Genomic DNA, 57671 nt, shown 5'->3' on the forward strand with positions numbered 1-57671 from the left:
TCTATAATAATAGATTGTACTTCATTGTATATAAATTTAAAGGAAAATAAGTTAAGAAAAAAAGTGACTGATGGTCATAATCGTGACACACCCTCAAATATTGAAAAAAAATTATTAAATTAATAAAAAAAACTGAAAAATAAATCTTAATTGTTTAAATATGGAAAATAGGGAGAGATAAAAAGATAATGAAAAATTTTTTTAATAATTAAATTAAATATTAATATATTGAATAATCTTATAGGAGTATAATTTATAAGGTGTAATCCATGGATGCAAAATTGGAAAGGAAATATACATTTTTAACAAACAAATATAACGAGCTGCTATTGCCAACATTCTTTATGGTAATGTCTGAAAAGGAATGTGCAGTAATTGACGTTATTATCATAGGTTTTCTATTGGGACCTGTACAATTATCAGTAGTTAATTTAGCGTCTCCAATGACTTACCTTACCGGTATTTTCTATATTCTATTTGGTCAAGGAGGAAACTTATTAGCGCTTAGGGCCCAATCACAGCTGCAGCATGAGAAAGTGAATTATTATTTCACCCTTTCGATTGTTGGAATATTGGCATTTACCTTATTATATGTTTTGTGTATCTTTCTTTTCGTTGACAATATACTGATGTTTTTCAATACACCTCAACAGATCTTTAATATAAGTAAGGAATATCTATTGATGCTGATGTTCTATTATCCATTGAATTGTTACATTTTGGTTATTTCATTCTTCATTCGTGGAGACGGATTCCCAAAAATGCCATTTTATGCAGTATTGATAGCAAATATCGTAAACATCATTTTCGATTTGGTCTTCCTTACGGTCTTCCACATGGGAATTGCCTACACTGCTTTAGCATCTGTAATATGATATCTTGTTGGTGCAATTTACATTACCACATACCTGTTTAGAAAGAATGCTTCCTATAAATTGATTTCACTTGCAAAATTCAAGATTAAAGAGATTTTAATTTCATTAAAGGAAATCGTACTCAATACTCCAGAGGTTATTGGAACAATATTCTTTGCATCTAAAATGGGCTTATTGACCTATTTATGTTCAAGCTATTTAGGTGTAGCAGGGCTTTTGGCATTTTTAGTTTATGACAATAGTGAAACCTTTGTTTACATATTCCTGTCTGGAATCATGAAAACCATGTCTCCAATTGTAGAGGTACTGCATAAAGAGCGGGATTTTGAAGCGGTGCAATATATCATTTCACGTTCATTGAAACATGTGCTTCTTATCTCTTTGCCAGTGAGCATAATATTCTTTATTTACCCGGAAATATTGTTGACATTATTCAATATTGTTGACCCCTATTACAGCGAAGTGATTTGTTTAGCTATACGTATTACTTCATTTTCATTAGTGGGCCGTTGCATGTCTTACCTGATGGCAAATTACACCCAAGCAATTGAACAGAACAGAATTTCCTCCATAATCACATTTTTAGAGGAATTCGTCTTTGCAGTTGGCGGTGCATTAATATTGACAAGACTTGTTGGTGGAATAGGAATTTGGATTTCCATATTAATAGCAGAATGTCTCCCAGTATTGGTTTATGTTATTTACGTAGTTAGACAACAGTACAAATATAAGGATATTATACACAGATTCTTCATGCTTCAAAATTCAAATCTAATCACATTTACATTAAATAGAGATATGATGGGACATGCTGATGATTATATAAATGATGAAACCCATCAAAGAATGAACTACATTGGAAATGCTTTTGGAGAGAATGCTACACTCATTAGAAAATGCCTTAGGGAATTAAGCAAGGATATCTTTAAACATGATGAGGACCTATAGGATATAGATTTCACAATAAGGACAGTGGATGATTATCTTTATATTGTATTGACCAATGAGGGAATACTATATAATCCTTATTCAAATGAGAACACAATGAAATCAGACAATTTCACAGAATTAACCAAATTAAACTGTAAATTTGATTATGATGAAATCCTCGGATTCAATAAAACATATATCATATTTAAGAAGTAAATATTATGATGAAATCCTCAGATTCAATAAAACATATATCATTTTTAAGAAGTAAATATTAATTTATTTTCTTTTTTACTTTTTTATTCTCTTATTTGATAAATTAAGCCTTAATTTTAATTTTTTCTATTTTTAATCCATTTTCTTTTATTTTCTCATCTGCATAAATTTAAGCTGTTTTTAATCCTATCTTCTTTTTTAAAAAAAAAAAAATCTTTTATTGATCTACTTTTTATTCTATTTTTACAAAAATTATAAATAAAAACTGCTGTTTTAAAAAATATATTAACAATCGTTAGTTTTATATACTGATTTTTTCATAATATAATATGAATTTAACTAACAAGTGTTAGTTTAATAAAAATTTCATTTAAATAAAACCATTAAGAGGAGAATATGGCTAAAAAGAATACAAAAGAAAGGATATTTGAAGTTTCTATTGATTTATTCTCACAAAATGGATACGATGGAGTTTCCATACGACAAATAGCTAAGGAAGTAGGAATAAAGGAAAGCTCCATATATAACCATTACCAAAGCAAGGAACTTATTTTGGAATCGATATTAAGCTATTACATTAATGAAATGCTTAAAGAAGAAGCACCTATAATGCAATCTGGGGATAAATTAGAAAGGGATTTTGACCAATTCTACAAGGAAGGGAGCAATCGATTCATATCAAAACTCTCTGAAGAGAAAATGATGAAAATTACAAGAATTTTCTTAGTTGAATCATATCATAATGAAAAAATAAAGAATTTTGTAAAGAAAGCGATTATAGAATATGCAATTGATGGATGGAAAGAGATATTTGAATTGATGAAGGAAAAGAACTTCATAAAAAGGGATGCTGACATCAAGCAGCTTGCAGAATCATTTTACTATTATGGATTATTCCTATTATACGAGCATTTCATAATAAATTATCCGGAAGATGATGAAAAATTCCTTAAGGATTTCGAAAGAAGAACAACAAACCATATGAAAATTATCTTTAATTCTGTAAAGACAGATAGGGAAAATAATGACAGCCATTATCTAAAAGAAAATGAATCATCTGAAAGCACTAAATTAGAAGAGGAAACACTTGATAAAAACATTAAATCAGAAGAAGAAATGTCTGATAAAACCATTAGATTGGAAGAGGAAAGAGACTATTCAAAAGTGGAAAATCTGGTAAGGGATGCATTTTGGAATGTTTATCGGCCAGGAGCTTATGAACATTATATTGTGCACAATCTAAGAAATGATTCAAGCTTTATAAAAGACTTGGCATATGTAATAGAGGAAAATGACGATATTCTTGGACATATAAACTATTCCAATGGACAATTGAACCTTTATAAGGAAAATAGGTATGGAGTGGAAATCAAGCTAAATGAAGGAAGCCAAAAGGCCACTGTTCTTGGCCCATTAGCTATAAAAAATGATTGTCAAAACCAAGGATATGGGTCAAAATTAATCAAATTCACTTTAAGGCTTGTTCAAGAAAAGAACATTCCCTTTGTTTTTGTAATAGGTGATGAAGATTATTACAGAAGATTTGGATTTGAAAGCGCTTCCAAATACAAGTTTTTCTTGGAAGGAACAGATACCAATGATGAAAATTCCTTCTTCATGATAAAGGTCTTTGAAAAGAATTTCAAGAATATTGATTATGATAAGGGAATATTCTACAATCCAAAAGTCTTTGATGTTGATGAAAATCAGATAGAGGAGTTTGATAAAAACTTTGAATATAAGGAAAAGAAGGTCCTTGAAGGACAATTGGAATTTTAAAAAAAGGTCTAAACTACAATTAGAATTTGAGGATAATTAGAATTATAATAAAGACTATACAATTAGAATACTAAGAACTAAAAAAGGTCGGCAATTAAAATTATAAAATAATTAATTAAAAAAGAGCAAAAGATTAAAAGGGTGTGAAAATGAAATATCTGATAATAAATGGATCTCCAAGAAAGAAAAATACATGGAGCATGGTAAAACAGGCTAAAAGCAATTTAGGAGAAGATGCAGAATTTGAAGAAATCCAATTGATGAAGGAAAAGATACCTCTATGCAATGGCTGCTTTAAGTGCATTATGGAAGGAGAGGAAAACTGTCCCCACTATGAACAAATCAATCAGATTATTGAAAAAATAAGAGATTGTGACGGTTTGATAATAGCTTGTCCAGTATATGCAATGAATGTGACTGCATTGCTTAAAAACTTATTTGACCATACAGCCTACATATACCATAGGCCAGAATTCTTTGACAAGAAGGCATTGGTTGTCGTATCTACAGCAGGAGCTGGTCAGAAAAAGGTAGCAAACTACATTGATGAAACCTTAAGGCATTGGGGATTCAATAAAATATATCAAATAACTTATGCATTTGGTGGAAATGAAGACATCAGCATTGAAGAGATAAACAAGGTCTCCCAAAAATTCCACAAGGATGTTAGCAGCAAAAAGCTACATTCTCCAAAATTTGGAGATATAATATTTTACAATGTTTGGAGAACTATTACTCCAAAAAGCGAATCAATGAAAAAAGATAAGGAATATTGGGAAAGGACTGGTTTAGTAAACTATGAATTTGCTCCAAATGTAAAATTAGGATTCATTAAAAAGTGCTTTGGGAAGATAATGTATTTTATCCTCAATAAAGTTATAAAATAAAAATAATCCATACATTGCAATCAATGAAAACAAATAACATGATAGATTTATTGAATAATGACTAAAAATATCAATTGCAATTAAAAAAAAAAAAAAAAAAAAAAAAAAAAAAAAAAAAAAAAAAAAAAAAAAACAATGCTTAACAATAAAAATATCAAATGCATTTAAAAAAATCATGATTTAACAATATAATAAAACAAGTGATTATATGATTGGAAACAGTTGGGATAATGTTTTAGAGGAAGAATTTAAAAAGGAATACTTCATAAGGATAAGGGAATTTGTAGACGAGGAATATAAAACCAAAACAATCTATCCCCCATATGAAGATATCTTCAACGCCTTTAAGTTATGCCCAATTGACAATGTGAAAGTGGTCATCTTAGGCCAAGACCCTTATCACGAAGAAGGACAGGCTCATGGACTTGCATTCTCAACTCCAGAAGGCCATCCAATACCAAGATCCTTGAAAAACATATTTAAGGAAATCCAATCAGAATACGGATATCCAATTCCAGATTCCGGATGCCTTGAATCATGGGCAAAGCAAGGAGTGTTTTTGCTCAATACTGTGCTTACTGTTGAAGAGGGAAATGCAAACTCTCACAGCAAATGCGGATGGCAGACCTTTACAGACAATGTAATCAAAATATTGAATGAAGAAAATCATCCAATCGTATTCCTGCTATGGGGAAAGCAGGCAGAACTTAAAAAGGAATTGATTACAAATCCTAATCATTTAGTCCTTATATCCTCACACCCTTCACCATTCTCAGCAAGAAGAGGATTCTTTGGATGCAATCATTTTAGATTAGCTAATGAATTCCTAAAGGAAAATAATCAAAAGGAAATTGATTGGCAAATCCAAAATATACAGCAAAAATTGATTTAATTTCATAAAACCAATATATGCATCCTTTTCAAACTAATTTAGCTATGAATTGAGATATTTTATAAGGAGTTCTTCCTTTAAAAATATCTTTAACATCTACATAAATAGATCTTTCAGCTAATTTTAATTTTATTCCAAGAGCAGTTAATGAATCACCGCCTAAGTGAATGAAATCATCATGAATGCCAATTTTCTGATTAAATATCTCTTCGAATACCTCAACTACTACTTTTTCACTTTCATTTCTAGCATCTGCGCATTCAGATAAACTATCAGAGATAGCACCATTTTCATTTCTAGAATCAGGATATTCAGATAAAATACCAGAAACCCCATCCTTTTCAATTATAGCATCTGTACATTCAGATAAAATACCAGAAACATTACCTTCCGTATCAGATACATCTTCAGAAACTTTAATTTTTCCCTCTAAAATATCAAAAGGACCATAATCAATATCATCAAGCTCCTCTTTATACAATATCTGAATAAATATTTCTTTAATCACATTTACAAATCGTATGATATTCTCTCTTGAATATTTATCTGAATAATCAACATTAACCAGATATCCATCTTCTAAATCATTTATAACACAGAACAATTCGCAGAATAGGTCTCTTTTATCTTCAAAGAACATTTCATCACCTATTTCTGGCAAATCATTTAAATCGTAAAGGTATGCAAACATTATATCCCTATTTAGATTAAATTCATTGGATAATAAACTATAAGGATAAACAGAATATTTCATAGAATCTATAAGCAAGTTTGAAACATCAGTCAAATATTCCCTTATAGGTTTATTGCTGCAGTCAATGACAATCGGTACTGTGCGAGCAAATGAGTCAAAGGATTGGAGAACATATGATTCCTGACGACCATTTTCAATGAAAGAGAAGAATGATGTATCGCTTCCAGTAACTCTGGATAATGCATATGCAAATATTGCATGCAACAAGATACCTGGAGTGATTCTACATTCCTGAGCAAACTCTTCAAATTCTTTCCTTATGCCTCTGATTGGAAGACAGACGCTTGCTCCTGAACCTCCAATATCTTCCAATAATGGCTTTGAATCTCCAATATTGGAAAGATTTTTCTTATAGAATTCATATGCTTCCTGATAAATGTTTTCAAATTGAACCTCAAATGAGTCCCAACTATTATATAGAAAACCTAAATCAATTGTTTCATCCAATTCTCCATTAAGGGACTCTTCTAGTCCTTTTAAAAGAACTTTTGCACTTGTAGCATCATTGATTAAATGATGAACATCAACAAATATTGACTTTTCCCCATCATCATCTATTATATAGAAACGAGCAAGGTATTTTGTCAAATCAAATGGTTTTACAAGTTTCGAATAGTCAATTTCATCTGCCCTATCAATCAATGGGTAGGAACCGCATATTATCAAAGGAATATCCGGGCTCTCAAGTACTCTTCCCTTTAAAATAGGATACTTGTCAATAAATCTGAAAATGGCATTTTCTATTTCCTCAAATGACTTTTCACCACAAGAAAGGATAGTTGGAGTTGCATAGGCAAGCCCTCTATCATACAATATTTCATCTAAATAAACGCCTAATTCCGCTTCTGACATTTGATAAACCAAAGCGTCTTCAAACTTATAATTGCCTAAAAATTCCAATTCATATTTGATATTTCGAATGAATTCGCTAAATCCATCCCCAAGATATGTGTCTTGGGCATAAATTCCATCAATTAAGTAGGAGTCATTTAAACGAGATATGTTGAAGGTAATTCCATAAGCAACTTGGTCCTTTTTAAGGTCCAATGCCAGATTTTCACCTATAGATTCAAACATTTCATTTTTAAATGTAAATTCTGTGCTTAAGAAGTTGAATGAAACTGGACAATGCCTATAATCCAATTCATTTGACTCATAAATTAATGATTGGTAATTCAATCCTAAATGTTTGATGCTCTTAAGTGCAGTTTTTAATTTATAAACATCCTTAACTAAAGAGACATTGTCATATTCGGCATTGACATTTACCTTAACAGGGTACTGGCTAGTAAACCATGCTATAGTATGTGAAACATCTGCTAAACTTTCATCACGACCATAAGACTCACGATTGAAAATTATATCTTGATTAAAAGTATTTTTATATGCTCTAGCTATAGCAAATGCCCAATACTCTTCTTCAGATAATCCTAATAAATTATCTAGATTAAACTGAACATCAACATTAAAGTTAAAGCTTTTTGAATCTCCTTTTATTAATGAATCATCCAGCATATTATTTACTTCAATCCAATGTTCCTTTTCCTCAACGGAAATATTTTCAGCTAATTTCTTAACATCGCAAACCCATGATTTGTAAGGATATGGCCTTAAAATATCAATTTCCATATCTTTTTCCATGGAATTATAGATGTGAGTTAGATCATCTATCAAAATACTCCAACTCACTCCATCAATAATTAAATGATGAATAACCATTATGAGATATGATTCATCATTATAATGAAGGAGATTGACTTTAATCAGACTATCCTTTAAATCTATTGACATTTTGGATTTGCTAATGATTTCTGAAATATTTTCTTCAAAGCCATCATTGATTTCAATTTCATTTATTTTAGATATTTGAGCATCAACAGGCCTAATCTCCTGAATAACATCCAAACCATTCACATCAACAGACCTAAACTCCCCAACAACATCCAAACCATCCACATCAACTGACCTAAACTCCCCAACAACATCCAAACCATCCACATCACTATCTGATGGTTTGATTTCTTGAATTGTAGATTTTCCTATTGAATAACTTGCCCTTAACATATCATGAATATTGGTTAACTTATCAAAGGATTTCTGCAAAACATTAATGTCCAATTTCTTATTTGCCTTTAAGACAAACTCTTGTGTAAAGTCATTTGCATTTATTTCTTCAAAGAAGAATTTTTGAATAGGCAATAAATCAATGCTACCTTCAACAGCATCATAGGATACCTTATTACTTTCGGATATGTTTTGAGCTATTAAATATGGAGTTTTATAATCTAATATATCCTTAGCAGTGCAAAAGATATTATTTTTTGAAACAATGAAATAATACGAATAGACGATATAGAATCACCACCCAAACGCATAAAGTCATCATTTAATCCAATGTCCTTTTGATTAAACACTATATTAAATGCATCCACAATTGCCCTTTCATTTTCAGTGCTTGGTGGAACATAATCTGTACGCAAAGCATTTATGTCTACTTTAGGCAAAGCTTGCCTATTGACTTTGGCATTAATGGTTAATGGAATTTCATCTAATTTAATTACAAATGAAGGAACCATATAATCAGGTTTAGATTCTGCAATATACTCACATATTGAATCTTTTAAATCTCCAGCTTTACCACTTACCACATAGGCAACCAATTCATTATTGCTTCCATTTTTGATAGTTTGAACTGTAACATCTTCCACATAATCTATTTCACGAATAATCTTTTCAACTTGAGACAGTTCAACACGATTTCCCCTGATTTTTACTTGGCTATCTTGACGGCCAACAAATGCAAATGAACCATCTGACAATACTCTCACCAGATCTCCAGTGCGATACAATAAACTGTATTCTTCATTATTGTCAAATGGATTGCTAATGAATGACTTTATGTTTTCATCTTCACGATTCAAATAGCCTGCAGCCACTTGATATCCAGATATGCATAATTCCCCTACTGCCCCAATTGGGACACGCCTTAATTCCTTATCTATGACATAAGCTTAGTGTTGTAATTTAGCTTACCTATTGATGATGGGTCTATCTTATCTGAATTGTCTATAGATGTTACAAATGAAAATGTCTCTGTAGGTCCGAATCCATCAACTAACTGATAATTATTAGTGTTATCATATTCCCCTAATTTTTCACCTCCTACAAGCAAAACCTTTAATGAATCATTTTCAACATTTTCCATGAAAAGCTTTCCTAATTGAGTGGTCATCATAGTATGGGTGACCCCTTGTTTAATTAGGTAATCGTTTAATTCATGGACATTTAGCTTAATGTTTTCAGGGATAACTGATAGACAGGATCCTGAATAGATGGATTGGCCTATAGCTAGTGTTCCTGCATCAAAACCGATTGCAGCATACAATCCATAAACATCATCATTGCCAATGCCATAAGTGTCTTCATAATATTGTGAAATATTAAGGAGGGATTTTCTAGTGACTTTAACTCCTTTTGGAATGCCAGTGGTACCGCTAGTGTATAAAATGCAAGCCACATCCCCATAAACAATAGGCAGGCTTGATAAAGAGCCAATATTCCCCTTAATATCTGAAATATTTAAAAGAATGATATCATCATTTATTAGATTAGCAGCCCTCTCATAAGTGATGTCACTGACAATGAGCACTTTAACCTCTGAATCATTTAATATGAATTTTATTCTCTCATCTGGAAGGGCTTCATCTAAAGGAACATAAACTGCCCCAATTGACATTATTCCCAAAGCAAGCAATAAGTACCACTGAGACCTTTCAACTAAAAATGCTATGGCATTCTGTTTTTTTACCTTTAACTCAACCAATTGTTTGGCTATTTTTTCTGCAATAAAAGCCCCTTCACCATAGGACAATGAAATATCATCATATTTGACAAGCTCACCATCAGAATGCTCACTAAATTTGACAAACTCACCATCAGAATGCTCACTAAATTTGACAAGCCCACCATCAGAATGCTCACTAAATTTGACAAGCTCACTTTCAGGATGCTTGCTAAGATGGTCATTGAATGCATCTAAAATGTCTTCATATTTCAAATCATATTCTGTCTGATTATAACTATCCAACAGTTTTAAGTCCCTATCTGAAATATAATCAATCTCGGATAAGTTTTCCTTTTCTAAAATTTGGATTATGATTGCCCTAAAGCTTTCTAAAAATCTTATAACAAGCTCATCAGAATATTTGTCACATGAATCTATTCTGATTAAATAGCCGTCATCCAGATCATTTACAACACATAGAAAGTCTGAAATCAAATCCATGCCCATATCTTCAATCACCAACTCATCGCCAATGTCAGAAACATCATTTAAATTGTAGTTATACTCAAATGCAAGATCCATATGTAAATTAAATTCATTGGCAAGCAATCTGTAAGGATAAACACTATGTTTCATTGAGTCGATAATCAAATCGGAAACATTGTTGAGATAGTCTTTAACAGAATCATTGCTGCAATCAACAATTATTGGAATTGTGCGGACAAACATTCCTACAGCATTTTGAGAATGGGGTTCATTGCGCCCATGCTGAGTGTATGTGTAAAATACTTTGTCACTAGCTGCAAATCTGGAACAGGTATATGCAAAAGTTGCATTTAGGAAGTTGCCTATGGTGATTCCAGTGCTATGGCAAAATTCTTCAACAGGATTTTTAATGCCATGAATAGGAAGCATAATACGATTTTCACTACCTCCACCATCAAACAATATGGAATTTACCTCATCAATATCTGAAAGGTTTTTAGCATGGAAATCATGTGCCCTTTCATAGGATGGATCAAATTTGGATTCAAATGAGTAAAAGCTTTCAATGGCAAAGCCTAAATCAATAGTATCATCAAATTCGCCATTAAATATCTCATCCAGTTCCTTTAAAATCAGCATTCCAGTTGTCGCGTCATTGATGATATGGTGCATATCATAAAATATGAACTTTCCATCATCATTTGCAGCTATGAAAAATCTAGCTAAGGACTTATCCAAGTCAAAAGGCTTGATAAGTGATGAATAATCATCAGTTTCGACTATTTCAATTGAAGGATAAGAATCACATACCACAAGAGGAATTTCTCCATCAACAATCCTGCTCTTTAAGATTGGATGCTTTTTGATAAGGCAATGAATGGCATTTTCCATTTCCTCCATTGAACTGTTGGATTCACATTTATAAATTCCAGAAGCAGAATATGCAGTGCCCTTATCATTTACCTTTTCATCTAAGTAAAGCCCTAATTGAGATTCGGACAATGGGCAAATAATTTCCTTAAATTCATATTGGCCTATGAATTCAAGTTCATATTCAATGTTTCCAACAAAGTCTTCAAATTTCCAAGCAAGATATGTGTCTTCAGGATAATCTCCATTGAATATGTACTTATCCTCCAAGCGTGAAACATTCAAGGTGATTCCATATGAAATGGAATCGAAGTTTCCTATTTTAATTTCATCCTTAGATGATAAATAATCATTAATGGTTTGGAAAATATCATTTTTAAATACAAATTCATTGCTTAAAAAATTAAATGTCACTGGACAATGCTTATATTCCAATTCATTAAGGATATAAACTAAAGATCCATAATTCAAGCCTAAATGATTAAGATTTTTAAATGCATTCTTTAAGGTACATACATCATTAACCAATGAAATGCCATCATATTGACAGTTAACTTCAACATTAACTGAGAATTGGCTTGTAAACCATCCCACTGTTCTTGAAACATCAGCTATATTCTCATCACGACCATGTGATTCCCTATTGAATATGATATCCTTGCCATAAGTCTTCTTATAGGCTCTAGCAATAGCCAAACCTAAATATTCCTCTTCTGTTAATCTTAATTGATTATCAATCCTGAAATCTCCTTTGATATTCAAAGCAAAAACATTTGATTTGCCTTTGATTAAGGAATCATCCCACATCTTATCCAGTTCTATCCAATGCTTCCTCTCATTTTCAGAAATCTTTGAAGACAATTCCTTAATATCCTCAACCCATAGCTTATATGGATAAGGCCTTAGGATATCGATTTCTGAACTTTCCTTAATGAGATTGTAAATATGTGACAAATCATCTATCAAAATACTCCAGCTCACTCCATCAATGATTAAATGATGTATAACAAAAATCAGATAAGATTCATCATTGTAATGTACTAAATTGATTTTTATTAGCTCTTTTTCAATGTCAAGACTATTAAATGACTTAAAAATAATTCTTCCCAAATCATTTACAAAATCATCAATAGTGTTCTCTTCGATTTCACAAACACGTGTATTTAGAGGTAATATTTCCTGAATAACTTTTCCGTTTTCTCGCCTATATACTGCCATTAGCATATCATGAAGATTGGACAGCTCATCAAATGCTTTTTGCAAATCTTCCAAATCAAAGTCAATTGCAGACTTTAAAATAAATTCCTGAGAATATTGATTCTTGTTTATATTATCAAAGAAAAATCCTTGAATTGGGTGCAATTCCACTTTTCCTTCAACTTCATTATAAATAACCTGTTCTACATCCCTAATGTTTTTAGCTATTGAATATGGTGTTTTATAAGTCAAGATATCTCGCGGAGTGCAAGTTATTCCTTCTTTCTGAAGTAAAGCTATAAGACGAATAACTGAAATGGAATCTCCTCCAAGGCGAACAAAGTCATCATATATTCCTATGCCTTCCTGATTGAAAACCCTTTCAAATGATTTCACTATCTTCCTTTCATTTTTATTTGTTGGAGCTGCATAATCACTGCGCAAGCTATTCAAATCGATTTCAGGCAGTGCATATCGGTCAACTTTACCATTGACATTTAATGGAATCTTATCCAAGGAGACAATGTGTGAAGGGACCATATAATCTGGTTTGCATTCGCTGACATAATCCCAAACCCGTTCCCTAAGATTATCAATCGGCTCTGATGTGACTAGATATGCAACAAGCTCATAATTTCCATGATTTCTTATTGTTTGAACAGTAACATCACTAATATAATCTATCTCACGAATAACTTCTTCCACTTCCAATAGTTCTACACGGTTTCCTCTGATTTTTACTTGACTGTCACGACGGCCGATAATTCCCAAGGAACCGTCAGCCAATATACGAACAATATCCCCAGTACAGTATAATCTATTGTAATCCCCATCCACATCAAATGGATTTTCAATGAATGCCTTTGCATTTTCATCATCACGGTTCAAGTAGCCTTGAGCAATCTGATAACCTGCCAAGTATAACTCACCTGCTGCACCAATAGGGACCGGATTCATATTGTTGTCCAATACATATGCTTTGGTATTGTATATCAAATGCCCAATTGAAGAGGCATCGATCTTATCCGCTTTTTCAATGCAGCTTACATCAACGCAAGCTTCTGTAGGACCATATGAATCAATGAAATGGTAATTGGAGGATATGTTGATTTCCCCTAACTTTTCTCCTCCTGTGAATAGGTATTTTAGAGTATTGTTTTCCACTTGGCTTATGAATAGTTTTGCAACTTGTGTTGGAAGATCTGCAAATGTAACTTCATGTTCAATTAGATGATTGTTTAATCTATACATATCCAGCTTAACGTCATCTGGTATGATGTCTAGTGCTGCACCACAGCATATTGGAGCAAACATACACTTTATTGCAACATCAAAGCCTATTGATGCAAATAGACCATATACATCAGATTCTGTTAAGTTATAATAGTCTGAAGGGTATGTGGAAATATTCAAAATGGATTTTCTAGTAATTTTAACCCCTTTAGGAACACCAGTAGTACCACTAGTGTATAAAATACATGCCAAATCATTATAAGTTACATCTAAAGAAGATAAACCACCAACAACACCAGAACCAGAACCAACACCTAAAGAAGATAAACTATCAATACCACCAACAACACCAGAACCAGAACCAACACCTAAAGAAGATAAAGATTTAAGATTCTCAGCAATATGAGATTCATTTAAAATAACCAAATCATCCGAGATGCTTTTTGCCCGTTCATAGGCACTATCGCTTACGATTAGAACCTTAACTTCAGTATCCTCTAATATGAACTCAATCCGTTCATCAGGATGGCTTGTATCAAGAGGAACATAAACTGCACCTAATGATAATATAGCTAAGGCATCAAAGAGATACCATTCAGACCTTTCAGTTAAGAATGCAACTGCATCATTTTGTTTTACACCTAATTCGCTTAATTCATTAGCGATTTTATCCACTATAAAAGCCACATCAGCATATGTATAAGCCTTATCCTTAAATGATACCAACTTATTGCTTGGATACTTAGCCAAATTATCATTAAATGCATCCATTATATCCTCATATTCCAATGGATGCTCTGTTTGATTATAGCTATCCAAAAGATTTAGATCTTCCTCTGAAATATAATCAATATCTGATAAATTTTCCTTATCTGAAATTTGGATTAGAATTTCCTTAAATACGTTTAAAAATCTGATTATCAGTTCATTTGAATATTTTTCATCCGAATCTATTCTGAGTAGATATCCATCATCCAAATCATTTACCACACATATAAAGTCAGAGATTAAATTAATTTCCAGATTCTCTATAATCAATTCATCTCCAACATCACTTACATCATTTAAATTGTAGTTATATTCAAATGCCCCATTAAGATTTAAATCATATTCATTAGCAAGCAACCTAAAAGGATAAACGCTATATCTCATTGAATCTAAAATCAGCTCTGAAGTCCTTTCTAAAAAATCATCTACAGAACTGCTGCTGCAATCGACAATTATTGGAACTGTTCGAGCAAACATTCCAAAAGCCTTTTGAGCATAAGGCTCATAACGTCCATGTTGAGTATATGTGTAGAAAACCTTATCATCACCTGTGAAGCGAGAATAAGTGTAAGCAAAGACTGAATTGAAAAAAGTGTTTACTGTGATTCCCTTTTTATGGCAAAATCCTCTAATTTTATTTTTAATGCCACGAATCGGAAGCATTATACGATTTTCCATTCCCAAGTAATCATATGGCAATGGAGACACATCATCAATATCCGAAAGGTTTCTATTGAAAAAATCATGCCCCTCCTTATAAATATCCTTATATTGTGCCTCAAAGGAATTATTGCTTTCATAAACAAATCCCAAATCAATGCTATAATCCATATTGCCTTCAAAAATATTATCTAATTCCCTGTGAATCAAATGCCTATTGGTACCATCACTGATTATATGGTGAATATCAAATAATATGGACTTTTCATCCCCATTGCATATTATATAGAAACGTGCCAAATATTCATCTAAATTAAATGGTGCAATCAAGTCTCGATAATTATCAGCATCTCTAAATTCAATCAATGGATAGCTATCACATACCAAAAGAAGATTTTCATCCTCAACAATGCGACCTTTTAATATAGGGTGCCTATTGATCAATTCGTCAATGACTTCCCTAATCTCATCAACAGACTTATCCAGAGGACACTTGTAAATGCCTGCAGTAGAGTATGCAGTACCCATATCACGAACCTTTTCATCTAAATAAATAGCTAATTGGGTTTCAGACAAGCAAGATACAATGTTTTCCTTTTCCAATGAGTAATTGCCTAAAAACTCTAACTCATTTTTCATATTTGCAATGAACTCTTCAAATTTATCCCCTAAGTATGTGTCTTTAGCATAATTCCCAACAATGACATAATTGTTTCCGACACGGGAAATCTTTAAACTAATTCCATATGTTGTTGATTCATACATACTCATATCAAGATTATCATTTGAAGTGAGATACACATCAAGGGATTCGAAAATCTCATTTCTGTAAACAAACTCATCGCTTAAGAAGTTTAAAGTCACAGGACAAGACTTAAATTCCAATTCATTGCTGCCATAAATGAGAGAGCCATAATTTAGCCCTAAATGTTCAACATCCTTAAATGCATTCTTAAGGCTATAGACATCATTCACTATGGAAATACTGTCATATCCATTGTTTACATTAACAGGCACAGGGAATTGGCTTGTAAACCAGCCGATAGTCCTATTGACATCTGCTAAACTTTCATCCCTACCATAAGACTCCTTATTAAAAATGATATCTTCACCATAGGTTTTCTTATATGCGCGGGCAATGCCTAAAGCAAGGTATTCCTCTTCCCTCATCATCAATAGGTTATTTGCATCAAATGATGATTCAATATTAAAACCGAAAATTTGGACTTTACCCTTAATTTTTGAATCGTTTAAACGACTATTTATTTCAAGCCAATGCTTCTTTTCACTTTCTGAAATATTTGAAGCCAAATTTTTCACATCTTCAACCCATGACTTATATGGGTAAGGCTTTACTAAATTAGCATCTTCATTTTCTAAAAATAGGGCATATAAATATGTCAGATCATCAATTAAAATACTCCAGCTAACTCCATCTATAATCAAATGGTGAATAACGAAAATTAGGTAAGATTCTCTCTTGTGATGCAGCAAATTAACTTTTATTAATGATTCGTTAATGTCAAGTGAAGCATTGGATTCGAAAATGATTTTTCCTATTTCCCTTTTCAAATCACCATCTTCCATATGAATCTCATTAATTTCACAAACTCGAGTATCAGCTGGAAGTATTTCCTGGATTGGCTTGCATCCATCATCATGCCTATAAGTTGCCCTTAACATATCATGGGTTTTGGACACGCCATCAAAAGCCTTTTGAAGAATGTCCTTATCCAATTTAAAATTTGATTTTAAAATGTATTCCTGGGAATATTCATTGGCATTGACCTTATCAAAGAAGTAACTTTGAATAGGGAGCAAATCAACTTCCCCTTCTGTTTCATCATAAGAAACATGCTTGATTTCCTGGATATTTTGGGCAATTGAAAATGGAGTCTGATAATTGATTATGTCTCTTGCATTACATGTAATGCCTTCTTTTTGAAGAAGGGATAAGACACGAATGGCAGAAACGGAATCTCCACCTAAACGTATGAAATCATCATATAAACTAATTTTTTCCTGATTCAAGACCTTTTCAAAGGCATTGACTATAATCTTTTCCCTTTTGGTTTTTGGAGCAACATAATCTGCATGAAAACCACTTAAATCCACATCAGGCAAACTGTTCTTATCAACTTTGCCGTTAATGTTTAATGGGATGGAATCCACCTCAATGACATATGAAGGAACCATATAGTTTGGCTTAGAGATACTGACATATTTCCTGATTATCTCATCAAGATTGTCTACCTCAATATTGCTGACAACATAAGCCACCAATTCATGTTTGCCATTATTCCTAACTGTTTGAACAGTCACATCCTTTATGTAATTTGATTCGCGAATGACAGACTCAACTTCAGATAGCTCTACACGATTTCCCATAATCTTCACTTGGCTGTCACGACGACCGATAATGGCGATTGAACCATCAGGCAAAATCCTCACCATATCACCGGTACGGTATAGCACATCATATCCTTTACCATTATCAAAGGGATTCAATAAGAAGGCACCTTTTGTTTTTTCTTCATTGTTTAGATACCCTTCAGCTATCTGATAGCCAGACAAATATAATTCTCCAACTGCACCTATCGGCACACGTCTACCTTCATCATCTAAAACATAAGCTTTTGTGTTGTAATTCAAATGTCCTATTGCGGAAGAATCTATCTTTTCGGAATTTTTAATGGAAACTACGTGTTCAAATGCTTCTGTAGGACCGCAAACATCAATCAAGGTATAACCTTTAGGACTTTCAAAGTCTCCTACTTTTCACCGCCAACCATTAAAACATCAAGGGAAGTGGAATCATTGCTTTGCATAAATAATTTGGCTACTTGTGTAGTGATCCATGTATGTGTTACAGATTGGTTTATGAAATATTCATTTAATCTCAGCATATCTGTTTTATAATCATCAGGAACAACAGAAAGACAAGCTCAGGAATATAAAGCCACATTAATATTGAAACTGGCTACATCAAAGCCAATGGAAGAGAATAATCCATATACGTCACCATTATTTAGACCATATTTGTCAACATACCAATCACAAACATTTAGAATGGATTTTCTAGTGATGTTTATTCCTTTAGGAGTGCCAGTTGTACCGCTAGTATATAATACACAAGCAACATTGCCACAGATTGAATTCAAATGAGAAGCTTCCCCAATATTCTCTTTAAGAATATCTGAAGCATTTAAGATAATGGCTTTGCCAGATAAATTCTTAGCACGTTCATAAGTTTCATCAGTGACAATAAGCACTTTAGAACCAGTATCTTCCAATATGAATTCTATACGTTCATCAGGGAGATTAAAGTCAAGAGGGACATAAATGGCACCTACAGATAAAATACTTAAAATGTTAAACACATACCACTCTGACCTTTCAGTTAAAAAAGCAACAGAGTCCTGTACTCCAATGCCTTGGTCATTTAGCATTTTAGCTATTTTATCTGCAATGAAAGCCCCTTGAGAATAACTGTAATTTCTATCTTTAAAGGATACAAGCTTATTTTTGGGATATTTTTTAAGATTATCATTGAATGAATCCAATATGTCAGCATATTTTAAAGGATGTTCCGTTTGATTATAAGAGTCTAATTGCTTTAAATCAGAAATACTGGTATAATCATATCTTTTAATACATCAACATTTAAAATATCATGCAATATTGATTTAAATGAATATAAAAAACGATTAATGGTATTTTGAGAATATTTTTCTGAGGAACTAAGCTTCAAAACATAATCTTTATCCTTTTGGAGGATATTTGCATTAAAATCATATGATTCTATTTCTTCGGACATTAAGTTAAAAACAATGTTTGATGATTCATCAACCCTATTTTGATCATAATAATCAATAGATTCCTTTACACTATCAATAAAAGCAGACACCTTTTGGTTTTCGCAATTAACAAACAAGGGGAGAGGATCTGAATTTTCATCAATAATATCAAACAATACCTTGTCACTGCAGACAAATCTGGATAATGTATATGCAAAAGCACTTATGAATAGGATATCTTTATTTTCATTAAAGGTTTCACTGTTCAAATCCAAATCAATGAAACTGAAAGAAGGAGAATTTTCCCCTACATCACTTAATAATACCCCCACTTCTTCAATATCAAACATTTTTCATCACTTCACTAAAAATAAATTTTAAAGAGCATTTTACGAATAGGACATAATATAAAAATTCTGCAAAGATTCAGATTATATCTCTTAAAAAAACCATTTATTTCTAACAACTAATTTATTTATCATAAATAAAAATAATTGTTTTATCAAGAACGAATGATTTTTTATACCTTATTTAAAAAAATAAGGAGAAAAATATAAAGTTATTAAGAAATGCTAATTCTTACTTTATATAAATTTTTAATTTTATATAATATATTAATATCTAATTTTATAAAAATTGTCCATATCCAGCTAAAAATCACCCACATCTAATATAAAAATCACATATCCCTTATAAAAATCTCCTAAATTCATTATAAAAATTGTTCATACCCATCATAAAGCAATCGTGTAAATATTGCTTTTTATAATAATTTATTAATTTAAACAAACAGAACTATTGATAGAACTTATTGAATTTACATTAACAAGAATTTTCGAGTTAAAAACATGGCTTATGAAAGAAACTACGATTTAATCAATAGGAAATTTAAGGAATTGTTTTTTCCAACAATGGGAGTTGTAGTGGCAGGAAATTTTGCCATACTAATTGATGCGATTCTAATCAGCTTAATTTTAGGTCCAAATTATCTCTCTGTCATCCAGTGTGTGGAACCATTTGCATTATTTTTCACAGTCATCTATTGGATGATTGGAATGGGAGGCAGCATTTTATGTTCCATTGCCAAAGCGGAATTTGATGATGAAAAAGGCAATGCATTGTTTACAGTTTCTCTTCTTAGTGTAGTGGCACTGTCATTAACCATAGTAGGGCTTTCATTATTATTCCCAGATTCCATTGCTCAAATACTATGCAATTCAGTTCAATTAAGACCTTTAGTTAATCAATATATTAGCGCATATTTAATAGGAGTGCCCTTTTTTTGTTATATGATTGTAACAGCATATTTCATTAAATCATTTGGATTTATTAAACTGCAATTTTGGGCATATTTATTATGCAATATTGTAAACATAACCTGCGATATTGTCTTTATGAACTATCTTGATCTTAGCATTGCAGGTGCAGGATTAGCTACCACTACTGGATATATAGTATCTGCAATAATCATATCCTACTATTTCATAAGTCCTAAAAAGTCATTGAAACTTATAAAAGTAAAATTGTCATCAATGCTTGGTTATTTTGTAGAAATCTGTAAAACTGGAATATCCATTGCATCAACCCAATTATACGCATCCATCAAATTTTTATTTGTAAATGCCTTAATATTAACAATTGCAGGAGAAATGGGATTGGCTGCAATGAATATTTGTTATAATGTATTGTTTTTAGTATTGATATTCCTTCTCGCCGTTACACAGTCAATTTTACCTATTGTTTCTGTATATTATAAAGAAGAAGACTTTAATGGGGTAGATTATGTGACACATAAATCATTGAAAATTGTCATTGCCCTTGGAATCTTTTTCTCATTGCTGTTTATTGCATATCCAGAAACCATATTAACCATATTCATTTTAAATAGTCCTGCAGAGATTCCAATGGTAGTGGAGTCTGTCAGATTATTTTCATTATGCTTTGTAAGTTATGCAATATGCTATTTATATATCTTTTATGCACAATCAGTCCAATATAATAAATTGGCAAATCTGATTTCACTTTTGGAAGGTCTGATTCTTCCTATAATCATTACCTATCTTTTTGGGTATTTATGGGGAATCAAAGGAATATGGATTGGATTTACAGTTGCTGAATCTTTAACTGTGCTGTTTATTTATATCTATTCAAAATATTATACTAAAAAATCCAATCATGAATATTCTGGCTTTTTCCTAAATAAAAGCAGTGATGAGGGAGAAGTATGGGAATTTATGTTAAAAGGAACAGAAGAGGATGTTTCAAAACTGAGTGAAGAAATTAAAGATCATTTGCATGAATCAGAATCTGGAATGAAAGTTTGCTTAGCAATGAAGAGATGCTAAGTCACATTATTGAATTGAACGAAGAAGTGGATTTAATCGATATCCTCATTAGAAACAAAGAGGACAAAGTATTAATTTCAATAAAATATTCAGGAATCCCATGCAACCCATTAGAATATGAAAACTTAAAAAATAGGGAAGATGAAGAGTTGAATAGAATCATAAATTCAATGGACCTTTCTAAAATGAAAGATTTATTGGAAATTGCTGACAATATTGACTATTCCCAAATACTGGAATTAAATAATGTTTTAATTACAATCAAACACTAAACACAATAAAACAAAAAAAAACACCACAATAAAAATATTTTAATTACAAACAAACACCAAACACAATAAAACAAAAAACGCCACAATATTGTTTATCAATAAACTGTTTCTTAGGAAACATTTATAAATGACAAAAATCATAAAATCTAATAGACTAAAGTATCGTTCATTTATAAACAGTTTCTCAAGAAACATTAAAAAAACAAAATGTGATAATATGAAAGACTATTCACAATTAGATAAATTTGATTCAATGCCTTTTATAGCACTAATTCATCACATATCCAGAAATAAATTAAGATATGCTCAGAAAAACCCAAACCGCATAGATATGGTTCATGAAGGCCAATATTTAATGGCAATATATAATAGAAAAAACCTATCTCAAGATGATTTGGCAACACTTTTTGGTCAAAGCAAGGGAACAATAGCTAAAGCTTTAAGAAAATTGGAAGACCAGGAATATGTTGAACGGATCATTGATGAAAACAATAGAAGGAAATACATATTGAAAACAACAGAAAAGGGAGAAATACTAGCTATCCTATTAGAAAATGATTTAAAGGAATGGGAAGAGCAAGTTGGAATAGACAAATTAGATGAAAATGCAAAAAATCAGCTAAGGGAAATAGCTAGAAAAACAGAGGAAATACTTGAAGAATAAAGTATCAACATATATTTCAGAATAAAAATTATTCATAACACTTACAAACAGGGATTAAAATGGCAATAAAAATGTGGAATTAATGAGAGGAGCACCAGAAATAGCTGTTAAAAAGCTTGCTATACCAATTATGATTTCAATGCTTTTAACAGCATCATACAACATCATCGATGGAATATTTGTAGCAGGACTTGGACAAGCTGCAATAGCAGGTATGGGATTTGTAACACCTATATTTATGATATTGAATGGTGTAAGCGTAGGTCTTGGAAGCGGTGCTACAAGCAGCATCAGTCGTTTTGTAGGAGCAAAAAACCACGATGGGGCAAACCAGTCTGCAGCACATTCCCTTTTAATATTCTTGATTGCTTCAATAATCCTTACAGCAGTATTGATTTTTGTCCAAGAGCCTTTGCTTAGAACCTATGGAGCAAGTGGCCAGTCCTTAGCAGAAGGTATAAAATATGGTACACCTCTATTTTTAGGATTATTCACATTCATATTTGCAAATGGTGGAAGCGGAATCCTTAGGGGAGAAGGAGATATGAAAAGAGCTATGTATGCTGTTATCGTTTCTGTTTTATTGAATGCAATACTTGACCCTCTATTCATTTACACACTTGGACTTGGTTCAGCAGGAGCTTCCCTTGCAACCATTGTAAGCTCAGTCGGATCTGCTACAGTAATCCTATACTGGATTCTTATTAAAAAGGACACTTGGGTTCAAGTGGATTTAAAAAACTTTAAATTCAATCCAGAAATAGCTAAAGACATTCTAAAGGTAGGTATTCCTGCTTCAATGGATATGTTTATGATGTCCTTTGCAGTTAGCTTATACTTGATATTCATATCTACAATCGGTGGAGAATATGGAATAGCTGCATTTACATCAGGTCAAAGGCTATACCTATTTGCAATTATGCCTCTTACATCAATCGGTACTGCAGTAGCTGCAGTAAGTGGAAGCGCATATGGAGCAAGAAATGGAGATTACCTTTCAAGAACTCACCTTTATGGGGTTAAATTTGGAATAGCCTTTGGAACAGCAGTTACAATAATCCTTGTAGGATTTGCACCTCAGCTTTCAACCATATTTGCGTATACTCCTGAAACTGCACCATTAGTTCCTGAAATTACTAGATTCCTGCAAATAGCTTGCTTATGTCTTCCATTAACTGGAGCAGGAATGACTTCAAGCTTCCTATATCAAGGAATTGGAAAGGGAACAATAAGCTTAATGTGGACAATCATCAGAGAGGTCATCTTTACAGTCACTGCTACATACACCCTTGGAATAGTATTAGGATGGGGACTTGTTGGTATTTGGACTGGACTCTTCTTAGGAAGAGCCTTAGCAAGTATTCTAAACTTCCTCTTTGCAAGATTCACCATCAAGAAAGTAAGAGAAGAATTCGGCAATTAGTTCTGCTTATATTTAATTGATTACTGTTTTAGCAAAGTATGAAATCTTTAAAATTAGTTAATTAAATACAACAAGAAAAAAGAATAAAATCTCAAAAAAAAATCCAATAAAAATAGATAAAACATAAAAATCTTAAAAATTAGCCAATAAAATAAAACAAGAATAAAATCTCAAAAAAAATCCAATAAAAATAGATAAAGCGTGAAAATCTTAAAAATTAGTTAATAAAATAAAACAAGATAAAAATTATTTAAAAAAAAAATAAAAAAAAAGAAAGAAAATTTAGGGAATTAAAACATTCCACGTAAATTTATTTAATTTAACATGTCAGAATCGAGAGATTTGACGATTTCACCAGATGGGCTGATGTAATTAATTTTTACATAAGCGTCTTCACTTTGTTTGAGGAAAGAGAAGTAAACAGTTCCGGAAGAACCACAGGTATTTAGGTGATCTTGAACATATTTTTTGGTCATGAGAGTTACACCGTGAGTTTCTGGAGCAACTTCCCAGTGATAACCGGTTCCTGCGTTATATTTTGCTGACATTTTTATTACGTTGTTGTTTGGTCCAATTTGACTTGCGTCAATCTCTGCAGCTGCAACACAACTTAAACCTACAAATAATGAAAATAGTACTAATACTACAGCTATTTTATTGAGTTGTAATTTCATTTTTTTTTACCTCCATAGTTATCAAACATATTAAAGTATTAACATATTCAATCACCTAAATTGGAAGTGATTTCATGTGATAATTTTTTAATATGTTAATCATAGTTTATTTTGATAATATATAAAGTTTATCGCATGCAAGTGCTTACTTTCATAAAAAAAGAACAATTTAACGTTTATATTAATCAAATCAAATGAAAAATAGAGTATTAGTGATTTAAAGGATTTAAAATAAGGAAACAAATAGGATTTAGGCCAACCTAAAAGAAGATATATTCAAAAAAAATTCAAACTATAAGACTTTTAAAATTTTGCCACCCCGAAACTTTTTTTAGAAAATACACCCTCCAATAATCAATTGTTTTTTCATAAAAATTTTAGGAATGACTAAATCTAAAATAACTTACAAGACATGACATCATCTTGAATTCCACAAGCTAAAAAACCATATTGGTAAAAAATTTAAAGAAATAATTATAAATTATTTAATAATAACTAAAAATTTTAAATGAATATTTAAAAAAAAACTAAAAAATATGAAAATAATATAATATTAAATAAAAATTTACTTAAATCGTTCAAATAAAAAATATGAAAAACAATATAATTTTAAACAAAAATTAAATGAATCACTCAAATAATAAATAAAAGAATAATTTAAGATAACATATATACCATAATATTAAACAAAAATTAAATGAAAAACTCGAATAATAAATAAAAAAATAAATTAAAATAATTATAATATAATATTAAACAACTAAACTATCTATTCAAATATCTTTAGAATAAATGTTAAGACAAAAAAGATGAAAAGCGGGATGAAAATATGACAAATGATAATGCCATGCATAAAAAAACTTTAGATACGAAAACACGTAACTTAATACTTGTTCTATTTTTAATAGGAGTTTTTATGGGATCATTGGATACTGGAATTATAGGTCCTGTCCTTCCTTCAATTGAGCAAACCTTACATCTGACAAGTAGAGAATCAAGCTGGATATTTACACTTTTTGTAATGGCATTTATGATTGGATCTCCAGTTATGGCTAAGTTTTCAGACTTTTATGGAAGAAGAAAGATCTTTATATTAGATGTGATACTGTTTGGAATAGGCTCCTGCCTAATTGCATTTTCCATGAACATAGAATCAATATTTTTAGGCAGAATCATACAGGGATTTGGCTGTGGAGGAATATTCCCTGTAGGTGCAGCATTCATCGGTGATGAATTTCCATTGGAAGAGCGTGGAAAAGCGTTAGGAATTCTTGGAAGCGTCTTTGGAATATCTGCAATCGGAGGACCATTGATTGGAGCAGCTTTAATACCCTATGGATGGAATTGGTGCTTTACAATAAACATTCTAATTGCAATTTTCATCATAATATTCGCATGGCATATCCTTCCAGAAGTGGAGAATGAAAGAAAACTGAAAATCGATTACTTGGGAATCATTACATTAAGCCTTATTTCCATATTCCTATCCTACGGGTTGAATCAAATAGACTCAAGCAATTTCATAAATAGCCTATTCTCTATGAAAGTGCTTCCATTTTTAATAATATTCATCATTTTAATCCCAATTTTCTTTAAAGTGGAAAAAAGAGCAGAAGAATCTCTTGTAGCAATACATATACTTAAAAATAGGGAAATACGTATTGCATGTATTGAAACTTTATCTTATGGAATAGTATACTCCTCAGCAATATTCATCCCATCATTAGTTATCCTTTCAATGGGCTTAAACGACCAGCTTGCAAGTTTAATGCTGATTCCAATTTTAGGAGCCAATGCAATTGGAGCACCAATACTTGGAAAGATATTGGATTATGTAGGATCACGTAAAATCATGATGGTTGGAACCATATTGCTAACCATTGGCTTGATTGCAATTGCAATATATCCTAGCAACTTTATACTCTTCCTTATAGCAGGCCTTTTAATTGGAATAGGGCTTATCACCCTCATTGGAGCTCCTTTAAGATATATCGTACTTACTGAAGCAAAACCATATGAAAGAGGGCCAACATCCTTGAGTTTGTCTTGGGTGTTAGTGTTATCAACGAAGCAAAACCATATGAAAGAGGGCCAGGCCAGGCAATTGTGAATATGCTATCAAGTGCAGGGCAATTGATAGGAGGAGCCCTTATTGGAGGAGTAATTGCATCATTTTCAGGCATTTTAGGTTATAATCTTAGTTTATTATTAGCAGCAGTGGTTTCATTCATTGCATTCCTATTCACTTTAAGATTGAAAAGCCGAGACGAACAGATAGCAACCATGAAAGCAAACCAATAACCCACACACTAAAAAAACAAAAAACAGAAACATATAGCAACCATGAAAGCAAACCAATAAAAAATTAATTTAAAAATCAACCTCTCTATGCTAAATAAAAACTCAATTTAAAAATCAAGCATTCTATGCTAATTAAAATATATAATTTGATTATTATTAAGTTAATATTGAACTAGAAAAAACAATTTTTGCAAAAAACATATATTTAATATCAAATAAATATAAAGAAATAGTTAACTTAATTTAGGTTAAATAAAATTAATAAATTTTGCGACTCTGAAAAAAATAAGGTTTAGTGTGAATTATGTCTAATGGTAATAAAAATCAATGGGGCAGCAACATGTCATTTATCTTGGCTATGATTGGTTCAGCTGTCGGTCTTGGAAATATTTGGAGATATCTGTATGTTTTGTACTATAATGGAGGTGGAGCATTCTATATCCCTTATCTAGTCGCCATTTTGCTTTAGGTCTTCCATTTTTAATCTTGGAATATGGTGTAGGATACCATTTCAGTTCATCATTTGCAAAAGCAATTAAGACAATACATTCCAAATGCGAATATCTTGGATGGTTATTGCCAGTAGCCGTATTCATTATCATGATTTACTATTCTGCCATTCTCGGTTGGGACGGTATTTACATACTTTTAAGCTTTTTTAAAGGATGGGGATCAAATCCAAATGCTTTCTTTAATGGTTCACTTTTACAAGTTTCAGAATCTCCTATGGGCTTGCTGACATTTATTCCATTAATTGCCCTTGCCATGCTTATTGGCTGGGGAATGATTTGGTCCATTTCTCACCGTGACCTTGGGTCAGGTTTAGGTAAGGTATCCAAGGTTTTAGTGCCATTGCTCTTTGTCATTATGGTTATTGTAGTTGCAAGCTCTCTTATGCTCCCAGGAGCAGGGATTGGATTGCAGGAATTGTTCAGTCCAGAATGGGAATCACTATCTAACTTTGGCATTTGGCTAGGAGCATTTGGTCAAATAGTATTCTCCTTAAGTTTAGGAATGTCCATTGCATTTACTTATGCCAGTTATACACAAGACAATACTGACTTAGTTACAAATACATTTACTGTTGCCTTTGCAAATGTTCTCTTTGAAAATTTCTCTGCTTTAGGAGTATTTTCAATTCTTGGCTATATGTCACTTCAAACAGGCACTCCAGTAGAGCAATTGGTAACCCAAGGAGCAGGATTGATATTTGTAGTTTATCCTACCGCATTTAATGCATTAGGCAGTTGGGCTAGCATATTAGGTCCAATGTTTTTCATTGCAGTTTACATTGCAGGAATTACCAGTATTTTATCCACAATTGAACCTTTATCATCTTCAATTCAGGATAAGTTCGGATTAACCCGTAAAAAGACAATGACCATCTTATGTGTTGTTGGAGCAATATTGTCCATGCTATATGTAACTGCATATGGTGAATTGCTCTTGGATGCTGTAGACACAATCATCAATCAGGGAGCAATAGTTTTCAGTGTCATTATTGAATGTATCGTATTTGCTTGGATATATAAGGCTGAAAAACTGACTTATCTACTGAATGCCCACAGTAAAACAATCAAAGTAGGGCGAAAATGGTTGATTACTGTTAAATACATCTTGCCGATATTCCTATCAATTGTCTGGATAGGTGGTTTAATGGACTTATTCCACAACGAAACCCCAAGTGCACTAATAATGATGGCTATTACATTGGCGATACTGATATTAACAACAGTCATATTAACTCGCCTTCCTGCGAAAAACCCAGATTGGGAAATTGAAGAGAAAAGATGTTAAAAGAAAATCCTCAATGGATTTTGATTTCTCAATCAAAGAATCCATGAATGTTTTAGGTTAATTTATTAACCTAAAAAACTATTTTTTTTAACTTTTTTAAAAAAAGATAACCAAATACTAAACTTATTTTTAAATAGGATAAATAAAACCAATTCAAGAAAAATAAACCATTAAATAAAAATATTAGTGTGTTTTTTAAAGTAAAACACTATTTGAAACAAATTATTAATAGTTTTTTAAAGTAAAACACTATTTGAAACAAATTTATTAATAGTTTTTTAAGAAAAAATATTATCTGGTGCAATACATATGAATCATAAAAACCAATGGAACTCACGAATAGTCTTTCTTTTATCTATGATTGGTGCCGCAGTTGGATTAGGCAATATTTGGAGATACAGTTATGTTGTCTATTCAAATGGTGGAGGCACATTCTTCATCCCATATATAGTGGCAATCCTAATCATGGGAATCCCATTTCTCATATTGGAATATGGCATTGGATTTAAGCACAAAGACTCATATTCAAATATTCTAAAGGGAATCCATCCAAAATTAGAGTATCTGTCTTGGGCATTGGTTTTGGTAATCTATTTTGTGGTGATCTATTATCTGGTTATTGTTAGCTGGGATTTGGTTTACCTCGGATCAAGCATAAATTTCAATTGGGGAAGCGATGCTTCACTCTATTTTGTAAATGTTGTTGGAGGTAGCTCAAATCTATCAAATATGACAACATTTCTTCTCCCTACAACCATTTCCATGGTTATTGTATGGTTTAGCGTATGGTATATTTCACATAAGGACTTGAATGAAGGAATAGGAAAGGCGTCTAAAATCCTCATCCCATTGCTTTTTGTATTGATGACATTCATCATCATCATCATCTATGCATTGACCCTTCCAGGAGCGTATATAGGTATAGAAACATTGCTGAAGCCTGACTGGAATATGCTTTGGAACATAAACATTTGGCTTGCTGCATTTTCACAAATAATCTTCTCTTTAAGTATGGGAGAATCCATTTCACTAACATATGCAAGCTATTTGCCTCAAGGATCCAAATTGACAGACAATGTTTTGATTGTTGTCTTTGCAAATTGTGCATTTGAAGTCTGCACTGCATTTGGAGTTTTTTCAATTCTTGGTTACATGTCATATTCCTCTGGAACACCTATGATTGAATTAATCAGTGAAGGTACAGGGCTAGTATTTGTAGTTTTCCCAAGAATCTTTAATGTTATGGGACCTATTGGACATATAATTGCTCCATTATTATTCTTAGCAATTCTCTTTGCAGGAATAACTTCAGCCGTTGCAGTATTTGAACCAATGATAAATTCAACTAGAATGAAATTGAATTGGTCTCGTAAAAAGACAGTTACTGTATTGTCTATAATAGGATGCCTAATATCAGTATTGTTTACATCAGGAATCAGCAGTTATATAGTTGGAAAGGTAGATGGATTTATAACAGAGTTTTGTATCCTTCTTATGATTGCTCTTCAAAGCGTCATGTTTACATGGTTCTACGATATTGAAGGATTGATTCCAATATTAAATGAAAACAACAGAGTTAAAGTGGGAAAATGGTGGATAGTTATCCTAAAATATATATTGCCAGTTTTCCTATTCATTATGTGGTTTAGCGGAGTGTATGACCTGCTTTTAAACATCAATCAGTTTGAAATTATTGTTTATAGCAGTATAGCCATTTCCATTTTAGTTACAAGCTATGTCTTTACAAAGATAGACTTTAACTAAAAATTTTATTTTTTTTTTTCAACTTTAAATAACTTTTATAATACAAATTCAACTCAAAACTAATTTTACAATAAAGAATAAAACTTAAAACCATTTTTACAATACATATTCAACTTAAAACTATTTTTAGAAAAAAGAATTAAACTAAAAATAAATCCAAGATGATTTTAAATTTTTTTCAACAAAATAATAAATGAGTTATTTTATTTTAAGCTAAAACCCATTTTACAACATTTTCATAAAAATCTTAAATAGTAAAATTAATACATTAATTTTTATAAATAAGAAAATATAGTTAAATGAGTAAAGATTATCTGAGGGAAAACTATGAAAAATAAAAAACTATTCTTATTTTCAATATTTTTCATCTTCATAATTAGTCTTGGGGCGGCATCTGCATCTGAGGATATGGCATCTGAGAATATGCTGAATGATGATCTAAGCATGAATCCAATAGATCAAAGCATAGATGAAAGTATTGACTTAAACATAAACACAGATTTTCAAAGCGGAAACAATGAATTGATTGGCTCAGATTCAGATTCCCAATCCAATGCAGATACAGAACCTGCAAGTGATGGAAATGAGGGAGAAACTGCAAACACTGGTGGAAACGCTAGTACAAACACTATCCAAACAAACAAAAAAAGTTTCGAATACATTCAAGAACTGATTGATAATGCAGCACCAGGATCAACAATCAAGCTTAGCGGAAGCTATGCTGGAACAGGAAAACAAATTGTAATCAATAAGGCAATAACCATAAGGGAATTGGTGGAAAAGCCACATTAAATGCCAAAGGGCTTTCTAGAATATTTTACATAAAATCCAAAGGAGTCCTTTTGGAAGACTTGAACCTAATCAATGGTAAAGCAAATAAGGGTGGAGCAATCTATGTCGAAAGCAATAATGCAAAGGTATATTCCACAAAAATCCACAAGTGCATATTCAGAAACAATACTGGAAAAAGCGGTGGTGCAATCTACTCTGGAGCAAACATAAAGATTACAAGAACAAGATTTAACTTAAACACTGCAAAAAGCGGAGGAGCCATCTGCTGTGAAGATGATGATGACATCAACAAGGACATAATGTACATAAACAATTCAGTCTTCTATAAGAATAAAATCTATAAGGAAAATCGCGCAAATGGACGTGAAGTTACCTATAACTCTGGAGGAGCTGTATTGACAGACTTCAAAAAATCATATATCTTCAATTGCAAATTCAGTCAAAATAGAGCAACAACAAAAGGAGGAGCAATAGGTCTTACAAGAAATCTCAATTGCATAAACTGCAAATTCTATAAAAATTATGCAAGCACTGGATCAGTTATTGATGTGACTCCAAATATAATCGATTTTGAGGAATACAGTTTTGACGGAATAATAAATGTTAAGAATTGTGTTTTAAGCAAAAACAGTGCAAAAAATAAGATATTGCTACGTTGCGATTATTTAACTGCTAAAATGAACATAGTCAATCTTGTTATCAGCAACTACAAATATACCATAACAAATAAGAAAAACCATTATTTCTATGTTAAAATAATTAATAAAAAGACTAAAAAAGCAGTTAGAGGAGCGAAAATAAGATTCAAGATAAAACCTTATTCAGAATCAAGCAAAACCACAATTAACCCTTAAAAAGACCAATAAAAAAGGTAAAATAACCTTTAATGCCCGTTCCCTTATTAGAAATAAGTACTTATATGACTCATGCTATTTCTACTTAAGCTTTGTAAATTCAAAAAATTATTTCTATATGAATTCAGGCATTATAGATAGGGTTTAGATTTGTTAAAGAATCTTGAAAAAAAGACTTTGATAATTTGCTAAAAAAAATCATGAAAACAAAAGCAGAAAAAATAAAAATAAAAAAAATATGAAAATCTGCTAAAAAAAAAATCATGAAAATAACAGAAAAAAATATAAGAAAAAAAGTATTAAAATTATTGAAAGTTGCTATTATAAAATAGCATCTTTCATTGATTTGACATAATTTACAAGAGGTTCTCTTGCATTTTCTCCATGCTCTGCAATAATATTAACAATTGCACTTCCTACAATAAACACCATCTGCTACTTTTGAGATATTTTCTGCCTGTTCAGGTGTGTTTATGCCAAAACCAACTGCTGCAGGAACATCAGTAACTTCTTTTATATCACTTATTATTGATTTTAAATCAGTTTTAATCTCACTGCGCATTCCAGTAACCCCTAATGATGAAACAACATAGATAAAACCACTTGCTTCCTTGGCAATCATTTGTATACGCTCTTTTGAAGTAGGTGCAATCAAGCGGATGATGTCAATGCCATACTTTTGGGTAACTTCAAGGATTTCATCCTTTTCATCATAAGGAAGGTCAGGAGAAATAATTCCGCAAACGTTTTAATTCCTGACATCTCTTAAAGAACTTATCATATCCATAATAGAATACAGGATTAATATAAGTCAAGAATACCAACGGAACATCAGACTTTTCCCTTATTTGTCTGATTGCCTCAAAAACATCCTCAGTATTTGTATTGTTTGAAAGAGCCCTTAGGTTTGCCTCTTGAATTACAGGGCCTTCTGCTACAGGGTCTGAAAATGGAATTCCAATTTCAACAAGGTCACAGCCTGCTTCAGCCATAGCCAATACATATTCAACAGTCTTTTCAATTGTAGGGTCACCTGCAGTTAAAAATCCGATAAAAGCCTTTCCATTGGAGAATGCATCACTGATTTTAATTTCATTACTCATCATATCACCTTTCAAAATCCATTCCTACAATTATTCGTATAATTCAACTCCCTTATATCGAGCAATAGCTGCTACATCCTTGTCTCCACGACCTGAGACAGTAATGACAATTATGTCATCCTTATCCATATCTCCTGCAATTCTCATGGCATGGGCTATTGCATGAGATGATTCAATAGCTGGAATGATTCCTTCCATTCTTGACAAGTACTCAAATGCTTCAACTGCTTCATCATCTGTAGCACTTACATATTCTGCCCTTCCAATATCATGCAAATAAGCATGTTCAGGACCAATTCCAGGATAGTCAAGACCTGCAGAGATTGAATATACTGGAGAGATCGGTCCATAGTTTCCTTGACAGAAATAGGATTTCATACCATGGAAAATACCTAATTCCCCTTTTGCAATTGTTGCTGCATGGAATTCTGTATCAATTCCCTTTCCTGCAGCTTCAACACCGACAAGCTTTACATCTTCATCATCTAGGAAGTTGTAAAAGGAACCCATTGCATTGCTTCCACCTCCAACACAAGCAATAACCATATCCGGAAGTCTTCCTTCCAATTCCAATGTCTGCTCCTTTATCTCTTCACTGATTACTGCCTGAAAATCCCTTACGATTGTTGGAAATGGATGAGGATCCATAGTGGATCCGATTACATAATGAGTGTCATCAACTCTTGAAATCCATTCTCTAAAGGCATCATTAACTGCATCCTTAATGACTTTTGAGCCTGTTGTAACTGTATGGACCTTTGCTCCAAGAAGCTCCATCCTAAATACATTCAATGCTTGACGTTTAGTGTCTTTTTCACCCATAAAGACTTCACATTCCATTCCAAGCAATGCTGCTGCAGTTGCAGTAGCCACACCATGCTGACCTGCACCTGTTTCTGCAATTACCCTTGTCTTACCCATCTTCTTTGCAAGAAGGCATTGTCCAAGCACATTGTTTATCTTGTGAGCTCCAGTATGATTCAAGTCTTCACGCTTTAGATATTCTTTGCTCCGCCAAGGTCCTCTGTCATTCTCTTTGCATAGTATAATAAAGAAGGTCTTCCTGCATATTCCTTTAAAAGAGTGTTTAACTCTTCTACAAATTCAGGATCTTCTTTAAAATGATTATATTGTTCTTCTAAGTTCAGGAGCTCATTCATTAGTGTTTCAGACATGTATTGTCCACCATGAACTCCAAATCTTCCTCTGCTCATATTTTATCTCCTGTTTATGGTCTATTAATTAATCTGTAATTATCAACAATTCTCCAATTAAAGTTCAATAAAAATTATCTGTAATTATAAACAATTCTCCAATTAAAGTTCAATAAAAATTATCTGTAATTATCAACAATTTTCATTATTTCCATGATTTTTTCTTCATCCTTAAATCCATCTGTTTCGACTGAGCTGCTTAAATCAACTGCAAATGGATTGAATTCTTCAATAGCTGAACTTAAGTTTTCACTATTCAAGCCACCAGCTAAAAATATGGAATTTTTAAAGAATTCGCTGTTCTTATCAATCAAGCTCCAGTCAAATGTTTTGCCGGAACCTTTTCCACTATCCAATATGAAATAGTCAGATGCAGAATCTCGCCACTCCAACAGTTTTTCATTGAAATCATTATTCCTTTCAGTGTCTTTAATTTCAATTGCATTGATAACAGGTATTTCCTTTCCAGTCTCTTCAATTGATTTATCTTTTAAATCATTTATATAATTTTCATCTTCATCTCCATGAAGCTGAGCGATTTCAATAATTCCATCCTTGAATAAGTCTACAATAAGCTTCATATGTTCATTTACAAAGACACCTACAGGGACAATTTCCTCACTTAAACTGTTTGATAATGTTCTAGCTTGCTCATATGATACCTTACGTGGACTTTCAGCAAAAACAAAACCTATATAATCCGGCTTATAATTATTTGCCATTTCAATATCTTCCAGGCGTCTCATTCCACAAATCTTAATCTTAACCATTATAAAACTCCAAAATCAAAGACTTACTCAACAAATCATTAACCATTTTTCAATTCAACAACTAAAGACTATTAGCTGCAATCCTAACCATTCTTCAAGTCAAAGATCAAAGAATATCAACCAATGAACTTATCCATTCTTCAACTCAAATATCATAGACTTCTTATCATCACTTTTCATTAAAGTTTCGCCAATTAAAACTGCATCAACATTATTTTCCTTTAATCTGGTCACATCTTCAGCTGTTTTAATGCCGCTTTCAGAAATAAAAATTATATCTTCACTGACTAATCCCCTTAAGTTAATGCTGTTTTCAATATCCACTGTAAAATCTGCTAAATTCCTATTGTTTACTCCAATTATCCCTGTACCAGCATTCATTGCAGTTTCAATTTCAGTTACATCATGTGTTTCAACAATTGCAGAAAGACCTAAGTTATGAGCTAAATCCAAATATTCCTTCAATTGATCATCATCCAGTATTGAAACAATCAAAAGAATGGCAGAAGCGCCTAAAAGTTTAGCTTCACAAATCATATATTCATCTATTGTAAAATCCTTTCTCAATAGGGGGATTAATACGTTTTCAGAAATTTCCCTTAAGAAATCATTTGATCCTTGGAAAAAATAGGGTTCTGTTAAAACGGATATTGCAGAAGCTCCAGCTTGCTCATAATCCTTTGCTATTTCAATATAATCAAAATCCTCAGCAATCAGTCCTTTTGAAGGAGAAGCCCTTTTGACTTCAGCAATGATTGCAATTTCAGGATCTTTTAATGCTTCCTTAAATGGAAAATCCTCACTGATTTCTAATTTTGACGCTTCTTCCTTTAGTTCATCTAAAGACTTTTTGCTTTTAGCTTCAATCAATCTTTCCTTAGTCTTTGCAACAATCTTTTCCAACATAATAATCATCAATCATAACATAGGTGAATTAAAAGTACATCAACAATCAACTATTTCTAACTTCTTGACTTTATAATTATCCTACAATTATTCTCTGTTTGTAACTTCAATGAACTTTTCAAGCTGATTCAATGCCTTTCCAGAATCAATTACCTCTTCAGCTAACTTGATTCCCTCTTCTAATGAATCCACTTTTCCTGCAACATATAATCCAGCTGCAGAATTCAATAGAACTGCATTTCTTTTAGGACCTTTTTCCCCATTTAAAACAGCTAATGTAATCATTGCATTTTCCTTAGCATCTCCTCCAACAAGGTCTTCTTTGGAAGATATATCCATACCAAAATCATCAGGAGAAAGTTCATAGGTCATGGTTTCGCCATCCTTAAGCTCACATACTGCAGTCTTATCACTAGCTGAAATCTCATCCATTCCATCCAATCCATAAACAACCATTGCAGATTTAACTCCTAAATTCTTTAAAACATCAGTGAGAGGTTCTATAAGTTCCTTTTCATACACTCCCAAAACTTCCATTGATGCACCTGCAGGACTGGTCAATGGTCCTAAAATATTGAATATTGTTCTAATTGAAAGTTCTTTTCGAACTCCTGCAACATATTTCATTGACAAATGATAATTTTGAGCAAATAGGAAACATAGGTTAATTTCCTTTAAGCAGCTTAAGCTCTTTTCAGGGCTTATGTGAATATTGACTCCTAATTCTTCCAATACATCTGCAGCACCACATTTGCTTGAAGCAGATCTGTTTCCATGCTTAGCTACTGGAACCCCTGCTGCTGAAATGACAATTGATGAGGTGGTTGAAATATTGAATGTGTTTGAACCGTCTCCACCAGTTCCAACAATTTCCAAAACGTCTTCATCATTCAATAGCCTTACACAATGAGCCCTCATCGCTTCTGCAGATGCTGTGATTTCATCAATTGTTTCGCCTTTCATTGACATTGCAGTTAAATAAGCGCTCATTTGAACTTCACTTGCTTTACCGCTCATGATTTCATCCATTGTTGCATAAGCTTCATCATAAGTTAAATCTTCATGTTTATACACTTTTAAAATAGCTTCCTTAATCATAAAATCCCTTTTCATATCTTTTCAAATCAATTCTTCTATAATTATAAAATCCCATTTTATATCTTTCAAATCAATTCTTCTATAATTATAAAAATTTTTTCTGTTTTTTTTTCATTTTTAATTATTAAATCATTTAAATTTTTAAACATTCTTAAACATTTCTTTGTTCCTACATTACCAATAATTAAATCTTTTTAAACCTTCTTAAAAAACTATCCTTTTATTGGATTTTTAAAAAATTCTCTATAATTGCCATTCCATCAGGAGTCAAAACGGATTCTGGATGGAATTGCAGTCCATAAATATTAAAATCATTATGCTTTACAGCCATTATCTCATCATCATCTGCCTTTGCCAAAATATTCAATTCACTTGATAATGTGTCCTCATCAACTGCTAAAGAATGATAACGGGCTATTTGAATAGGACCTTTAATCCCTGCAAAAAGATTATCATCATTAAGTTCAATGACAGATGTCTTGCCGTGCATCAATTCTTTGGCATGTATGATATCAGATCCAAATGCTTCACAAATGGCTTGATGTCCAAGGCATACACCTAAAATTGGAACATTAAACTGATTATACTCCTTTACAATATCCTTACAAATCCCTGCATCCTTTGGCTTGCCAGGTCCAGGAGACAAGATAATATAATCTGGATTTAAGTCCTTGACCTCTCCAACAGTCAATTCATCATTTCGAATGACCTTTATCTCATCGTAAATCTTAGCCAAATCATCCTTATTTCCCAAATCATAACCATTTATATTAGCTAAAGCTTCCCCTACAAATTGATATAAGTTATAGACAAAGCTATCATAATTATCAACCAATAGAATCATAGAATCACCTTTTATGCTAATTGAACCTACTGATTCAATTATTCAATTCCTCCGTCTGCAAGTTTCAAGGCATTCATCACTGCCTTTGCCTTATTGTTGCATTCTACAAACTCATTCTCTGGAACGCTATCTGCAACTATTCCTGCACCAACTCTAATGAAGACCTTTTTATCCCTTGCAAATGCTATTCTGATTGCTATGCAAGTGTCTAAATTCCCTGTCAAGTCAATGTATCCAATGGCACCGCCATAAATTCCTCTTTTATTGTCTTCAAGCTCATTGATAATCTCACATGCCCTTATCTTAGGAGCTCCGGATAATGTTCCAGCAGGCAATATGGAATCAATAGCTGAGAGATAGTCACAGTCTTCCCTAAGACTTGCTTCAACTGTAGAGCCAATATGCATCACATGGGAAAAGCGGACAATGTCCATATATCTGTTTACCTTCACTGATCCTATTTCACTTATCTTTCCAATGTCATTTCTTCCTAAATCAACAAGCATATTATGCTCTGCCCTTTCCTTTTCATCTGCAAGGAGTTCCTCTTCCAATGCAATGTCTTCTTCATCTGTCTTTCCTCTTGGACGGGTTCCAGCAAGTGGGAAAGTGTATACATCATTATCTACAAGCTTTACAAGAGTTTCAGGACTTGCTCCTGCTATCTCTATATCATCACTTGAGAAATAGAACATATATGGAGAAGGATTTGTAGTTCTAAGAACCCTATAAACATCAAATAAGCTTCCTTCAATGTCTGCCTCTATCCTATTTGACAGCACCACCTGGAAAATGTCTCCTTCCCTAATGTAATCCTTAGCCTTTTCCACCATTTGACAATACTCTTCCTTGGAGAAAAGGTATCTGAAATCGGATTTTAACTCAATAGGCAAATGCTTGGTGATTTCCTTTCGACACTTATCCCTTTCTTCCATAGAGGTGATTTCCTTCATTTTCTGACTTGCCTTGATTGTCTTCTTATTGGTTAGATGGTGATTGAATTCATCATCCAATAATTCAACAATGTTGTCTGCCTTAATGACACTGATTATGTCCATTATATCATTGCAAGCTTTTTTATAGTTTTCTTCAATGGAATTGCCTTCATCTTCTTCGCCGTTTATTGGCATATTTACAATAACAACTATCTTTTGCTTATAGTTGTCAAAGGCGATTACCTTATCAAAAAGCATAAGGTCTACATCCTTAAAGGCATCCTGATTTTGAGCGTCCAAATTAAGTGACTTTTCACTGTACTTAATGTAGTCATAAGAGAAGTAGCCTACCAATCCACCTGAAAATGGAGGAATGTTTTCCAGTTTAGGAGACTTGTTTTCAGCAATTATTTGCCTTATATACTTGCCAGGATTGTCGGTTTTGATGGAAAAGCATTGGTCTTCCCCATCCTCTATTTCACAATCACTAAAGCTTGACTTGCCTTTGATTGTAAGATTTCCATCCTGACAGGTCAATTCAAGTATTGGATTGAATCCAAGAAAGCTGTATCTACCCCAATTTTTAGAATCCTCTACACTTTCAAGCATGTAGCAATGGTTGCTTAAAATTTTAAGTCTTCTTAAAACTTCTATTGAAGTCTTTGTGTCTGAAAATATTTCATAGCGAATTGGAATCATCTTATATGATTTGTCCTTAGCTATCTCTTTTGCCTCTTCAAGATTGGGATAAAACACTTCTAAACCTCCTTTTTTAAATATTCAATAATTTTTTAAAATAAATTATTCGTATATGACAAATACCATTATTAAATTTCTTTTGCAATTTATTTTTTAAAATAATTTTTTAATAAATGACAAATACCATTATTAAATTTCTTTTGCAATTTATTTTTTTAAAATAATTTTTTAATAAATGACAAATACCATTATTAAATTTGTTTATGCAATTTAAAAAACTTGTGAAAGAATCAAGCATTCCTATTGAAATTTTTTAAATAAACAAATAATTTTTTGACAATAATACAAACTTTCAATTAATGTATAATTTATTATGTATAATGTACTATTTAAATCTTTGTTGTACAAAAATATACATTTTATTTTAATTTAAAATAATGAAAATCATAAAAGAAAAAGGAGTTTTAAAAAATATAGAGGAATAAGCTTAAATACTAAATCCTAAAAATAAAAAAATTTATATAATCTTCGAACTAATCTATATAACAATATTATATTTAAAAATATTAAATTAATTTTAATTATATAGATTTAAACATTTGATTTATGTTTAATAGATTTATTAAAGTATTGTTTTATCCAATTTAACTAAAAAGGCATCATATGAGATTTAATTACCTATCAAGACAAGATATGAAAATCATATTGCACTATCTTGGAATACTTATGGAGGGAATAGGATTTATATTGTTAATCCCAGTTTTAGTGGATTTCTACTACTATGAATTCATTTACCCAAATGGAATAATCTCTCCATTGATTTCAATAGGATTAGGTTTCATGTTATATGAAAAATTCAAGCAATATGATAAGCTTAAGTTTAAGCATAGTATGATCATATCAAGCCTTGCATGGCTGTGGGCAGGATTTACGGCAGCGATCATAATGGCCCTGGTCATAGACATATCCTTTTTAGACGCTTTTTTTGAAAACATTTCTGCTTGGACAGGAAGTGGTTTGACATTAATCAGTGATGTGGAATCATTGCCTCATTCCATCCTATTTTTAAGAAGCCTGGAACAGTGGGTAGGTGGACTTGGAGTGGTGATTGTTTTTATAGGAGCGCTTATAAAACCTGGAACTTCTGCATATAGATTATACAGGTCTGAAGCAAGGGATGAGAAAATAAAGCCAAACATAAGAAATACCCTTAGAAATACAATAAGAATTTATGTATTTTACACGGCTTTAGGAATTGTACTATACTATTTGGCTGGGCTTCCATTATTCGATTCTGTAAATCTAACATTTACAACCATATCCACTGGTGGAATGTCAATAAAAAATGCCAACATTGGATTTTACCATAACAATATCATCTATTTAATCACAATGTTTATAATGATTTTAGGTGCTACAAGCTTTACAGTCCATTATAGAATGATTAAAACAAGAGGAAAATCCTTGATAAAGGATATCCAATTCCAATTTATGATTATAGCAGTCATAATTAGTGGACTGTTGATTATGCATATAGCAAATTTAGCTCCAATTGATGCAATGTTCCATGTTATTTCTGCAATAACAACAACTGGAGCAAATATAGCAAGCCCAGATGATATGGTTGGATGGGCTCCTTCAGCCTTAATAATTATAATGATCTTAATGGCAATGGGTGGTTCTTCAAGTTCTACAGTAGGTGCTATAAAGCTCGTTAGAGTCATAACATTCCTAAAAGGAATTCATCTTACTGTTAAGAATCTAATAACCCCTATGAGAGTTGAAACCACAAAAATCAATAACAAGAAACTTGGTGAAACAGAGATTAAGGAAGCTTCAACATATATTGCGGTTTACCTGTTCTTCCTGATAGTCGCTTGGATAATATTGACTTTCTATACCAATGACCCAATTATGACATTATTTGACGTGACTTCTACAATAGGTAACGTTGGATTAAGTACAGGTATAGTGAATGGAAGTTTGGATCCATTTCCAAAATTGGTTTTAATCTTCTTGATGTGGTTAGGAAGATTAGAGATAATCCCTATCCTATTAACAATCAGATTAGGATTTGGAACATTTGGACAGAGCCTTAAATTAGTAAAAAGGACAATAAGAAAAAGGATATAGTTTAATTATTGAAAAAAAGCAAAAAATAAACTTATTTAATTTATTATCCTTAAGGTAATAATTAAATAGAAAATTAACTATTATTCCTTTTTTTAAAGCTAAACTATTAAAAATAGAAAAATAAACTAATTATTCCTTTTTTAAAAACAGATCCTATTGATTAAAAATAAAAAAATAAACTAATTATTCCTTTTTTTAAAATAGTTTTTGATTAAAATAGAAAATAAAATCCACTTCCACCATACAAAAATAGCTAATAAAAAATAGAAAATAAAATTCTATTAGTTTAATTAAACCAACGATTAATTAAACAATAGAATCATTATAAAACTTATCTTTTAATTGGTGGTACGTAGCGTTTTAAGAGCAGTGACAAACTAATTACAGTAACTGAACTTAATGCCATAGCTAAACCAGCCCATTCTGGACGGAAAACTATACCAAAGAGTAGGAAAAGTAAACCTGCAGCTGCTGGAACAAGTAGCATATTATATGCAAATGCCCAAAATAGGTTTTCCTTAATCCTTGTCATTACCTTTTTAGAGAACTGAATGGAAGCAACAACATTTTCAAGGTCTCCTTCCATAATTACAATGTCTCCGCTTTCCATTGCAATGTCTGTACCATTTCCCATTGCAACACCAACATCTGCTTGAGAAAGTGCAGGAGCATCGTTGATTCCGTCACCAACAAATAAAACTCTTTTTCCTTCTTTTTGAAGAGCGCTTACCTTATCAAGCTTGTCATTAGGCAAGACATTTGCCATTACATTATCAATGCCAACAGCATTTGCTACAGCAGAAGCTGTTTTCTCATTGTCTCCTGTAAGCATATAAGTTTCAATGCCCATCTTATGCAATTCATCAATAGCATTTCTGGAAGATGGCTTAATCTTGTCCATCAAAGTGATGATTCCATTTATTTCACCATCAACAGCCATTGCAATAGTTGTTTTTGCTTCACTTACAAATACATCAAACTTATTTAAAACATCTTCAGTTACAGAAACTCCTTCTGCTTCCATTAATTTAAGGTTTCCAGCGAATACTGGTTTTAATTCACCATCAATAGCCACATTTGCCTTAAGTCCCTTACCTGTAATGTTTTCAAAGTCTTCAACATTGAGAAGAGGCAGATCATCCTTTCCTTCATTTGCCAATTTAAGGTTATCCTCCTTAAATCTGCTTAAAATGGATTTTGCTATTGGATGGTTTGAATTGTTTTCAACACTTGACAATATTTGAAGGAACTTGTCCTCATCAATACCAAATGTTTCAATATCCTCCACTTCAGGCTTTCCTTCTGTAATAGTTCCAGTCTTATCAAATACAAATACATCAACATCTTTAGAGCTTTCTAAAGTTTCTCCGTTTTTAATAAGGATTCCATATTCTGCTGCCCTTCCAACACCTACAGTAACTGCTGTTGGAGTAGCAAGACCTAATGAACATGGACATGCAACTACAAGAACTGAAATAAGGCAAGTCAATGCAAATAGCAAGCCTGAATGTGCTACAAAGTACCATAATAGGAATACAATAATAGCTATGGTCAATATTACAGGTATGAACCATGAAACTATCTTGTTTGCCAATCTCTGTACAGGAGGCTTAGATCCTTGAGCCTTTTCCACAAGCTGGATGATTTGTGACAATACAGTTTCGCTTCCAATCTTTTGTGCTTCAATCTTTAAGGCACCATCCTGATTTATAGTACCTGAGAAAACATCCACTCCTGCCTTCTTAAGTTTTGGAACAGGCTCTCCTGTAATCATTGCCTCATCAACATAGCTTTCACCATCAACTACAATTGAGTCTGCAGGAATCTTTTCACCTGGCTTTACAAGCAAAATATCTCCGATATTGATGTCTTCAATATCAATCTCCTTTTCAACATTGTTTCCTTCATCATCAACTGTTATTAATGTAGCAGTCTTTGGCTGAAGGCCAATAAGCTCCTTGATTGATGAGGAAGTTTTTCTTTTAGCCCTTGCTTCAAGATAACGCCCTATTGTTAAAAATGAAGGCAACATGACTGCAGATTCATAAAACATAAAGCTAGAGTCTAATACTATATTGAATGTGCCTAGAACACTTGATACGAAAGCAACTAGAATACCCATTGAATACATTACATCCATATCCAGATTCTTATGTTTAAATGAGTTCCAGCCTGCCTTTAAGATAGGATAGCTTACATAACAGAATGGGAAAATAGCTATAATCAATGACAATTGTCCCATAGTCAAAGGAGGTATTGTAAACTTAAAGTGCATAATTGCCATCAATATTGCTGCAGATACAAGACCAACAACGATTCTGTATAATTTGCCTCGTAAATCCTGCTGATACCTTTCCTCCTCATCCATTACATCAAGCTCGCCATCAAGGCCAATGTATTCAAATCCCAAGAATTCAATGGTCTTTTGAATCTCCTTAAGATTCAACATATCCCTGTAATACTTAATGGTGACCTTTTGATTAGATAAATTGGCATTTGCTTCCACTACCCCATCAACACGTTTAGGCAGAAACTTTTCCACATTATTTACACATGAAGCAAAATGCATGCCATCAATTTGAATAACAACCTCATCTTTTGGAACTGTAAATCCTACAGATTCAACTGTCTGATCTATCAAATCTGGAGATAGGTTATTGTTAAGAACCATATGAGCCTTATTAGTGTTTAAGTCTACATTGATGGATTCAACTTCATCAAGCTTGCCAAGTGATTTTTCAACAAGAAGGGAGCATGATGAACAGTGCATACCATCAACGGGAATATCCAATTCTTTTTGAGCCATATAATCCTCCTAATAATAGTTAATGAATAATAATTTTTTTAAAAAACATTCCTAAAATGTGATAAAAAAGTGATTATTCTTAAAAACATTTCTTAATATACGAATTAATATATCTATTGTTATACCATTTTTTTAAAAAAATATAAAATAATTAAAAAAACAGCATTAGAATACAAATTAGTCAAGTTTTAAAAAGAAATGAAAAAATAAGAAAAAATAATTAAAGATAACTATTGAACTTATTCCACTTCAAATCCTGCTTCTTTTACAGCACCTGCTAAGTCTACATCAGAAACTTTTTCATTGTCGTATTCTACTTCAACCTTATTTGCATCTAAATCGACAACAGCAGATTCTACACCATCTAAATCCATCATGCAAAGTTCAACAGCTTTTGCACATGAAGGACAGTGCATTCCTACAACTTTTACTTCTTTTTTATCAATTGCCATATTCTCACCTATAAAAAAATATTACTTAAAAGCATTAGTATTATATTATTATATGTATTTAGCATAATATAAGTTTTTGGTATGCCTAAAAAACAATTTAAATTAACATTCAATAAAATAAGGAATAAAATCATAAATAATGCAAAAAATTTAAAAATCTTTTCAAAGAATAATAAAAAATTTAAATAAAACTGAAAATAAATCAGTTGAATATTAATAGTATGAAAAACATACAATATAGTATGAACGAAGCAGACTTTATCCAACAAATTATGTCACAAGCTAACTTGAATGAGGAACAAGGAGGTATGGTTAACGAAATTTTCCAAAATAACTTTATCGGTGGGGAAAAAAACAAAAACATGATAGTTAACTTGATTGCTGAAAGATTAGGTATAGACAAGGCACAAGCTGAAATGATCTATACTATCGGTGCAGGTCTTCTTGCAACCGGTGTCTTAAACAAAATCATGGGAATATTTAAGAGAAAATAGGTTTATTTTCTCTTCTTTTCTTTTTTAATGAATATTTAAATATCTGCCATCATTACTCTTTTTACTAATAAATAATTATAACATCAATTATTTACCCATTACTCTTTTTACTAATAAATAATTTAACATCTATTATTTACCCATTACTCTTTTAAAAAAAAATATTTATCTTATGCAACTACCCCATTTAAAAAATAGGCTTATGCTTTAAGATTCTTCCATCTTGGATTACTGTTAAAACATTATCACTATCTGCTAATGACTCTATTTTTTCAATAGGATTCTCCTTAACAATAATCATGTCGGCTAATTTTCCTTCTTCAATAGAACCTAATATGTTTTCCTGATTGAAGAACTTAGCACCTTCAATGGTTCCTGCTTGAATAGCTTCAAGCGGGCTTAATCCTACATCAACAAGCTGTTTCAATTCACCAAGGTTTCTTCCATGATCTATTACACCTCTATCAGAACCCATCAGGAAGTTTACTCCTTCTTCATAAGCTATAGCAATGTTTTCCTCTTGGATTTTCGCAACTTCCTTAAGCTTTTTGATTTTGCTTTCTGCAAATCCATCCCAAGCAGGGAATCCTTCCTTGATAAGGACATGATGAACAATCAATGTCGGTGTGAGATACATTCTCTTTTTGGCAAGCAATTGAGCTGCATTCCTATCAATGAAAGTACCATGCTCAATTGATTTTATCCCTGCCTTTGCACATCTTTCAATTCCTTCCAAACTATGGCAATGGGCAGCTACCTTTAAATTATTGTTTTCTGCCTCATCAACAATTGTTTTCAATTCCTTTTTATTGAATTGTGCAAAATCTGGAGAAGTGTATGGAGAGAGAATTCCTCCACTTGCCATAATCTTAATAAAGTCAGCACGTGCCCTTATGACTTCACGGGTTTTCCTTAATACCCCTTCTACACCATCACAGGTTCCTGCAGGAAACCCAGGATATGTTATTTCCATATCATGGCCTGAATTCAAGTAATGGTCAAAATGGCCTCCAGTGATTGCTAAAGGCTTTATTGAAATGTTCAATCTTGGAGCAGGGAATATTTTCTTCTCTTGAGCCATCTTAACTCCAATGTCTGCAAGTCCAGTATCACGAACAGTTGTTACTCCTGCATCAATTGTTGCCTTCATGTTTGCAATAGCATCATAAAAATGCAAGGCAAGAGGATCCTTCATTACATCTTCCTTATGAAATCCGTTTGCCATGATATGAGAATGGGAATCTATAAATCCTGGCAAAAGATAATCGTCTTCACCATCGATTACTATATGGTCCTTGTATAATGAGGATTCCTTTGTATGCATAGACTTTATCTTGCCATTTTCAATTAAAACATGTCTTTCGGGAATAGGCTCTTCACTGAAAGGATTTATAATATTTACGTTTTTAATGTATATAGAAGACATTTAATCACCCTCTTAAATAATAAATTAATTAAAACAATTACTCCAAAATATAAGTTTTAAAGCTGTTTAAAAACTGTTAAAAAGACAATACTCAAGTTTTAAAAACTATTTAAACAAATAATTCAAATTGTTTGCAATAAAATGCTAAACAAGTTTTTAAAAGCCCTTTTAAACAAAAACACAAATTATAATAAAGTTATTTTACCATTATCACTATCTACTTCAACTACTTTACCATTGACCAATTCTTCAACACTTGATGGAGAATCAACCATTGGAATATCAGACATAATAGCTCCAGTTGCTATAATTGGCTCTACCTTTAAGCAGATGATTGCCTTTGGAGCAGTATTGTTTTTCATCATTTGGAAAATAACATAGGACCCTACAGTAGATCCTTTTCCTCCTGGAATGAAAAGCACTTTGTCCTTAATGGATTCTCCTTTCAATTCATGATTAGGGTCAATTACAATACCGGTTTCAGGGTCTACTCCACCTAAAAAACTAATTGCTTCATTAGAGACTATTAATTCCCCTTCCGCTTTTCCTTTAGAAATATTTCTGCATTCAATCATAAAATCACATGTGAAAATAAATTTAATTATTAAAATATATGATAACTCTTTAAAAATTATCGTTAATTATAATTAATTTATCAGTTCTATTATAAAAATTTTAAAAAAGGATAGGCAAATCTAATAAAACAGAATGACAAGAAAAAAAAGTTTTCAAAAAATTTATAAATAATTAAAATATATTTAAAAATAATAGTCATAAAAATATGACTAAATTAGGTGATAACATGAATCGTTTAGAAAATAAAATAGCAATTGTAACAGGTTCAACAAGCGGTATAGGAATAGGAATAGCAAAACTCTATGCTGCTGAAGGTGCAACAGTGGTTATCTGTGGAAGAAGAGAGGAAAAAGGTCAGGAAATCGTTGATAAAATCAAGGAAGCAGGAGGAGAAGCATTCTTCCACTTTATGGATCTTGATGACATATCTTCAATTGAAGCATTATTCAAAGATGTAGATGAAAAATGTGGAAAAATTGACATTCTCGTAAATAATGCTACAAATGTTAGCCTACAAGACGGCTCTGTAACCGAATTAACCCTTGAAATGTGGGACGCTATGTTTACAAGCGACCTTAGAGGAACATTCTTTGCCATAAAAACAGTTATTCCATACATGCAGAAAAATGGTGGAGGCTCAATAGTCAATATTGGTTCTATGGCATCAACTGGTGGAGACCTCGGAGCAACCGCATATGCTTGTGCAAAAGCAGGAATTGACATGTTAACCTCATGTGTAGCACTCCAATATGGTAAGGACGATATTCGCTGCAACTGTGTTCATCCAGGACTTATTGTAACTCCCCAAAATGAGGCATTTGTTGCACAAGAATTAAAAGACATCTTCCTTAGCAATATTGAAGTGAATAGATACGGTTGCCCAGAGGATATTGGACATGCATGCGTATTCTTTGGATCAGATGAAAGTGCATACGTAACAGGCCAAATCATAAATGTTGATGGCGGTATGAACTCACACGTACCTACTGTAGCACAATTCCGTGAACTTGGATCTAGAACTTGGTAATTCAAACTGAGCCAAATGGATTGATTAAAGAAACTGAATGAAAAATATTAATAAGATTAATGCCTAATATTTTTATAGGTGAAATTTCTATGACTGATGCAGAATTAGCTTTTAAAACTGGAAGCATATTTAATAAAAAGATCACTTCCGCCTTTTGGTCCTCATTCAAGGGCAAATATGGAAGGGTTCAAGTTGAAGTATTAGTATTTCTTTCAGAAGTTGAATCTGCTCAGGCATCAGAAATTGTAAGGGAATTAAACATTTCCAAACAGCATGTTTCACTTATTCTAAAAGAATTCATTTCAGACGGATATGTGAAAGTGGTCAGCAATCCAAATGATAAACGAGCAAACCTTGTTTCAATTACCCCCTCTGGACAGGAATTCCTAAATGAGCATATCGAAATAAGTAATCAAGTCTTTAATGATATCGTTTCAAAAATGAATAAAGATGAAAAAGAGAGATTTCTTGAAGCAATGGATACAGTATATACCATACTCAATAATGTGGATTAAAACTATATTTCCATATAGATTTAAGTCTTATTTTATTAAAAATAATTCTCTTTAACTGGATTTAAATCTTATTTTATTAAAAATAATTCTTTTTAACCCTATTAAAAAAATAATAAAAAAAATACTTATTTTGTTAAAAATAATTCATTTTACCCCTATTTTTTTAAAAAATATAAAAAAATCATTAGTTTATTAAAAATTAACCATTTTAACTATAATTTTAAATATCATAAATAACATAACAATTGTTATAAATGATTACGGTATATTAACTTAATTTAGAAAATAAATATATATTAAAAATAAAATACAAATTAACTGTAATCATTTAAAAATATTTAGGATTGAAATAATGAGCGAAACTATAAAAATTTTAACAATTCAAGACATTTCATGTTATGGACAGTGTTCAATAACAGTTGCACTTCCTGTTGTTTCCGCTTTTGGAATAGAAACTGCAATTCTTCCAGCTGCTGTTCTATCTACACACACTTCAGGATTTACTGATTTTACTGTTAGAGACTTGACTGAAGACCTTCCAGAAATTAGAAAACATTGGGAAAAGGAAGGAATTTCATTTGATGCCATTTATACTGGTTTTATTGCATCAAAAGAACAATTGGATTACATTAAAGACATTATCGACTCAAGATTAAAGCCAAATGGACTTGTATTTGTTGACCCTGCTATGGCAGATCATGGCGAATTCTATAATGGATTTGACCAGGAATTTGCAGATGCAATGGGAGAGCTTTGTAAATTAGGAGATTTTATCCTCCCTAACACAACTGAAGCATGCTATATATTACATAAGCCTTGGAAAGAAACATTTTCAAAAGAGGAAATGTTGGAAATGGCTAAAGAGCTTTCATCATTTACAAACAGATATGTTATCCTAAAAGGATACGAAAATGATAACCATGAAATGGGAATGATTATTTTCGACAAGGAAGATGAATCCATTGAAATCGTATACAATGATAAGGTGGATTACGTTTCTCATGGAACTGGAGATGTCTTCGCCTCATCCTTTGTAGGATCAACCATGTTAGGCAAATCACCTTCATCTGCAGCAAAAATTGCTGGAGAATTTACCAAAAAGGCAATTGAAAAAACTGTTGGTGATGAAACCCATACATATGGAGTTAAATTTGAACAGGCAATTCCTGAACTTTACGATTTGCTGAAAACATTTTAAATGGACTTAAACTTGAAAATCCTGAACTTTAGGATTTAATGAAAACATTTTAAATGGACTTAAACTTGAAAATCCTGAACTTTAAGATTTAATGAAAACATTTAAAATCATTCCAACTTTTGATTGGAAAAATAAATTAAAATATTAAAAATTTAAAAAATATTAAAAAAATTAATTAATCTACCTTTAATGTGGGCATAATATGGAATATCGAACTGGTCTTTTTTCAAATGCAGTTATTTGGTTTGGAGTTGCAATATCCGTTTCTGAAATAGAAGTGGGGATACAACTTGCCACTTCAGCTCCAATTGATTCCATATGGCTGCCATTGATACTTGGCCACATTATAGGTGGAATACTACTATTTTTTACTGGGCTTGTAGGTGCACGTCTTCGAGTGAATGCAATGGAGACCATCAGGTCTACTTTCGGCAATTTTGGATCTAAATTCTTTTCATCACTGAATGTAATGCAGCTTATAGCATGGGTTGCTGTCTTAAATGCCCAAGGAGCTGCAGCGATGATGGGATTGAACTTGCCTATATCCTTTGCAATGACCTGCATTATCCTTTCAGCAATCATTGCAGTATGGGTTTATGTTGGACTAAGGCGTTCATCAAAAATCACAACTGTCATGATGGTAGTCCTTACTGCTTTGCTTGTAATATTATCTGTTAAGTTGTTGGGAGTCCATATATCAAATGCCTTGCCTATTGCAGGAAAGATAGACTCTACAGCATTAAGCTTTTGGAATATTTTTGAAATATCAATAGCTATGCCAATTTCATGGCTTCCTGTAATTTCAGACTATACAAAGGATGTTGAAAACCCAATTAATGGCACATTGATTTCCGCAGTTGCATACACTATAGCAAGCCTTTGGATGTATTTCTTAGGTATAGAAATCGTTGGAATTGGAACAACCAGCATTGCACAATCAATTCTCATTGCAGGCCTTGGAGCCCAAGGAGTGCTGATCCTTGTTCTTTCAACTGTAACCTCCAACTTTGTAGCAGCAAATTCAGCAGGAGAATCAGCAAAGGCAATTTACAATAGGATCAATCCAAGAATAGCTGGAGTTGTAGTGAGTTTCTTAAGTGCAGTCCTTGCAATTTCTGGAATTATGGACCACTACATTGGATTTTTATATCTTATCGCTTCAGTATTTGCTCCTATGGCTGCAGTGCTTATGGTTTCATTCTATCTTTCAAAAGAGGAAACAACAAATGCCAAGACTTGGTACTGGAACATATTTGCATGGCTTGCAGGTTTTATCGTTTATCAATTGACAGTGAACATGAATTCAATTTTCTTAGGACCAACATTGCTTGCTATCATCACATCAGCTATACTTGCATATATTCCAATTTTAGCAAGAAAAAAGACTCAATTAAATTTTACTGGAAAATAAACCCAAATTAAACCTATTAAAAAGATCCATTAAATTTACAGAGAAATAATTCCAAATTAAACCTTTAAGAAATAAGTTTCAATTAAATTTTTCTTGGAAATATGCTCAATAAAAAAACATTAGTTTACAAATCTAAAAAAAATAACCTAGTTTACAAATCTAAAAAAAAAAAATAACCTAGTTTACAAATCTATAAAAGTTATTAAAAAAAAATAATATTACATGAGTGAAGAAAATTTAATGGAAACCGGTAGGCTTGAAGCATTTTATGATGCGATCATTGCAATTATTGTAACTGTGCTTGTTTTAGAATTGCCACAAACTGCAACTGCATCCCTTGCATCAATTTGGGCTTTGAAAACATCTTATTTTGCATATTTGATAAGTTTTTTAGTATGTGCTAACCTTTGGCAATACAATCATATAATCTACAATCATGTTGACAAAATCAATACTAAAATCATTTGGCAAAACATAGCATTGATGTTTGTATTCTCCCTAGTTCCATACTTGACCATATTTGTTGCAAACTATCCTAACGAGTTTATTCCACAAGCATTATATGGTCTTGATTTCATTATTGTAGATATAATCCTATACTTTATGGCAAAATCCCTACTTGAATTAAATCCTGAAAACGAAGAATACTTGAAAAGTGCATTGAATGTTAGAGATGCATTGTATATTCCATTAGCAATATTCATTGTAGGATTCATTATAGCAATACTCGGATATCCTATTGCAATCATTATCTGTTGCTTAATCACAATTTTAAGGTCATTATATTCTTCCTTGAAAGATTAAACAAAGGTCAATTAATGTTACAGGACAGAATTGATAATATTATGGGATTTATCCATTATCTAATTAAAAAATATTAAAAATAAATACTAAAATTAAATAATAAAAGTAAAATAATAAAAGTAAATAATAAAATTTAATTATAAAAACAAAATATAATTAAATCATTTACTGATTGTCGACAAATAATTAATTTTAAACAAGTGGAACCATGTATATAACTAAGGATAATCGATTTGAAAAATACGAAATAATCAACAAGAATGTTTTAAAATATATAGTGATTATTCTAATGCTAATCGATCATATATGCTCTTTTTTCCCATTCACAAGTACACCTGTTATTATTGTTGGAGTAATAAGCCGTTTAACAGCTCCGACAATGGCATTATCCATTGCTGAGGGGTATTATTATACAAGAGACATTAATAAGTATATGAAAAGGATGTTGATATTTTCAATAATATCATATATTCCATATAATATGTGTCGTACAGCATATATTAATCCATTCCACCTGTATCCAGGTCCTATCATTCCAAAGTTCATGAGTGCCAGAGAAACTGTGTTTATAGATCCAAATGTATTCATATCATCTATAAATTCCACATTGGCCATCAATGAATCAAGTTATACTAACCTTATTCTTTGGTTTGATTACAATCTATTTATGGGATAAAATCAACATTTCCAAATATTGGAAATTGATTATCACACTATTTATTCTTTGGCTTTCAGCATTCTCTAACTGGGATTACTACATCATATTATTATGTTTAATCTTTTATTTCTTTAGGGAAGACCCTAAGAAAATGTGGGCTTTATATACAGTTGTAGCATTGCTCTATATATTTACAATAAGATTGTTTGCCAATCCATTCCATTTTGCTTTTACCATGGACTTCCAAATACATAAGCTAGGAATGTTTTTAGTGCCATTGTTCTTCTTAATGTATAATGGTAAATCAGGAAAGAAATCTGCATTCAATAAATGGTTCTTCTACATATTCTATCCAGGACATTTGCTTATTTTAGGCATTATTAGGTTCATTATGTGAAAAAAATAGCATAATAAGGAAAAAATAGATTAAAAAATTCTATTTAATTATGAATAATGAAAAAAATCGATAAATAGATTAAAAAAAAAAATGTTTTATTAATGAAATAATGAAAAAATGAAAAAATAGATAAAACAGATGTAAAAATTCTATTAATTAATAATATGATGAAAAAAAGATTTAAATTGAATAAAGGATGATTAGTATACATCCTTTTTCATAACTTCCCTTAGAACTGCTGTTGCATAAGACCCCTTATCAATGAAAAATTCACACATCACACCATCTTCAGTTGCCTTTGCACTTGCATCCCATACTTGGAATCTCATAGCTCTTCTAAGACCATGGCTTCCTAAACGAGGCATTTTAGGTACTTCAAAGTCATCCCTTGTTAATCCATAGCCAGTTAATATTTCCTCTTCCATTTTGCCAACTTCTCCACCAGCAAATGGAACCTTTGTACCATACAATGGACAGGTCTGATTTATTTCAAAGGAAGACACCATTTCCTGAAACTCTTCATTTGTTTTGTCTCTCACGATTCTTTCTTCCTTATCTATTACAATGTCTCCTTCAATGTATTTGTCCATTCCCATAGCTACCCTTTCGCTTACTGCTGCATTGAATAAAAATGATTGATAAGCATGAACAAACATTCTTTGAAGAGGCTTTGGAAGTGCATGGATAGCATTCTTATATGCCTTGTCTGACAATTCCACTTTGGATTTATCCACTTCTTCTGGCTCTATTCCCTCTTTTTCTGCTATCTTTCTAATGGCTCTTCTTTCCTCTTTAATGAGAACCTTAAGCATCATCTTTTCATAGCGCATTCCAGGATGCATCAATTCCAATGACTTTTCCCAATCTCCATCATCATAAGCTTGACGAGCTGCTCTTGCTTCTTCACCTTCTTCTGGAGAAGGATTTCCAATATACCTTCTTACTGCTTCCTTTAAGTCATTTTGAATAAGGGCTTCTCCAACCAAATGTGTGTTGGTTCTTGGCTTACCGAATCTTTGCCATCCAAAGTAATTAGGAACTCCTGTCTTTTCAAGGGTCTTTAAGATGGCATCTGCCCTATTGGCTGCATCTTCAATAGCTGACTTTCTTATCTCTTCATCTTCAGAATCCATTCCTTCAATATCCTTAACCAATATTCTAAACTTATTTCCCTTAAGCTGACCCATTCTTAACTTTTTTCTGGCTCTTATGAACTTTAAGAATTCAGTATTGTGAATGGTTCCTTCCAATGCCTTGACCTGATTGAACTGTTCTTCTGAGTCCATATTTGCTATACAAATCCATTGACGAGTGATGGCTTTCTTGTCCTTCATTCCTGCAAAGCCCATTCTTTTTCTATCAATATGAAGGTCTCTTGCAATATCAAGCAAAACGTCAAGGGTGGTTCTTCCTAATTTTTCAATCCAAATGTAAATGTTTGGACCTTCTCCATCAGGAATCACTTCTGGGATTTCCTCAACATAAAAGTCTTCCCATCTGTTTCTAATTGTTCCGCCGATACCTTCTTCCTTTGTAACATAAGTATTTGCATTAAGCATGATATTCCTCTAAAAAGCCATTTTGAATTCTGATAACTAAAATAAGATAATTCATTCATAATCTAAAAAATTTTAGAAAGAATTGTGAAAATAGTTAAAATCAGTCATTAAATATAAAAAATGCCCTGGCCGGGATTTGAACCCGGGGAATGGGATCCGCAGTCCCGCGTGTTATCCAAGCTACACCACCAGGGCAGGAACAAATGAAAAATAGTAAAAAATAGTTAAAATAAGTAATGTACTATTATAACATAATTATATTTGTATATTCCAATATATAATGTTTTGGCTAAAATCATATAATAAAATAGAAATTTATAATTTTTGTTTATGTATTGGAAAAAGAATGAATTAAAATAAATATTAGTTTATAGGAGTAGTTTCCATAGTTTCTAATAGCTACATTGACCCTATCAGCACTTAGATAATCCCCATTGGAAGATAAAACCTCTCCATCCAATTGATTGGTTTCTGTAAAAGCATAAGGGTAATTCATTTCATCATCTAAGAGGTATCGGCTGAAAAAATCATCTAAAATCAACTTAACCTCTCTTTTTGAGGAAATTGAATTATTGTTTATAGATAAAATATAAGATATACTCTCCAATATAGAATGGTCTCTGCCATCAAGATTAGAGGACATGATTTCCATAATGTCTTGACTTGTTTTAAAATCATTGTTTTCTTCACTTAAAGAGGGAATTTCAATGTCGGTTACCATATTAAATGCCATTAAAACCATAAATAGTATTAAAATTGAAAGCAATGCATCCACCAATGATACAAATCCCTCATTATCTTTAATTAAATTTTTCATAAACTCACATTAATGCTATTTTTAAGTTTATATTTTATTTTATAGTATAAAAAGTTATTTAAAGCACTTAAATGATTTTAATATTGATTTAAGATTGGAATATTTAGTTAAATTAGAAAATAATAATTGAATTGAAAAAAATAATGAAACAATAAAAAAAACAATAGTTAATTAATTTCTTTAAACAATATATTGCTAAACTTAAATATTATGAAAACATATTATATCTTAAATAGGGGATGAAAATATGAATATGAAAAAATTTTTAATTTTAACATTAATAACAATATGCGCCCTAGGAATATTATGTGGAGCTGCAGAAGCAAACCATACATTCAAAAAAGGCGGATATAAAATGAAAGTAACAGACAAACAATATAAAAAACTCAAAAGATCCAGTCCTTATTCCGTTATCATATACAAAAGAAAGTAGGTACAAAAACAAAAAAAACATATAAATATAAGACAGTGAAAACCGAAACATACCGAACATATTATGATAAAAATGGAAATTACAAAGGATATAGGATATTCACACATCACAATGGTTACTGAAATAACATTAATGCAAGATGGGTGGGAAATACATACAAATATAGAACATATTACAACAATGATGGAAGCTATTTCGAAGATGAGATATGCTACGATAAATGGGGATTCACCAAAAAGACTAAAAAGAATATTTGGATGGCTGCAATGAAAGATGCCAGATATGGTGATAGTAAAATCCATGTAGAAATCTATGATTTCAAACCATTTTGAAGTTTAATTAATTTTTTTAAAGTGTTGAAAACAGGATTATGTTTTCAAATCACTTCTCTTTTTTTTTAATCTGAGTCTTATAACTCACTTATCCTCAGAAGAAAATCTTAATCCCTCTGATTCCATAAACTTTACATTTTTATAACATTCGCTTTTATACCATTGCCTTAATTCCAACTCTTCTTCATCTAATGAATCAGTATTTTCCTTATCAAAAAATCTTATATTTCTTTCCATAATGCTTAAGTTATTGAGCATATTTGGAGAAACCTTTAAAGGATTTTTCTTATAGAGACCAATAATATAAATAACCATAGCCCTGGAAGCAAAATAGGAATCAGGATAATGGTCTACAAATTTATCTGCAAATGATTTCATATTCTCTAAATTATTGACTTCATATTCTGCTTTAAATCCTTTCGCCAAATCCAATTCATCATGCTTTTTAAAGCTTCCAGCAATCTTTTTTAATAATCCCATAAAAATGCTCCTTTTTAAAAATAAGAAAGTGAATAATGAACTCTGTTTGCTCATTTAATAGCTGTTATAGTCATCCATTGAACAAACTTATCTGAAAATGAAAAGTGATCATAATCATCCTCGATTTTTTTAGCCTTCCCATCAATTTTAATTATCTTCTTATTGGATTTTCCCTCTTTTAAATAAGTTTTAATGCCTTTATAATCATTGTTTGCTAAAAATTGGCACAATTGATCATCATCATATGCAGTCATTTTCATAAATCGTTCAAATAATTTTATTAAGAAAAAATCTGAACCATTTGTTTCACAACTTATTAAAAACATTCCACCAGGCTTAAGAACCCTTTTAACTTCATCAAAGGATTTTTCAATATCAGGCCAAAAATAAACCGTTTCAAATGCAGTGACTATATCAAAGACATTATCTTCAAATGGCAAATCCAATACGTTTCCTTCTAAAACTTCAACATCCCCTTGCAAAATCAAATCCCTATTTACTTCACGGGAAAGATTTACACTTTCAATACTATAATCTATGCCATAAACCTTCTTTGCACTTTGAGCCATC

46 protein-coding genes, 1 tRNA gene and 3 pseudogenes (1 of these 50 running past the window's edge) are annotated in these 57671 nt (G+C 31.9%); 27 read left to right on the forward strand and 23 right to left on the reverse strand.

From position 1 onward, the window contains the following. Positions 1 to 269: 269 nt before the first annotated feature. The 6 genes from QZV12_RS01225 to QZV12_RS01250 all read left to right on the forward strand — a co-directional run bounded on the left by QZV12_RS01225 (position 270) and on the right by QZV12_RS01250 (position 5579). Entirely contained in the window at positions 270 to 875 is a 606-nt protein-coding gene (locus tag QZV12_RS01225) for an MATE family efflux transporter (protein WP_295615952.1), read from the forward strand. Between the two features lie 60 nt (positions 876 to 935). Then, the gene (locus QZV12_RS01230) at positions 936 to 1823 is read left to right on the forward strand and encodes an MATE family efflux transporter (RefSeq protein WP_295615955.1); all 888 of its coding nucleotides are present in this window, start codon (positions 936 to 938) and stop codon (positions 1821 to 1823) included. Between the two features lie 24 nt (positions 1824 to 1847). Beyond that, a complete protein-coding gene (locus QZV12_RS01235) occupies positions 1848 to 2021 on the forward strand; it encodes a hypothetical protein (RefSeq protein WP_295615958.1) in 174 nt (57 codons plus the stop codon). A gap of 396 nt (positions 2022 to 2417) precedes the next feature. Further along, a complete protein-coding gene (locus QZV12_RS01240) occupies positions 2418 to 3800 on the forward strand; it encodes a GNAT family N-acetyltransferase (protein WP_295615961.1) in 1383 nt (460 codons plus the stop codon). Between the two features lie 149 nt (positions 3801 to 3949). Further along, on the forward strand, positions 3950 to 4687 hold the full coding sequence (locus tag QZV12_RS01245; protein ID WP_295615964.1) for a flavodoxin family protein: 738 nt from the start codon (positions 3950 to 3952) through the stop codon (positions 4685 to 4687). Positions 4688 to 4895: 208 nt separating this feature from the next. Further along, entirely contained in the window at positions 4896 to 5579 is a 684-nt protein-coding gene (locus QZV12_RS01250; protein WP_295615967.1) for a uracil-DNA glycosylase, read from the forward strand. Between the two features lie 28 nt (positions 5580 to 5607). Here the strand turns inward: QZV12_RS01250 and QZV12_RS01255 are convergent, their stop codons facing one another. From QZV12_RS01255 to QZV12_RS01280, 6 genes are all read right to left on the reverse strand, one after another. After that, positions 5608 to 8532, reverse strand: coding sequence for a condensation domain-containing protein (locus tag QZV12_RS01255; RefSeq protein WP_295615970.1), 2925 nt, complete (start codon positions 8530 to 8532; stop codon positions 5608 to 5610). 86 nt (positions 8533 to 8618) lie between these two features. Beyond that, positions 8619 to 9269, reverse strand: a complete 651-nt coding sequence (locus QZV12_RS01260) for a phosphopantetheine-binding protein (protein ID WP_366925517.1) — start codon at positions 9267 to 9269, stop codon at positions 8619 to 8621. A gap of 62 nt (positions 9270 to 9331) precedes the next feature. Next, on the reverse strand, positions 9332 to 18073 hold the full coding sequence (locus QZV12_RS01265; RefSeq protein ID WP_295615973.1) for a non-ribosomal peptide synthetase: 8742 nt from the start codon (positions 18071 to 18073) through the stop codon (positions 9332 to 9334). Positions 18074 to 18102: 29 nt separating this feature from the next. Beyond that, on the reverse strand, positions 18103 to 18237 hold the full coding sequence (locus tag QZV12_RS01270) for a hypothetical protein (RefSeq protein WP_295615976.1): 135 nt from the start codon (positions 18235 to 18237) through the stop codon (positions 18103 to 18105). A 39-nt stretch (positions 18238 to 18276) separates the two neighbouring features. Then, a complete protein-coding gene (locus tag QZV12_RS01275; protein ID WP_295615979.1) occupies positions 18277 to 18894 on the reverse strand; it encodes an AMP-binding protein in 618 nt (205 codons plus the stop codon). A 53-nt stretch (positions 18895 to 18947) separates the two neighbouring features. Next, the gene (locus QZV12_RS01280) at positions 18948 to 19478 is read right to left on the reverse strand and encodes a hypothetical protein (protein ID WP_295615982.1); all 531 of its coding nucleotides are present in this window, start codon (positions 19476 to 19478) and stop codon (positions 18948 to 18950) included. Positions 19479 to 19976: 498 nt separating this feature from the next. Between QZV12_RS01280 and QZV12_RS01285 the strand changes: the two genes are divergently transcribed. The 4 genes from QZV12_RS01285 (at position 19977) to QZV12_RS01300 (ending at position 23832) form a co-directional block, all read left to right on the forward strand. Continuing rightward, positions 19977 to 21473, forward strand: a complete 1497-nt coding sequence (locus QZV12_RS01285; RefSeq protein ID WP_295615985.1) for an MATE family efflux transporter — start codon at positions 19977 to 19979, stop codon at positions 21471 to 21473. Then, a complete protein-coding gene (locus QZV12_RS01290; protein ID WP_295615988.1) occupies positions 21449 to 21745 on the forward strand; it encodes a hypothetical protein in 297 nt (98 codons plus the stop codon). Before QZV12_RS01285 ends, QZV12_RS01290 begins: the two co-directional genes overlap by 25 nt. Positions 21746 to 21962: 217 nt before the next feature. Further along, positions 21963 to 22409 carry a MarR family winged helix-turn-helix transcriptional regulator gene (locus QZV12_RS01295; protein WP_295615991.1) on the forward strand — a complete coding sequence of 149 codons (447 nt, stop codon included), beginning with the start codon at positions 21963 to 21965 and terminating at the stop codon, positions 22407 to 22409. A gap of 82 nt (positions 22410 to 22491) precedes the next feature. Then, the gene (locus tag QZV12_RS01300; RefSeq protein ID WP_295616342.1) at positions 22492 to 23832 is read left to right on the forward strand and encodes an MATE family efflux transporter; all 1341 of its coding nucleotides are present in this window, start codon (positions 22492 to 22494) and stop codon (positions 23830 to 23832) included. A 314-nt stretch (positions 23833 to 24146) separates the two neighbouring features. Here the strand turns inward: QZV12_RS01300 and QZV12_RS01305 are convergent, their stop codons facing one another. After that, positions 24147 to 24506 (reverse strand): protease inhibitor I42 family protein, encoded by a 360-nt coding sequence (locus QZV12_RS01305; protein ID WP_295615993.1) that lies wholly within the window; start codon positions 24504 to 24506, stop codon positions 24147 to 24149. Positions 24507 to 25335: 829 nt separating this feature from the next. Here QZV12_RS01305 and QZV12_RS01310 point away from each other — a divergent pair. The 6 genes and pseudogenes from QZV12_RS01310 to QZV12_RS01340 all read left to right on the forward strand — a co-directional run bounded on the left by QZV12_RS01310 (position 25336) and on the right by QZV12_RS01340 (position 32014). After that, positions 25336 to 26616: an MFS transporter gene (locus QZV12_RS01310; RefSeq protein WP_295615996.1), complete on the forward strand. Its 1281-nt coding sequence runs from the start codon at positions 25336 to 25338 to the stop codon at positions 26614 to 26616. Next, the gene (locus tag QZV12_RS01315) at positions 26613 to 26807 is read left to right on the forward strand and encodes a hypothetical protein (protein WP_295615999.1); all 195 of its coding nucleotides are present in this window, start codon (positions 26613 to 26615) and stop codon (positions 26805 to 26807) included. The genes QZV12_RS01310 and QZV12_RS01315 overlap by 4 nt, the downstream gene beginning before the upstream one ends. Before the next feature lie 301 nt (positions 26808 to 27108). Then, positions 27109 to 28604 (forward strand): annotated as a pseudogene (locus QZV12_RS01325) (sodium-dependent transporter). A 309-nt stretch (positions 28605 to 28913) separates the two neighbouring features. Further along, positions 28914 to 30368 carry a sodium-dependent transporter gene (locus QZV12_RS01330; RefSeq protein ID WP_295616008.1) on the forward strand — a complete coding sequence of 485 codons (1455 nt, stop codon included), beginning with the start codon at positions 28914 to 28916 and terminating at the stop codon, positions 30366 to 30368. A gap of 327 nt (positions 30369 to 30695) precedes the next feature. Beyond that, on the forward strand, positions 30696 to 31160 hold the full coding sequence (locus QZV12_RS01335) for a hypothetical protein (protein WP_295616011.1): 465 nt from the start codon (positions 30696 to 30698) through the stop codon (positions 31158 to 31160). 50 nt (positions 31161 to 31210) lie between these two features. Beyond that, on the forward strand, positions 31211 to 32014 hold the full coding sequence (locus tag QZV12_RS01340; protein WP_295616014.1) for a hypothetical protein: 804 nt from the start codon (positions 31211 to 31213) through the stop codon (positions 32012 to 32014). A 321-nt stretch (positions 32015 to 32335) separates the two neighbouring features. On the opposite strand, the pseudogene trpA reads toward QZV12_RS01340, so the two are convergent. The 7 genes and pseudogenes from trpA to QZV12_RS01380 form a co-directional block, all read right to left on the reverse strand. Beyond that, positions 32336 to 33117, reverse strand: a pseudogene (gene trpA / locus QZV12_RS13610) (tryptophan synthase subunit alpha). A 30-nt stretch (positions 33118 to 33147) separates the two neighbouring features. Further along, positions 33148 to 34331, reverse strand: a pseudogene (trpB, locus tag QZV12_RS01355) (tryptophan synthase subunit beta). A 119-nt stretch (positions 34332 to 34450) separates the two neighbouring features. Then, positions 34451 to 35101, reverse strand: coding sequence for a phosphoribosylanthranilate isomerase (locus QZV12_RS01360; protein ID WP_295616020.1), 651 nt, complete (start codon positions 35099 to 35101; stop codon positions 34451 to 34453). Positions 35102 to 35230: 129 nt separating this feature from the next. Next, positions 35231 to 36007 (reverse strand): indole-3-glycerol phosphate synthase TrpC, encoded by a 777-nt coding sequence (trpC, locus tag QZV12_RS01365; protein ID WP_295616024.1) that lies wholly within the window; start codon positions 36005 to 36007, stop codon positions 35231 to 35233. An 87-nt stretch (positions 36008 to 36094) separates the two neighbouring features. Then, positions 36095 to 37105 (reverse strand): anthranilate phosphoribosyltransferase, encoded by a 1011-nt coding sequence (gene trpD / locus QZV12_RS01370; protein ID WP_295616027.1) that lies wholly within the window; start codon positions 37103 to 37105, stop codon positions 36095 to 36097. 220 nt (positions 37106 to 37325) lie between these two features. Further along, positions 37326 to 37949 carry an aminodeoxychorismate/anthranilate synthase component II gene (locus tag QZV12_RS01375; protein WP_295616029.1) on the reverse strand — a complete coding sequence of 208 codons (624 nt, stop codon included), beginning with the start codon at positions 37947 to 37949 and terminating at the stop codon, positions 37326 to 37328. A 38-nt stretch (positions 37950 to 37987) separates the two neighbouring features. Further along, a complete protein-coding gene (locus QZV12_RS01380) occupies positions 37988 to 39640 on the reverse strand; it encodes an anthranilate synthase component I family protein (protein ID WP_295616032.1) in 1653 nt (550 codons plus the stop codon). A 606-nt stretch (positions 39641 to 40246) separates the two neighbouring features. On the opposite strand from QZV12_RS01380, the gene QZV12_RS01385 reads away from it, so the two are divergent. After that, positions 40247 to 41716, forward strand: coding sequence for a TrkH family potassium uptake protein (locus tag QZV12_RS01385; RefSeq protein WP_295616035.1), 1470 nt, complete (start codon positions 40247 to 40249; stop codon positions 41714 to 41716). A gap of 331 nt (positions 41717 to 42047) precedes the next feature. Here QZV12_RS01385 and QZV12_RS01390 read toward each other — a convergent pair whose 3' ends face one another. Then, the gene (locus tag QZV12_RS01390) at positions 42048 to 44522 is read right to left on the reverse strand and encodes a heavy metal translocating P-type ATPase (RefSeq protein ID WP_295616038.1); all 2475 of its coding nucleotides are present in this window, start codon (positions 44520 to 44522) and stop codon (positions 42048 to 42050) included. 239 nt (positions 44523 to 44761) lie between these two features. Then, complete coding sequence (locus QZV12_RS01395) at positions 44762 to 44974, reverse strand: heavy-metal-associated domain-containing protein (protein ID WP_292788823.1); 213 nt, start codon at positions 44972 to 44974, stop codon at positions 44762 to 44764. 242 nt (positions 44975 to 45216) lie between these two features. Here QZV12_RS01395 and QZV12_RS01400 point away from each other — a divergent pair, with 242 nt between their 5' ends. Next, positions 45217 to 45468 (forward strand): hypothetical protein, encoded by a 252-nt coding sequence (locus QZV12_RS01400; RefSeq protein ID WP_295616041.1) that lies wholly within the window; start codon positions 45217 to 45219, stop codon positions 45466 to 45468. A gap of 187 nt (positions 45469 to 45655) precedes the next feature. Here QZV12_RS01400 and QZV12_RS01405 read toward each other — a convergent pair whose 3' ends face one another. Together QZV12_RS01405 and QZV12_RS01410 are read right to left on the reverse strand one after the other, a co-directional pair. Next, positions 45656 to 46894, reverse strand: a complete 1239-nt coding sequence (locus tag QZV12_RS01405) for an amidohydrolase family protein (RefSeq protein WP_295616044.1) — start codon at positions 46892 to 46894, stop codon at positions 45656 to 45658. 185 nt (positions 46895 to 47079) lie between these two features. Next, the gene (locus tag QZV12_RS01410; RefSeq protein WP_295616047.1) at positions 47080 to 47469 is read right to left on the reverse strand and encodes a DUF126 domain-containing protein; all 390 of its coding nucleotides are present in this window, start codon (positions 47467 to 47469) and stop codon (positions 47080 to 47082) included. A 227-nt stretch (positions 47470 to 47696) separates the two neighbouring features. On the opposite strand from QZV12_RS01410, the gene QZV12_RS01415 reads away from it, so the two are divergent. The 7 genes from QZV12_RS01415 (at position 47697) to QZV12_RS01445 (ending at position 53480) form a co-directional block, all read left to right on the forward strand. Beyond that, complete coding sequence (locus tag QZV12_RS01415) at positions 47697 to 48497, forward strand: SDR family NAD(P)-dependent oxidoreductase (RefSeq protein ID WP_295616050.1); 801 nt, start codon at positions 47697 to 47699, stop codon at positions 48495 to 48497. A gap of 89 nt (positions 48498 to 48586) precedes the next feature. Next, positions 48587 to 49012 carry a MarR family winged helix-turn-helix transcriptional regulator gene (locus tag QZV12_RS01420; protein ID WP_295616053.1) on the forward strand — a complete coding sequence of 142 codons (426 nt, stop codon included), beginning with the start codon at positions 48587 to 48589 and terminating at the stop codon, positions 49010 to 49012. Positions 49013 to 49364: 352 nt separating this feature from the next. Further along, positions 49365 to 50210 (forward strand): pyridoxamine kinase, encoded by an 846-nt coding sequence (locus tag QZV12_RS01425; RefSeq protein ID WP_295616056.1) that lies wholly within the window; start codon positions 49365 to 49367, stop codon positions 50208 to 50210. A gap of 202 nt (positions 50211 to 50412) precedes the next feature. Next, entirely contained in the window at positions 50413 to 51621 is a 1209-nt protein-coding gene (locus QZV12_RS01430) for a cytosine permease (protein WP_295616071.1), read from the forward strand. A gap of 222 nt (positions 51622 to 51843) precedes the next feature. After that, on the forward strand, positions 51844 to 52425 hold the full coding sequence (locus tag QZV12_RS01435; protein ID WP_295616073.1) for a TMEM175 family protein: 582 nt from the start codon (positions 51844 to 51846) through the stop codon (positions 52423 to 52425). A gap of 208 nt (positions 52426 to 52633) precedes the next feature. Next, positions 52634 to 53101, forward strand: a complete 468-nt coding sequence (locus tag QZV12_RS01440; protein ID WP_295616075.1) for a TraX family protein — start codon at positions 52634 to 52636, stop codon at positions 53099 to 53101. After that, on the forward strand, positions 53043 to 53480 hold the full coding sequence (locus QZV12_RS01445) for a TraX family protein (RefSeq protein WP_295616077.1): 438 nt from the start codon (positions 53043 to 53045) through the stop codon (positions 53478 to 53480). The genes QZV12_RS01440 and QZV12_RS01445 overlap by 59 nt, the downstream gene beginning before the upstream one ends. A 200-nt stretch (positions 53481 to 53680) precedes the next feature. Here QZV12_RS01445 and truD read toward each other — a convergent pair whose 3' ends face one another. The 3 genes from truD to QZV12_RS01460 all read right to left on the reverse strand — a co-directional run bounded on the left by truD (position 53681) and on the right by QZV12_RS01460 (position 55856). Further along, positions 53681 to 55039 (reverse strand): tRNA pseudouridine(13) synthase TruD, encoded by a 1359-nt coding sequence (truD, locus tag QZV12_RS01450; protein ID WP_295616079.1) that lies wholly within the window; start codon positions 55037 to 55039, stop codon positions 53681 to 53683. A 121-nt stretch (positions 55040 to 55160) separates the two neighbouring features. Further along, positions 55161 to 55234, reverse strand: a tRNA-Arg gene (locus QZV12_RS01455). Between the two features lie 133 nt (positions 55235 to 55367). Next, complete coding sequence (locus QZV12_RS01460) at positions 55368 to 55856, reverse strand: hypothetical protein (RefSeq protein WP_295616081.1); 489 nt, start codon at positions 55854 to 55856, stop codon at positions 55368 to 55370. Positions 55857 to 56103: 247 nt separating this feature from the next. On the opposite strand from QZV12_RS01460, the gene QZV12_RS01465 reads away from it, so the two are divergent. Both QZV12_RS01465 and QZV12_RS01470 read left to right on the forward strand, forming a co-directional pair. Continuing rightward, positions 56104 to 56289 (forward strand): hypothetical protein, encoded by a 186-nt coding sequence (locus QZV12_RS01465; protein ID WP_295616084.1) that lies wholly within the window; start codon positions 56104 to 56106, stop codon positions 56287 to 56289. A gap of 143 nt (positions 56290 to 56432) precedes the next feature. Next, positions 56433 to 56621 (forward strand): hypothetical protein, encoded by a 189-nt coding sequence (locus QZV12_RS01470; protein ID WP_295616087.1) that lies wholly within the window; start codon positions 56433 to 56435, stop codon positions 56619 to 56621. Positions 56622 to 56705: 84 nt separating this feature from the next. Here QZV12_RS01470 and QZV12_RS01475 read toward each other — a convergent pair whose 3' ends face one another. Together QZV12_RS01475 and QZV12_RS01480 are read right to left on the reverse strand one after the other, a co-directional pair. After that, on the reverse strand, positions 56706 to 57101 hold the full coding sequence (locus QZV12_RS01475) for a hypothetical protein (RefSeq protein WP_295616090.1): 396 nt from the start codon (positions 57099 to 57101) through the stop codon (positions 56706 to 56708). Between the two features lie 50 nt (positions 57102 to 57151). After that, a protein-coding gene (locus tag QZV12_RS01480) for a class I SAM-dependent methyltransferase (RefSeq protein WP_295616093.1) crosses the window boundary here: on the reverse strand, positions 57152 to 57671 show its 3' portion. The gene runs 173 nt beyond the window's last position; the window shows 520 of its 693 coding nt (coding positions 174–693); the start codon falls outside the window, past its right edge; the stop codon is at positions 57152 to 57154.

The organism is uncultured Methanobrevibacter sp. (assembly GCF_902769175.1).
GTDB lineage: Archaea > Methanobacteriota > Methanobacteria > Methanobacteriales > Methanobacteriaceae > Methanobrevibacter.

Coding starts and splice junctions, on each gene's coding strand:
- QZV12_RS01225 (WP_295615952.1), top strand. CDS start 270: ATGGATGCAAAATTGGAAAGGAAATATACATTTTTAACAAACAAATAT.
- QZV12_RS01240 (WP_295615961.1), top strand. CDS start 2,418: ATGGCTAAAAAGAATACAAAAGAAAGGATATTTGAAGTTTCTATTGAT.
- QZV12_RS01245 (WP_295615964.1), top strand. CDS start 3,950: ATGAAATATCTGATAATAAATGGATCTCCAAGAAAGAAAAATACATGG.
- QZV12_RS01250 (WP_295615967.1), top strand. CDS start 4,896: ATGATTGGAAACAGTTGGGATAATGTTTTAGAGGAAGAATTTAAAAAG.
- QZV12_RS01270 (WP_295615976.1), bottom strand. CDS start 18,237: ATGCTGAGATTAAATGAATATTTCATAAACCAATCTGTAACACATACA.
- QZV12_RS01280 (WP_295615982.1), bottom strand. CDS start 19,478: ATGTTTGATATTGAAGAAGTGGGGGTATTATTAAGTGATGTAGGGGAA.
- QZV12_RS01285 (WP_295615985.1), top strand. CDS start 19,977: ATGGCTTATGAAAGAAACTACGATTTAATCAATAGGAAATTTAAGGAA.
- QZV12_RS01295 (WP_295615991.1), top strand. CDS start 21,963: ATGAAAGACTATTCACAATTAGATAAATTTGATTCAATGCCTTTTATA.
- QZV12_RS01300 (WP_295616342.1), top strand. CDS start 22,492: ATGAGAGGAGCACCAGAAATAGCTGTTAAAAAGCTTGCTATACCAATT.
- QZV12_RS01305 (WP_295615993.1), bottom strand. CDS start 24,506: ATGAAATTACAACTCAATAAAATAGCTGTAGTATTAGTACTATTTTCA.
- QZV12_RS01310 (WP_295615996.1), top strand. CDS start 25,336: ATGACAAATGATAATGCCATGCATAAAAAAACTTTAGATACGAAAACA.
- QZV12_RS01330 (WP_295616008.1), top strand. CDS start 28,914: ATGAATCATAAAAACCAATGGAACTCACGAATAGTCTTTCTTTTATCT.
- QZV12_RS01335 (WP_295616011.1), top strand. CDS start 30,696: ATGAAAAATAAAAAACTATTCTTATTTTCAATATTTTTCATCTTCATA.
- QZV12_RS01360 (WP_295616020.1), bottom strand. CDS start 35,101: ATGGTTAAGATTAAGATTTGTGGAATGAGACGCCTGGAAGATATTGAA.
- trpC (WP_295616024.1), bottom strand. CDS start 36,007: ATGTTGGAAAAGATTGTTGCAAAGACTAAGGAAAGATTGATTGAAGCT.
- trpD (WP_295616027.1), bottom strand. CDS start 37,105: ATGATTAAGGAAGCTATTTTAAAAGTGTATAAACATGAAGATTTAACT.
- QZV12_RS01375 (WP_295616029.1), bottom strand. CDS start 37,949: ATGATTCTATTGGTTGATAATTATGATAGCTTTGTCTATAACTTATAT.
- QZV12_RS01385 (WP_295616035.1), top strand. CDS start 40,247: ATGAGATTTAATTACCTATCAAGACAAGATATGAAAATCATATTGCAC.
- QZV12_RS01390 (WP_295616038.1), bottom strand. CDS start 44,522: ATGGCTCAAAAAGAATTGGATATTCCCGTTGATGGTATGCACTGTTCA.
- QZV12_RS01395 (WP_292788823.1), bottom strand. CDS start 44,974: ATGGCAATTGATAAAAAAGAAGTAAAAGTTGTAGGAATGCACTGTCCT.
- QZV12_RS01400 (WP_295616041.1), top strand. CDS start 45,217: ATGAACGAAGCAGACTTTATCCAACAAATTATGTCACAAGCTAACTTG.
- QZV12_RS01405 (WP_295616044.1), bottom strand. CDS start 46,894: ATGTCTTCTATATACATTAAAAACGTAAATATTATAAATCCTTTCAGT.
- QZV12_RS01410 (WP_295616047.1), bottom strand. CDS start 47,469: ATGATTGAATGCAGAAATATTTCTAAAGGAAAAGCGGAAGGGGAATTA.
- QZV12_RS01415 (WP_295616050.1), top strand. CDS start 47,697: ATGAATCGTTTAGAAAATAAAATAGCAATTGTAACAGGTTCAACAAGC.
- QZV12_RS01420 (WP_295616053.1), top strand. CDS start 48,587: ATGACTGATGCAGAATTAGCTTTTAAAACTGGAAGCATATTTAATAAA.
- QZV12_RS01425 (WP_295616056.1), top strand. CDS start 49,365: ATGAGCGAAACTATAAAAATTTTAACAATTCAAGACATTTCATGTTAT.
- QZV12_RS01430 (WP_295616071.1), top strand. CDS start 50,413: ATGGAATATCGAACTGGTCTTTTTTCAAATGCAGTTATTTGGTTTGGA.
- QZV12_RS01435 (WP_295616073.1), top strand. CDS start 51,844: ATGAGTGAAGAAAATTTAATGGAAACCGGTAGGCTTGAAGCATTTTAT.
- QZV12_RS01440 (WP_295616075.1), top strand. CDS start 52,634: ATGTATATAACTAAGGATAATCGATTTGAAAAATACGAAATAATCAAC.
- QZV12_RS01445 (WP_295616077.1), top strand. CDS start 53,043: ATGAATCAAGTTATACTAACCTTATTCTTTGGTTTGATTACAATCTAT.
- truD (WP_295616079.1), bottom strand. CDS start 55,039: ATGCTTAATGCAAATACTTATGTTACAAAGGAAGAAGGTATCGGCGGA.
- QZV12_RS01460 (WP_295616081.1), bottom strand. CDS start 55,856: ATGAAAAATTTAATTAAAGATAATGAGGGATTTGTATCATTGGTGGAT.
- QZV12_RS01465 (WP_295616084.1), top strand. CDS start 56,104: ATGAATATGAAAAAATTTTTAATTTTAACATTAATAACAATATGCGCC.
- QZV12_RS01475 (WP_295616090.1), bottom strand. CDS start 57,101: ATGGGATTATTAAAAAAGATTGCTGGAAGCTTTAAAAAGCATGATGAA.